This window comes from Burkholderia sp. Bp9012 (assembly GCF_003853825.1).
In the GTDB taxonomy this organism is placed as follows: domain Bacteria; phylum Pseudomonadota; class Gammaproteobacteria; order Burkholderiales; family Burkholderiaceae; genus Burkholderia; species Burkholderia diffusa.
In genome coordinates this window covers 1-57,671 of record NZ_QTQA01000031.1, presented here as the reverse complement: position 1 = coordinate 57,671, position 57,671 = coordinate 1, and the positions used below count along the sequence as shown (strand labels likewise).

Sequence of the window (57,671 nt, the reverse complement as noted above, 5' to 3'; positions counted from 1 at the left end):
CGGCGGCGTCTGGCCGTGGAACGCGCTCACCATTCCGTATGCGCCGATCACGAACAGGATCGCGGGCCCGACCACGCTGATCAGCACCGCGCGCGGAATCGCGCGAAACGGATCGCGCGCCTCGGCGCCGAGCACGGTCGCGCTCTCGAAACCCGTGAAGCTGAAGAACGCGAGCACCATCCCGAGCTGAAGCTGCGTCGGCTTCACGCCTTCGAGCGTCAGCTGTGCGCGATCGACCGGATGCGTGCCGAACGCGATCGTCGCGATCACGACGCCGGCGATCAGCAGCAACGTCGCGAGTTCGACCAGCAGCGTGAAGCGCGTGGAAAGCCGGATGTCGCGAAACGCGATATACCACGCGGCGAACGCGGTAACGATCGTGAGGCCCAGCACCGTGCCGACCGGCGTCGCGCTACCGAGCAGCCCCGTTTCGCGGCCGAGCACGAGAAACGTGTTGATCGTTCCCTCCAGGATGCCTGCTGCTGCCACCGCATAGGCGATCAGCAGCGACCAGCCGCAGATGGCGCCCCAGACCGGTCCGATGCCGGCCGACACGTACGCGTACAGCGCGCCCGGCGACGCCGCATCCCGCGCGAACACCGAGATGCTCCACGACGAGAACAGCAGCGCGACGATGGCGAACACGTATGCAAGCCACGTGCCGTTACCGGCCGTCGCGAATACGGCAGGGATCAGCACGCCGATCCCGCCCGACACGCCGACGAGCCCGATCGACTGCGCGATCAGTTCGGGCAGGCTCAGGTAGTTGCGCCGCAGGCCGCCCGCCTGCGGCGCGGCGTCTTGCGCAGGCAGCGCCTGCGCGGATGTTGCTGGATAACTCATCGATTTGCCTCGTCAGGGATGAACCGGTGCGGCGTGCGCCGCGTCGGCGTCGGCGGCCGCCCGTCAATTCCAGGAATGGCGCGCAGGCTTCACGCCGTTGAGGTAGTAGTTGCCGATCGCGTGGTACTTCCAGCGCACCGGGTCGTGCAGTGTGTGCACGCGCGCGTTGCGCCAGTGGCGGTCGAAGTTGTATTTCGCCAGCGTCGATTTGCTGCCGCCGAGTTCGAACAGCTTGCTCGCGGCAAGCAGCGACACTTCGGTCGTCGCGATCTTCGCCTCGCCGACCGCGATAGCGGCCTGCGCGACCGCCTCCTCACCCGGCTCGCGCTTCGCCGCGTCGACGAAGCGCCCCGAGCGCGCGAGCAGCGCTTCGGCCGCATGCACGCGGTACGCGATATCGCCGATCTGCGCGACCGTCAGCGGGTCCTCGCTCGCGCGTTCGACGCCGCTGTCGATCCACGGGCGCGCATGCTGCCGCACGAACGCGATCGTGTCCTGCAGCGCGGCGCGCGCGATGCCGAGGTCGATCGCGGCGGTCGTGATCTGCGCAAACGGGCCCGCGAAGGTCGGGCGGTCGTACGAACGCTGCGTGTGGAAGATCTCGAACGCGCTCACGCGCACGTTCTCGACGATCACCGTGCCGCTCGCGGTCGTGCGTTGCCCGAAGCCGCTCCAGTCGTCCACCACGGTCAGCCCCGGCGCGCCCTGCCGCACGAACGCGAGCACCGCCTGGTCCGACTCGTCGAGCGCAAGCACCGGAATCCAGTGCGCGAACAGCGTGCCGGTCGAATAGAACTTGCGGCCGTTCAGCACGAACGCGTCGCCGTCGCGGCGCACGCGCGTCTGGATATCAAGCACGTTCTTGCCACCGGCCTCGGAAAACGCATTGCCGTATCGCGTGCCCTTCAGAACGAGATCGAAGAAGAAGCGCTTTTGCGCGTCGCTGCCTTCAAGGCGGATGTCTTCGATCAGGCAGTAGTGGTTCTGCGGGATCTGGCCGACTGACGGGTCCGCCTGCGACACGATCGCGATCACTTCGGCGAGCGTCACGCTCGACACCTCCGCGCCGCCGTATTCACGCGGGACGGTGATGCCCCACAGGCCGCTCGACGAGAACAGCTCGATCTCGTCGAACGGCAGTTTCCGCTCGCGGTCGCGCAGCGCGGCGTGCTCCGCCAGTCGCGCCGCGACCTGGTGTGCGACGTCGATCGCTTCGGCGTCGGAGCCGATGACGGGAACGGACGTAGCGCCCGCTTGCGATTGCGTGTTTTCTTCGATGATTTCCGTCGACATGAAATTTCCGGCAAAGCCCTTGAATCGGTTGACGACGCCGTGCAGGCAGCCGCCGACCTCCTGTTTCGATATCCGAAACGTCAAAACGGGTACGCTCACGATGGCCGCCGCCGGCGCACCCTTCGATCGTCCGGCGCGGCCCGCTTGACCGCCTGCGACTCGCTGGCCGCCTACCTCACGCGGCGACTGCCTGCCGCTGCGCCTCGAGTTCGCGCACGAGCGGCAGCACGCGCTGGCCGAAGTACTCGACTTCCTCGATGAAATGCAGGAACCCGGCGAGCACGAGATCGACGCCGATCGCCTTCAGCGCGACGATCCGCTCGGCGATCTGTTGCGGCGTGCCGATCAGGTTCGTGCGGAAACCGTCGTTGTACTGCACGAGATCCTCGAACGTGGATTTCGCCCAGTTGCCCTCGCCTTCCGGTGACGCCTTGCCGGCCTCCTTCGCCGCATCGCCAAACGCATGCACGGCCTCGACGTGTGCGTGCCGGACGATGTCGTCGAGCACGGCGCGCGCCTCTTCCTCGGTGTCGCGCGCGATCACGAACGCGTTGACGCCGATCCGCACGCGGTGGTTGTTCGCGGCCGCCTTCGCGCGGATGTCGTCGATCTGCGCCTTCAGGTTCTCCGGCGTATTGCCGTTCGTGAAATACCAGTCCGACACGCTGGCCGCGTTGTCGCGCGCCGCACGCGAACTGCCGCCCTGGAAGATCTCCGGGTGCGGTTTCTGCACGGGCTTCGGGCTCAGCGTGTAATCGTTGAAGCGGTAGAAGTCGCCCTTGAACGTGAAATTGTCCTGCGTCCAGATGCCCTTCAGCGCCTGAATGAACTCCTTCGAGCGCCGATAGCGTTCGTCGTGCTCGAGCCACGGCTCGCCGATCGCGGTGAATTCACCCTTGAACCAGCCGCTGACGACGTTGATCGCGATGCGTCCATTCGAAATGTGGTCGATCGTCGCGAGCTGCTTTGCGACCACGGCCGGATGCCACGGCCCCGGCAAGATCGCGGCGAGCACCTTCAGTTTGGTGGTCGCGTGCAGCAGCGCCTGGCTGAACGAGACCGACTCGTGCTGGTGTTCGGCGCCATAGCCGGCCGTGAAGCGGATCTGGCTCAACGCGTAGTCGAATCCGGCCGCTTCAGCCGTGCGCGCGAGCTTCTGGTTGTATTCGAGGCTCCAGTCGGTACGCTGCTCGATCGTGCTGACGACGAGTCCGCCGCTGACGTTCGGCACCCAGTACGCGAATTTGACGCCGTCGGCCGGAGATTTGTGAATGCTCATGAGAGGTCCTGATCGAAGGGTGAAACGAAAGACGGGCTATGCGGCCGCGGCGGCAAGCGTTCTCGGACACAGTTGCGGCGCCGCACGCTCCATCGCGAGCGCGATGCGTACGCGGAGTGCGGGGTTCGCGAATTCGTAGTGGTCGAAATCGCTTTCGGCTACATACAGGCCGATCGGCAGCGTGCGTGACGGACGTTGCAGGCCGCCCGACAGGGCGACCACGTCGAGGGTGTTGCTCATGCCATGCGTTCCCGTTGTCGAGCCGCGCGTTGCCGCGCCGATACGGTGTGGGGTTCGCAAGGAGCGTGCCATTCTCGACGGATGCGCGATCGTGGAGATCATCTGCATCACGAAGTTTTATTCAATCGCCCATCGGGTAAGGCTTACGCGGACAAATAGACAGCCATGGAAAGCGTTTCACCAATCGCATCGCATCGATATTCCACAGCGCGATGAACCGACGGAAACAGCGTTGCTGATGCGCTGCTGCTCAATCAGCAGTTTCGCGCCCCCCGTTCGTCGGATCGCTGCGATCGGACACCGTTTCATCCTGCACAGCAATCCGGCTTTCGTTATCAGAAATCGATGTTTCCCGTTCGGCACAAAACACTGAACACTCTGATAACCAGGCAGCAACCGGACCGCGGCGTCAGTCGACGCTGGTTCGAACCGTTCGATCGACTCACGCCTTCATCGCCATGACCTCCCTGTTTGCAACACCGCGTCCGGTCAATCTTCGAGTCGTCGCCGCGCAGCCGGACGAATCGCGCGGCACGCCCGTTCTCGAGCGCTCCACCCACCATGTGCGGGCCCGCGCCCGCGCGCCCGTGTTCGTCGACCCGCGTTCGCTCGCGCTGCTCGAACGCGTACGGCTCGTCGCGCCGAGCGACGCAAACGTGCTGATCGTCGGCGAGACCGGCACCGGCAAGGAGTTGATCGCGCGCCAGGTGCACGACGGCAGTCATCGTTGCGACGGCCCGTTCGTCGCCGTGAACTGTGGCGCGCTGTCCGACACGCTCGTCGACAGCGAACTGTTCGGTCATGAGAAAGGCGCATTCACGGGCGCGGTCGGCGCGAAGCCAGGCTGGTTCGAAGCCGCGAACGGCGGCACGCTGTTTCTCGACGAAATCGGCGACCTGCCGCTGTCGATGCAGGTCAAGCTGCTGCGCGTGCTGCAGGAGCGCGAGGTCGTGCGGCTCGGCTCGCGCACGGGCATTTCGATCGACGTGCGCGTGGTGGCCGCGACCAACGTCGACCTGCAGCAGGCGGTGATGGACGGACGGTTTCGCGGCGACCTGTTCTACCGGCTCAACGTCGTGCGGCTCGACGTGCCGAGGTTGCGCGAACGGCCGGGCGACATCCTGCCGCTCGCGCGCCACTTCTTCGACGAATACCGCAGCCGCCTCGGCCATGGGTCGCGCAGCATCGACCCGCGCGCGGCGCGCCGGCTCGAAGCACATTCGTGGCCCGGCAATATCCGCGAACTGGAGAACGTGATCCATCACGCGCTGCTGGTGAGCCGCCACGATGCGCTGCAGGACACCGACCTGAACCTGTCGTCGTCATGCGTGCCGGCCGTGGCTGCCGGCGTGCGGGAAGCGGCGGGCCGCGTGCCCGCTCAGGATGCGCTCGAACTGGCACTGTGCGCGCTGTTCGACGAGGCGCACGCGAACCTGTTCGAACGCATCGAGGATACCGTGATGCGGGTCGCGTTCGATTTCAGTCACCGCAACCAGATCCAGGCCGCGCGACTGCTCGGCATCAGCCGGAACGTGTTGCGTGCGCGGCTGATTCGCGCGAAGGTGATCGCGGCAGTCAAGTAAGCGCGATCGCGCGGCTGCATGCGGTGCCGCGAGTCAGCAATGCGGGCGGCGGACGCTTCGGCACGTCGCAATTCATCGCCGGCATGAGCTGGCGAAGCCGATGCGCGACTCGCCTCCGCAACGGCGAGCAGCGCGTGGTCCAGCCGCTCGCCGTGCGGTACGCCACTATTTCCCGACGCCGCCCGTCACGCCGCCGAGCAACGATGTAACGGGGGCGAGCGGATTCGCCGAGGAACCGGCTCCGCCCGCCGCGCCACCGAGCGTGCCGGTGACCGTCGACACGAGACTCGTCACCGGCGCCAGCGGGCTCGCCGCACCGGCACCGTTCGTGCCGCCGAGCGCACCGGTCAGCGACCCGAGCGGCGTCGAGCCGAGCCCCGACAGCAAGCCGCCGAGCGGGCCGGACGGGCTCGAACCGTTCGACGGACCGTTCTGCACGGTGGCGACGGAAGCGCCCGCAAGACTCACGATCAGCCCGGGAATCGGTGCGACGCCGTTCGGACCGTTGTAGTTCACGAGTCCACCCGCGTTCGTGACGGTATTGCCGATCGCGCCGACGAGCGCCCCCACCGAGCCGACGGCTGGCTGTGACGAAACGGATCCCATCCGCGAGCCCGTCGTCGCCAGCGCGCTGCCGACCTGCCCGAGCAAGCCGGCCACCGGCTGCCCGAGGCCCGTGGTCGCGCCAATCTGCTGCGTCGCCTGACCGGCCGTGATGACCAGCGGTGTGACGGCCGAACTGAGCGGCTGCGTGACCTGCTGCACGGCACCCGATGCCAGCGTCGCGCCGACCGTGTTGCCCGCCGTGCCGAGTCCGCCGGCCACGGTGTCGAGCACCGCGCCGACGGGTGTCGTCACCGGCGCGAGCGGCGCCAGCGGCCCCGAGCCGAGCGCGCGGACGGTCTGCGCGAGGCCCGCAACCGGATTCGCCGTTGCGCCGACGACGTCGCCGAGGCCGGCGACCGTCGTACCGACCGGGTTGGGCGTCGAACCGATCTTGCCGAGCCCGTCGCTGAGCGCATCGGCCGCGGCACGCGAAATCGTGCTGACGCTCGAGATCGTGTCGCCTGCGCTGCGCGTCACGGTATTCCCGAGTACCGGTAACGACATCGCGCTGACGGTCGAGCCGACGCCGGCCGCGAGCGCGCCCGCGGTACTCACGACGCCGCGCGTGCCGGGGGCGCCGCTGGTGCCCCAACCCCCGTCGGGGGTGTTGCTGCCGGGCGTATTGCCGCCGATGGTTGCGCCGCCGGTGCTCGCGGCCGCGCTCGACGGCGCGGCGACGTCGGTGCCGCCACAGGCGGCCAGCATGCCGGCGGCGGCGAGCAACGCCGTGGACGTGACAATGCGGGTTCGATACATGGTGGTCTCCTCGCGGTCCGGGCGATGGAATGTTCGATTGAGGACCGGAGGAGAAACAGCATTTTCCATGCCATTGGCGCCAATCGAACGGGCCGTCCCGCCGCCACGCCAGCATCCGCGCGCCCGTGCAAGCGCCTGCCCGCGATCACGATCGATACATTTCTGGCCCATGAGCGGCTCTGTTTTCGTTACATTCGTGCTACGAATGCTTCGATGTTACGTAACGCCGGCCGCGGCACGCCGCATTCGGCGCGGCGCCTACCATTCACAGTACGAAAACCGACGGCACCGCATGCGTGCCGCCGGGCCTCGGCCCACCGTCAGGAACCCGTTGCCATGAAAAAGCTCGTGAACCACCCGTCCGCTGTCGTGCGCGAAATGCTCGAAGGCATCGCGCGGCAATCGCCGCATGTCGCGATCCTCGGCGACGAGCAAGTGCTCGTGCGCCAGCCGCTGCCCGAGCCGTCGCAGCGCCCCGTCGCGATCGTATCCGGCGGCGGTAGCGGTCACGAGCCCGCGCACGGCGGCTATGTCGGCGAAGGGATGCTGAGCGCGGCCGTCTGCGGCGAAGTGTTTACGTCGCCCCCGACCGACGCCGTGCTCGCCGCGATCCGCGCGTGCGCCGGCCCGAACGGCGCGCTGCTCGTCGTGAAGAACTACACGGGCGATCGCCTCAATTTCGGGCTGGCCGCCGAACTCGCGCGAGCCGAGGGCATTCCGGTGGAGACCGTGATCGTCGCCGACGACGTGTCGCTGCGCGGCCGCGTCGAGCGCGGGCAGCGACGCGGAATCGCGGGCACCGTGCTGATCCACAAGCTGGCCGGCGCGGCCGCCGCGCGCGGGTTGCCGCTTGCCCGCGTCGCGGCAATCGCGCGCGACGCGGCGGCCGAACTCGGCACGATGGGCGTCGCGCTCGACGGCTGCACGATCCCCGGCGCCGACAAGTCGGGGTTCAGCCTCGCCGATCACGAGATCGAACTCGGCCTCGGCATCCACGGCGAGAAAGGCGTCGAACGCACCGCGCCACAGGCGGCCGACGCGTTGGTCGAGACGCTGCTGTCGAGCATCGTCGCCGACCTCGTGCTCGATCGCGGCGAACGCGTCGCGCTGCTCGTCAACGGTCTCGGCGCGACGCCGGACATGGAACTGGCGATCGTGCTGCGCGCCGCGTACGACAACCTGAGCCGGCGCGGCATCACCGTCGCGCGGGCATGGGGCGGCACGTTCCTGTCGGCGCTGAACATGCCCGGTTGCTCGATCTCGCTGCTGCGGCTGAACGACGAACGCGTGGCCCTGCTCGACGCGCCGACGCACGCGCGCGCATGGCCCGGCGGCGGCGCCGTCAACGCGCAGATCCGGGTGGCCGCGGCTGCAGCGCCCGACCAGCCGCTGCCGCAGCTCGATGCGGCCGGCCACGCGTGGGCGGCGCGGCTGCAGCCGGCGCTGCACGCGATCGCGCAAGCGTTGATCGACAACGAAGCCACGCTGACGGAACTCGACACGGCCGCCGGCGACGGCGATCTCGGCGCGAGCATGCATCGCGCCGCGCAGGCGATCCTCGCGTTGCCGGAAGCCGCATTCGGCACGCCGGCCGGCACGCTCGCGGCGCTGGGCACCGCGTTGCGCCGCGCGATCGCGGGCAGTTCGGGGCCGTTCTATGCGACCGCGCTGCTGCGCGCGTCGCGGCGGCTCGCCGATGCCGCGGATACCGCCGCACCGTCGGCACGCGACTGGGCTGCGGCATTGCGCAGCGCGGTGGATGCGATCTCCGAACTGGGCGGCGCACGTGCCGGCGATCGGACGATGCTCGATGCGCTGGTGCCTGCCGCCGATGCGTTCGATCGCGCGCTCGATCATGATCGCGACCCAGCTGGCGCATTGGCGCAAGCCATCGAGGCGGCGGAACACGGCGCGCAACGAACGGCCGGCATGACGCCGCGCGCGGGGCGTGCGAGCTATCTCGGCGAACGCGCGATCGGCACGCCGGATGGCGGCGCGGTGGCGGTCGCATGCTGGCTGCGCGCGTTGTTACCGCACGTGCGCTAAACAGCGGTCGAGGGCTGCGCGAGCCAACGCGCGCAGGCCCTCGTGCGAGATATACACACGAGCCGCTTGTATTTCGACTCGATGCCGTGCACCGTGCCGATCGTGTCGTGCCAGCGCGCCGATACCTCGGTCCGTCCCATCTCGATGTCTCCGTCGTTGCTTCCACATGGTCGCTCAGAAAGAGTGCAATCGTGTGCGGAACCGGGACGGTGCGGCGCGCGTGGCGCGATCCGGTTGGTTGGCGTGGCCGGTGCGCGGTCATCCAGGATCGCATCGGGCTTACAACGTCCCTACAACCCTGAGCTGACCGCCAACCCGCCACGTGCGATCGCCGCGTTCGAGCCGGATTGCAGGCGATGCATAAGAATCCGCAGCACGCTTGCAATCTGACAACTTGACCATCCCCGGATCGACCGCCTAAATTGCTCGTTGCAGATCGGCGCCCCGGCGTGCGGCATGACATGCGGATGACACAAACGATAGTTTGCTATCGAATGTTTTTGCCCCTATCATCTCGCCCATGACCAACCTGCACGACCTCCGCCTCGCAGTCAGCAGCCTGCTGGTGCTCACCGCGCGCAAATGGCGCCGCACGAGCGACACCGTGTTGACGGCGTACAACGTGTCCGAAGCGTGCGCGACGCCGTTGCTGATTGCCGGCCGCCTCGGCGAAGGCGTGCGTCAGGGCACGCTCGCCGAACACGTCGGCATCGAGGGGCCGTCGCTCGTGCGCCTGCTCGACCAGCTGTGCGCGGCCGGCCTCGCTCGCCGCGACGAGGATCCGCACGACCGCCGCGCGAAGACGATCTCGCTGACGGCCGCCGGCCGCGCGGTCACCGCGAAGATGGAGGAAGACCTGCGCATGCTGCGCGCCCAGGTTCTCAAGGGCGTCACGCGTGCCGATCTCGAAGCGACGCTGCGCGTGCTGAATGCGTTCAACGCGGCCGATGCGCAGCATCCGGCATCGCGTCCGTCTCACCCCGCCGATTCCGCGTCATGACCTATCCGAGCCTTCGCGACTGGCTGTTCTCGGGCAAGACGTTCGCCGCGTCGATGCTGGCGTTGTACCTCGGCCTGTATTTCCAGCTGCCGCGCCCTTACTGGGCAATGGCGAGCGTCTACATCGTGTCGAACCCGTTCGTCGGCGCCACGCGCTCGAAGGCGCTGTATCGCGCGCTCGGCACCGCGCTCGGCGCGGCCGCCGCGATCCTGTTCGTGCCGCCGTTCGTCGAGACGCCGTTCCTGTTCAGCATCATCGTCGCGACCTGGTGCGGCACGCTGCTCTACCTGGCGATCTCCGACCGCACCGCGCGCAGCTACGTGTTCATGCTCGCCGGCTATACGATGCCGCTGGTCGCGCTGCCGACGGTGACCGATCCGTCGACGATCTTCGACGTCGCGATCGCGCGGACCGAGGAAATCGTGCTCGGCATCGTGTGCGCGAGCGTGGTCGGCAGCGCCGTGTTCCCGAACCGGCTCGCGCCCACGCTGATCGAGCGCACCGACGCATGGTTCAAGGACGCCGCGTTCTACGGCCGCGAGACGCTGTCGGGGCATATCGCGGGCAAGGCGCTGTCGGCATGCCGGCAACGCCTCGCCGCGACCATCACCGGCCTCGAATTCCTCTTGAGCCAGCTGAGCTACGACCATGCGCACCCGCGCGTGCTCGCTCGTGCGCAGGCGCTCGCGGGCCGCATGCAGCTGTTCCTGCCGCTGATGTCCTCGCTCGCCGATCCGCTGATCGCACTGATGCGCGACCTGCACGTGCGACCGCCGGCACTCGACGCGCTGCTCGCCGACGCGGCAAAGTGGTTCGACGCGCCGTTGCCGGCCGTGAAGGCCGGCACCGACGGCGATGTGGCCCACGATCCGGTCGCGGACAATCTGCGCGAGCGCATCGCGTCGCTGCAGCCGTCCGACAGCGCGCTCGCGAGCTGGGACGGTGCGCTGCTGTCGAACGCGCTGTGGCGGCTGCATCAGGTCATCGACATCTGGCAGGACTGCCGCTCGCTGCGCGCGCTGATCGCGAATGAGTCGGGTGTCTGGCAGCCGCGTTACCGACACTGGCGGCTCGGCGGCACCGAGCGCTTCTTCGATCGCGGGATGATGCTGTTCTCGACGCTCACCGTCGTGCTCGCGATCGTGTTCGCATGCTCGCTTTGGATCTCGTCAGGCTGGCACGACGGTGCCGCGGCCGTCACGCTCGTGGCCGTGTCGTGCAGCTTCTTCGCCGCGCTCGACGAACCCGCGCCGCTGGTTTTCAAGTTCTTTCTGTCGACGGCCGCGAGCGTGGTGTTCGCCGGGTTGTACCTGTTCGTCGTGCTGCCGCACGTGCACGACTTCCCGATGCTCGTGCTGATGTTCGCGGGGCCGTTCATCCTGATCGGCACGCTACTGCCGCGCCCGCAGTTCAACATGGTGACGATGCTCGTCGCGGTGAACACCGCCACCTTCATCAGCATCCAGAGCGCGTACGATGCCGATTTCTTCGTGTTCCTGAACAGCAACCTCGCGGGCGTCGCCGGGCTGCTGTTCGCGTACGTGTGGACGCGCGCGACCCGTCCGTTCGGCGCGGAACTCGCGGTGCGGCGCCTGCTGCGTTCGGGCTGGGAAGACGTCGCGCGCTCCGCGTCGACGCAGCCGCTCGACGACCAGCGCAACCACGCATCGCGCATGCTCGATCGCGTCACGCAGCTGCTGCCGCGCCTCGGTGCGTCGGACGACCACCGCCATCCGTCGATCGAGAGCTTCCGCGACCTGCGCATCGCGCTGAACGCGCTCGACCTGCGCCGCTCGCGCCGCAAGCTGACAGGCGACGTGCCCGACGTAATCGACCGCGTGCTGGCCGGCGTCACCGATCACTACGCGCGCTGCGCGGCCGCGAATGCGCGACAGCCTGCACCGCCGGCGCTGCTCGCCTTGATCGACGACGCGCTGCAGCGCGTGGCCGGCCGCAACCTGCCCGGCACGTCGGCCGCATCGGCGGGCGACGGCACGACGCACGACGCTCCCGCGGCGGCGCCCACGCCCGCGACACACCGCCGGCTGCGCGATACGCTTCACGCGCTCGTCGGCTTGCGCCTGTCGCTGTACCCGGCCGCGTCCGCGCAGCCGCCGCATGCCGCAACGGACGGAGCGCGCGCATGATCCCGCTTTCCATGATCCCGCTTTCCAACCTGTCTTTCCGACCGCGACCATGATCGGCGAAATCGACATCTTCGGCGTATTCGTGCCGGCTCCGCTCGTGCTGATGCTGATCGCCTACCTGATCAACATCGTCGTGCGCGCGCTGCTCGAACGCGTCGGCTTTTACCGCCTCGTCTGGCACCGTTCGATCTTCGACCTCGGCATCTACGTGTTCGTGATTGCCGCAGTCGTCATCGTGTCTCACCATCTCGTGGCTAGCTAACCATGAAAAAAACCTGGCTCTCGGCAGGGCAGATCCTGCTCACCCTGATCGTCGTCGTCGTGGCCGCCCTCGTACTGTGGCGGATCATCAACTACTACATGTTCTCGCCGTGGACACGCGATGGCCACGTGCGCGCCGACGTGATCCAGGTCGCGCCCGACGTGTCGGGGCTCATCACCGCGGTGCAGGTCGCCGACAACCAGGAGGTGAAGCGCGGCCAGGTGCTGTTCGTGATCGACCAGGCCCGCTACACGCTCGCGGAGCGGCTGGCCGAGGCGACGCTCGCGCAACGCCGTGCGACGCTCGCTCAGGCAAAGCGCGAATATGCGCGCAACCTGCAGCTCGGCAACCTGGTCGCCAGCGAGCAGGTCGAGGAAAGCCGCACGCGCGTCGAGCAGGGCGAAGCCGCCGCCGCCGATGCACAGGTGTCGCTCGACACCGCGAAGCTCAATCTGCAGCGCACGACGATCGTGAGCCCCGTCGACGGCTACCTGAACGACCGTGCGCCGCGCGTCGGCGAATACGTGCCGGCCGGCCGCGCGGTGCTGTCCGTTGTCGACCGCAACTCGTTCCGCGTCGACGGCTACTTCGAGGAAACCAAGCTGCGCGGCATCCAAATCGGCCAGCCGGTCGACATCGTCGTGATGGGCGAGCCGCATCCGCTGCGTGGCCATGTACAGAGCATCGTCGCCGCGATCGAGGATCGCGACCGCACGCAAGGCGCGAACCTGCTGCCGAACGTGAACCCCGCATTCAGCTGGGTGCGGCTCGCGCAGCGCGTGCCGGTGCGCGTCGTGCTCGACGAGGTGCCAGACGACTTCCGGATGATCGCCGGTCGTACCGCGACCGTCGCGGTGCGCACCCACACGCGCCGCGACGACAATGCGAAGCCGGCCGCCGGCGCCTCCGCGGCAGCCGTGCCGCCTGCGGCATCCGCACACGCGGCCGTCAGCGCGACGGGAGCATCGCAATGAAGCGGCACGGCTTGCGCCTCGCGGCGGCACTCGCGCCGCTCGCGCTCGCACTCGGCGCGTGCAAATCCGTCGGCCCCGACTACAAACTGCCGCAGCAGGCATACGTGAATGCGCCGCTCGCGAACCACGCGCTCGACGACGCGAACGGCACGCTCGTGTCGCGCGATGCGGTGCCCGGCAACTGGTGGCAGCTGTACGACGATCCCGTGCTCGATGAACTCGTGCGCAGTGCGCTGAAATCGAACACCGACCTGCGCGTCGCCGCGGCCAACCTCGCGCGTTCGCGCGCAGCGCTGGAAGTCGCGAACGAGCAAGGCGGCTTCTCCGGCAGCGCGGAAGCAGCCGTGCAGCGTGCGCAGGAATCGGCCGAGCAATATCTGCTCGAAAACAAGCTGCCGGTCGTGAACGAAGGCGCGGTCGGCATCAGCGTGTCATACGAGCTCGATCTGTTCGGCAAGCTGCGGCGCGGCGTCGAGGCCGCGCGCGCGGACAGCGAAGCCGTGCAAGCGGCCGCCGACCTCGCGCGCATCACCGTCGTCGCGGACGTCGTGCGTGCGTACGTCGAATCGTGCTCCGCCGGCGACGAACTCGCGATCGCGAAGCAGTCGCTCGCACTGCAGCAGCAGCGCGTGAAGCTGTCGCAGCGCCTGCGCGATGCGGGACGCGGCAACCAGACCGACGTCACGCGCGGCGTCACGCAGGTGCGCACGCTCGCGGCCGACATCCCGCGCTTCGAAGGCCGCCGCAAGATCGCGCAATACCAGCTCGCCGCGCTGCTCGCGCGTTCGCCCGCCGACCTGCCGAAGCGGGTCGCCGAATGCGAGCGCTTGCCGAAGCTGCGCCAGCCGATTCCGATCGGTGACGGTGCCGCGCTGCTGCGCCGCCGTCCCGACGTTCGCGAAGCCGAGCGTCAGCTCGCCGCCTCGACCGCGCGGATCGGCGTCGCGACCGCCGCGCTGTATCCGTCGATCAGCATCGGCGCGTCCGCCGGTTCGGTCGGCGTCGCCGCCGACCTGTTCTCTTCCACCACGAATCGCTGGTCGTTCGGACCGCTGATCAGCTGGTCGTTCCCGATCAACGGCCAGCGCGCGCGCGTGCGCGAAGCGGAAGCGGCGACCGGCGGCGCGCTCGCGCACTTCGACGGCGTCGTGCTGAACGCGCTGCGCGAAACGCAGTCGAGCCTCGCGGCCTATGCCGCCGACGTGCAACGCACCGATGCGCTGCGCACGGCCTACGAATCGGCGCGTAGTTCCGCTGACGAAACGCACCGGCTGTATACCGCCGGCCGCGAGTCGTTCATTTCGGATCTCGATGCGACGCGCACGCTGACGAGCGTGCGTGCACAGGTCGCCGCAGCCGAAGGCCAGGTCGCCGCCGACCAGGTGAAGTTGTTCCTCGCGCTCGGCGGCGGATGGGAAGGCGATGGAACGGCCGCTGCGGCGCAGCAGACCTCGGCGGCAAGCGCGCCGGCTGCCGCGTCGGCCGCTGTAAAGTAAGCGCGCGCGGGGCGGCACGGCGTACACGAAATGCCTGTTGTCGCGCAGCATCGTGCGCGGTTTCGCATGTCCAGTATGCCGATGCCGACGTCGCGCTTCACCTGCATTGCCGGTAAACTCGTCCGCGGTTTCCGCCATTCGCTCGCCGCCCGCCGGGCGGCCCTTTCCCGGAGAGTCATCATGCGCACCAGCGCCCGCAATCAATTCGCCGGCCAGATCAGCGCCGTCAAGCCCGGTGCCGTCAACGACGAAATCACGCTGCGTACCGAGGACGGCCTCGACATCGTCGCCGTGATCACGCACGGAAGCGTAGCATCGCTCGGTCTCGCGGCCGGCGCGAAGGCCTTCGCGCTCGTCAAGGCATCGTCGGTGATCGTGATGGTCGACGTCGACAGCAGCAAGGTGTCGGCGCGAAACTGTGTCGCGGGCACCGTGTCGTCGATCGCGAAGGGCGCGGTCAATTCGGAAGTCGTGATCAAGGCCGCAGGTGGTGCGGAGATCGTCGCGATCGTCACCAACGACAGCGTCGATCGTCTCGGCCTCGCAAGCGGCAAGGCCGCGTCCGCGCTCTTCAAGGCGTCGAGCGTGATCGTCGGGGTCGAGTGATCGCCCGGTCGATCGTGCAACGACGTCCCGCCATTCGCCGCGCCCGGGGGGCGAGCAACGCGCGGCCGGCTTGCAGGCGCATACGATGACGTCTGCGCTCGAGCATGCGCATCGGCGCATATTGCAAGCGCTGCTGTCCGGCGCGGCCGACGCCGATTCCCCGGATGCAAGTCTGTTCGGTGAGCTCATTGCGGCACGTGCATGCCGCAATGAGCTCGCGCTGCTCGGCCTGTCTCCCGCCCGGTTGAGCGGCCTGCTTGAGCGCCAGTTTCCGCACCTGAATTCCACCGATGCGGCCGCGTTCGGGCCGGTGCTCACCATCGCACCGCTGCCGGCCGTGCACGCGCGGTTCGTCGCGACGCTGCACGCGCTGCTGATGCGGGATGCGCATCCCGCCGCCGCGCACGACGATGCCGACTGCGTCGCTGCAATCGTCGCGCATGCGTGCCTGCGCCCCGATCACCTGTGGCGCGATCTTGGTCTTGACGGACGCGACGCGGTCACCGCGATGCTCGATCGCTATTTCCCCGCGTTTGCCGCACGCAATGTCGCGCAGCTGCGCTGGAAGAAATTCCTCGCCCAGGAAGTGGCCGCATCGCTTGGCCTCCAGCCCGGGCCCGCGCCCGGATGCCCGGGCTGCGAGGATTTCGAATTCTGCTTTCCCCCGGGACGATAATCGCGACCGCGGCCTGCACGGCTTGCCGGAGCGCATCGTTTGACCGATGATGCGCGCCATCCGTCGGCACGTTGTCCCGCGCGTTCGTTCGACCGCAACGCTCATTGGAGAAACCGCCTTGACCGACTTTGCGAGTCCCAATCTGCCGTCGCGCGATTTCGAAGCCACGTCGCTGTTCTACGCGAAGCTCGGGTTCGTCGAAACCTGGCGCGACGATGGCTGGATGATCCTCAGACGCGGCGATCTGCTGCTGGAATTCTTCCCGCATCCCGGTCTCGATCCGGCCACGAGCTGGTTCAGTTGCTGTTTCCGGCTCGCTGACGTCGGTGCGTCTTTCGACGAGGTACTCGCCGCCGGCATTCCGGAGCAGACGACCGGCTGGCCACGCGCGCATCGACCGAAGCGCGAAGGATGGGGCGGTACCGTCGGCGCGTTGATCGACCCGGACGGGTCGTTGATCAGATTGATTCAGACGGAAGACTGAGTCGCGACCGGCCGGCCGCATCGAGCAACGCCGACGCGGCGCCGCGAGCACCCAATAACGTCCCCATAAACTGGTACCTTTGCGATGCGCATTGCACGCAGCGCGCGTCATTCTCCTTTGCCGCGCAAATCAGTGCCGATGGCGGTGGTGAATGTCCGGGAAATGCGCGTGACTGTGCGTGATCGGCAGGTGCACGTGCGGATGCGTGTGCGGTGCATCGCCATCGTACGGAAAATCGTGCGTGTGCTGATGATGTTCGTCGTGCTGATGCCGGTGCGTATGCTCGAGTCGTTCATGCGCGTGCTCGTGTTCGTGCCGTTCACGCACGTGCAGCCAGATGCCGAGCGCCATCAGCGCGGCCGCGATCCAGAACGTGACGGACGGCAGAGCCGGCCAGATCAGCAACGACAGCACGACGCCGAACAGCGGCGCCACCGAAAAATACGCACCCGTGCGCGCGCTGCCGAGATGGCGCAGCGCCACGACGAACAACACGAGACTGATCCCGTAGCCGCCGAGGCCGGTCAGCATCGCGGCGGCCGCGGCCGGAATGGCGGGCAGCGCCGCGCCGGTCGCGAGCGCGATGCCGATGTTCACGGGCCCGGCGACCAGGCCTTTCGCGCACGCGATGACCATCGCATCATTCGCGGCGACCTTGCGGGTCAGGTTGTTGTCGATCGCCCAGCACAGGCATGCGCCGGCAATCAGCAACGCGCCAATCGGCACGCCCGCGCGCCCCGGGCCCCACGACAGCAGCGTGCCGCCGGCGACGATCGCTACCATGCCGAGAAACACCTGAAGATCCACGTTCTCGCGAAACACGACCCACGCGATGACCGCCGTCAGCACGCCTTCGAGATTGAGCAGTAACGAACTCGTCGCAGCCGGTGTGCTCGACAGCCCGAGCATCAGCAGCGCCGGGCCCGCGACGCCTCCGGCCGCGATCGCGCCGGCGAGCCACGGCAGATCCGAGCGTTGCAGCGGCGCGGCGTTCTCGGCCGGCGCGCGGCGGCGGTGCAACCCGCGCAGCAGGATCCCGACGCCGAGACCGATCCCGCTGCCGAGATAGAACAGGCCGGCGACCATGAACGGCGACATCGCGCCGATCAGTGCCTTGGCTAGCGGCGTCGCGGCGCCGAACAGCGCGGCGGCGGTGAGTGCGACGAGGATCGCGGAATGTCTCGGGTTCATGATGCGGTCTTTGCGTGGAGCGTTGTGCGTATGGAATCGGCAAGCTTCGTGTGATGCAGTGGCGCGTACGGTTCGCCAGGTGCCATTCAATTTCGGGGAATGTCGGGCGAGTTGCGCTGGCTTTGATGTATCTGTCGCGTCATGCGTTGCCGGTAACGTGTCGGCCCGACGATTCGCGCTGGGGAGATTATCGCGCGTGTGTCACGGGTCGCCAACTGACGGACGGGCGACCGTGCGGTGCGTCCGGACATCACCCCGTGGTCTGTCGAATACGGCCGCACTTCACGTTTGACAGCGGCTCACGTGTGGGAAATTCGCGTAGGGGCGAATCCGGTTTTCACCTGGAATCCATTTACATTAGGAAAACGAATTATTGTGATGAAACACGAGTGGATGGGCGTGGGTCACCAACACGATGACACACGCGTCGGCCGTCTGTCCGCAAGCATCGATGCGCAGCCGCGCGCGACGCCCGTCTACGCAACGTTCGCCGGGTTGCGGCGCCACCGCGTATTCATGATGCACGCCGCCCCTGATCGATATCCCGTCGCCTCGCCATGCTTGCCCGGTGTGACAGATAGCTTGCGCACACGGCGTCCGCCGACACGCTTTCGTCGTCGGGTCACTTGGCAGTTCGATGAGGATTGGGTGAGGCTGACTGGCTGTGCCGCCAGCGGCGGCAGTCCCGACCTGCCCCGGAGGACAGGTCGGTCTGTCATGTGATGCGCTGCATGCGCGGCGCAGGCAGGCCGTCACCGCGCGGTCGCGCGGCGACACATCGCGCGTTACTCGCTCGCGGCCGTTTGCTGCTCGGGCTGCGGTGCTGCGTCTTCCGGTGCTTCCGCGGTCGCCTGCTGCGGCGCGGCGGCGGCCTGCGCATCCACCTTCGGCTGCTGCGGTGCGCCCTTCGCCGCTTGAGCGCCACCCTTGTTGCCCGGACGGCGCGACTTCAGCCGGCGCGCACGCGCCGCGTCGTCGTGCGTCACGCGCCCCGCTTCGTTACCTTGCAGATCGACCCGCACCGCGTCTTCGACGAGACACGACCAGTAACGATTGCCGCGGCACCACGTGGACATCGCCTCGCGCAGCTCGGCCTCGCTCAGGCCGACGGCTTGCGCCTCGCGAGCGAGGTCGTCCCAGATACCGACCTTCAGCGGCACCTTCGGAGCCGGATTCTTCGGGAACGCGCGCGGGAACCGGCGCTGCAGTTTGCCGATCGCGACGATGACCGGATCGACCGGCGTCGACGGCTTCGCCGAAGCGGGCTTCGCGCCGGACGACGCTTTCGCCCCGGCACCCGATTTGGCCCCCCGAGCTGGCCGGTCGCCGGATTTCGGCTTCGCGCCTGCGTCCGGTTGCGTAGCCGGTCGCTTCGCGTTGCGCTCCTGCTTGGCCTTTGCTGCGAGCTGCGCCCGCAATTCGGCAAGTTGTTCAAAACCCATAAATTCAATCCACCAGGAATATAAGGTGTGGTTCGTGCAGCCATTCCGCACATCGGCGTTCGCCGCATCGCCTGCGGCGCGTCTGCCACCGACGCGGATCATTGCGGGGCCGCATCGCCACCACCACTGTTTCAGGCACCCGGCCACGATGCCGGACAAAGGCAGGAGTGGAAGTATACCGGTACCCGCGGCCGCCGGTTGACTCACCGGTTCGCATTTGACGGATCCGGGGGAACGAGAATGCGTCCGCGCGGTCGTGTTGCGCATTATGGCGGCGTTTTCTCGGTAGATCGACACTCGCGTTACGTAGTGTCGTTTCCGGTACTCTCGGCTTCAGTGCGCCGGTCACGCGACTCATCGGTTACTCCACAGTCCGAAATGGCGAGCGATGGTACGGATAGCGAAGACGCCAAATTCTGCCGACTCGCATCGTCCAGAAGACCGGGCTTTCGCATACGATCCGTGCGGCGTGGCGAGTGTGCATCGATCTCTGCCGCCACGCCATTAGTTGCGCCCGCATCGATCGTCGAGCGTACGACGGCATCGGAAAGTGAGCAGTATGGGCTGGCTCGACAGTTGCCATGCGTATGGCGCTTCACGCGATCTCGTGAAAAGCCTGTGGCCCGAATACCATCAGCCGCCAGTGTCGACAAAGGCCAACTAGGGCATCGACATTCCATGGTGCCGCTGCCGCAAACGAGGATGCAATTCGCACGAGCGGTGTCTCGCGAAAATCGCGCGTCGCCGGAATTCGCTGCAATCGGGCGCAGCAGGGCAGGCGTCGCGCTCCGGTCGTTGCGCGCGGCCGCGGCTCCGCTTCGGCTGGCTTGATCGCCGGTAATCAGAACACGCCGAGTGCAAGACCCGCAGCGAGCCCCGCGCCGACCTCCGCGCAGCGCGCGAGATCCTCGCTGCCAATCGTCTTCGGCGCGAGGATCCGCTCCGGCGTTTGCGCATGGGTGCAGACGATCAGGCCCGGCACCACATTCCTGAGCCGCCATCCGGTCGCGATCCGGTCGATCTGGCGCAGCGCGTTCTGACCGTCGCTGCCAGCACAGATCATCGCCGCATAGGGGCGGCCGTTCACGCGATCGAGCGCAGCGTAGTAACAGCGATCGAAGAAGTCCTTCATCAGCCCGGACATCGCGGCGAGATTTTCCGGCGTAGCGAACAGATAAGCGTCGGCGGCGAGTACGTCGTCCGCTCTGGTCGCATCCGCACGCTGCAATCTGACGTCGACGCCGGGTTGCTCGCGCGCGGCATCCGCGGCCGCTTCGGCCATCTGCTGCGTGCCTCCGGTCATCGTGTGATAGACGATCAACAGCGTCTTCATCGGTTTTCGCTCACGTTCGGTTTCATTTGCGCCTGCCGCACGCGCCGGTACGGCTCAATCCGGCTACGTCGACGTCCGTATCAGTGCCTGCGTCCGCTGGTTGTCGAATGGCGCTTTCCTCGAGGCAGAGGATGAGACTCGCCTTGCATATATCGACGCAATTGCTCCGCTTCGCGCTCCGCACGACGCGCGGTCAATCCCGCCCGGTACCTTACACACCGGCGTGGTCTGCGCGCGAGTAGTACGCAAGAAACATGTCGGCAGCCGTTTCCGCGACCTTCTGTTGTTCCTGCGCGCCGAGCGGCGGCTGGCCCATCGTCACTTGCGGCCAGAACGCGAACGCTTTCACGATCCCGTGCAGTTGATGCGCGGCGAAAACGGCATCGGTCACCGACAACCGGCCAGCCGCCGCGGCTGCACGAATCCAGACCGTCACGTCTTCTTCGCGCTCGCCCATGCGTTCGACCATGTCGCGCGCGCGTTCCGGCGAATGGATAGCCGCACCGATCGCGACGCGGGCAAGTGCAAGAAATGCTTCGTCATTCAGCAACCGCAACTTGCGGCCCAGCAGCGCGAGCAGTTGATCGCGCAGTGGGACGTCGGCGCAGTAGGCCGGCGCGCCGGCGCTCAGCGTCGCGTCCCACAGCTGATTCAGGATCGCCGCGAACAATGCTTCCTTGCCCGGGAAATGGTTGTAGACGGTGCGCTTCGACACGTCCGCGCGCGCTGCGATGCGATCCATGCTGGTCCCGTCATAGCCAGCCGCAAGGAATTCCTCGATCGCCGCGGCGAGTATTGCCGCACGCTTTCGGTCGGTCAGCCGTTGAGGAGAAGTGCTCGTATCCATTCAAAAAATTTTACACCCCTGAGTTTACTTTTCCCAGGGATAAACTACACTGCTCGGTGTACTTTATTTTCCGGACGAATCGACATGGCTTCGCCTCTCGTATTTCTTCATCGCGTACTGGGTTTCGCCGCCGCCAGGCGTGGCCGCACACTGTCCGGCGAGTCGCCGCAGCACAACGGCGAACGCTTCAGCAACGTTGCACCGGCCGAAGGCTTCGGCAAAACACTTGGCATCGCATGGAACATGCTGGTCAACAAGCCACGCAACACGGTTCCGACAGGCGCATTGCCCATCGATTCACTGACTCGCGAACAACTCGGCGCGGCCCCCGACCGCAGCCTGTATCGGCTAGGGCATTCAACACTGCTGTTGAAACTGCGCGGCGAATTCTGGCTGACCGATCCTGTATTTGCCGAACGCGCATCGCCGTTCCGGCGCATCGGCCCCAAGCGCTTTCATGCGCCGCCGATCGCGCTCGTGGACCTCCCGCCGTTGCGTGGCGTGCTCCTGTCGCATGATCACTACGATCACCTCGACCGTGAAACGGTGCTCGCACTGGCAGCCACCACTGGCGTGTTCGTTACCACGTTGGGCGTCGGCGACCGGCTGATCGAATGGGGTATCGACGCGAAAAAGGTACGCCAGATCGACTGGTGGCAAAGTGTCGACGTCGATGGTCTGACGCTGACCGCGACACCGGCACAGCACTTCTCCGGACGCAGCCTGTTTGACGGCAACAGCACGCTGTGGGCGTCGTGGGTCATCGTCGACGACGATTTGCGGGTGTTCTTCAGCGGCGACACCGGCTACTTCGACGGTTTCCGGACTATCGGCGAACGGCTTGGGCCCTTCGACGTGACGCTGATCGAGACCGGGGCATACGACCCACAATGGCCCTACGTGCACATGCAGCCGGAAGAAACCGTGCAAGCGCACATCGACCTGCGCGGTCGCACGCTGATGCCGATTCACAACGGCACGTTCGATCTCGCGATGCACCGTTGGCAAGAGCCGTTTGAGCGCGTCACCGCGTTGGCCATGGTACGCGGGGTCGAGTTGTCGACACCCAAGATGGGCGAGCGACTCGATTTGAATGCGCCGCATCGCGGCGAACGTTGGTGGCGAACGGTCGATGAGCCAGCAAAGACTCCAGCAACGAAGACGCGCTGGTGGCAGCAGCTGTGCGTATGGCAGGCGACGAAGTAGGTTCGCTGGGCGCGGCGGTTTCTGGACGAGAACGCCGCGGCGGTGAATTTTCCTGGTGATATACGGCTTGGCAACGGACTCTTTGGTCGATCGTCGGCGACGATGAACATTCGCCCCCGACAGCAGACATCCGGCGAAGGCCGAGATATACACGGTCGAACCAATTGTGGCGATGTGCTTCACCTTCTTGACGCAAAGTCTGCAAATGCCCGCTCCATCTGCACAGTGATAGATACAGGCCAAGCCCATCGGAATCTGCCATCCGAGGCCGTCTGTAGAATCCGTCTTCGCTCAACGCCGCCGTTGGGACGAGGCGCCCGCTTCGATTTCTCCCGTCACATACAGGTTTGCAATGCGGCGCCGACGGCGCCGCGCGTTGTCACGTGACAACTAGCGATGACGAACTCACTCCACCTATTGAATCCCCTGCTGGCCTGTTCCGCGCGATGTCTTAGATCCCCGCAGATCGATCGAACGGCGCGTCCTTCCGAGAAACGTATCATTTATCACAAAACACGTTTCAATTGATACGTCATTGCTTCAGCCGTCATTATCTAGACCCAATAGCGCGCCCCGGGTTCATGCGCCCCCATTTCAACCGTCGTCGATGCTCATTTTGCGTGAAACAACATGAAGAAAGTAGCGCAACCCATTGCTAGGCAAGGGTTTCCACACAGACACCCATTTAGAAGAATTGTTTCACGCCCTGCTGATTTCCGCCATTTCCCCTCGGCGACGCGCAGGAATTCGCGCTCAAAAAGCCCATCAAGAATGTGTGACGCGACGCCGATACTCTCGATCATCGGATCGATGGCCCCACACGATAAGACTCTGCCCTACCCCTCCACTATCTCATCATCGTTGCCTGTAGATGCTGATCGGCTCCGTTTATTGGGGACACATCATGCGTGTGGAATTAGTGTGCCATCGTGGGCTGAAAGCTTGCGCGCTCGGGCGTGTCTAGAGAAGACATCAACTGGCCCGACCAACATAGATCACTCACTTATCCCCGGCTAGCCAATCACCTCCTCGTACTTCGTCACTGACGATGCCGCGTCGATGTCGAGTCGATCCTTTCGGCGCCCATCCGCAACGGTTGTCACGTGACAACAACCCGATCGCTTTCGCGTCAGTGACGTGGCCCAATCGAACACGACCAACCCATATATCCCATGAACTTCTTCACGCCCGCGACTTCTACAGTGGGTGCGCCGAGACTGACGATATGTGTCCAGAAGCAACGCCTTGCCGGGTTGTCACGTAACAACACGCAGCAGTCACCAGCACCAGCACCAGCACCAGCACCAGCACCAGCCGTCATATCTGAACACAGACCGCCGTAATGAGGAGCGAGGAAAAAAACACCGGAATTATCAGCGCGCGTCGCATCGGCATGCCTGCCGTCGAGCACCATTTGAGATCCGAGCCAGCCAAATTCGACTTGTCACGTGACAACTTTGGATCCCGACGCCGCCGAGGGCCACAAGTTGAATGCCAAACTACGGCAGAATTCCCACCGGTCGCGAGACACATTCGGGAATCAGCACTGTGACCTCTGGTTGCCACCAGCACTCAAGTCCTCAGCACTTCATCAGCACCTTCCGTCTCGAATGCAATGCCATCTATTTTTATTTTTCACCCACTTTCAAATCACAAATACTTGCTTGCCATTTGACGTACTTGTCACGTGACAACAACATCTATAAGAAAATTTCCCTTTTCATATGGCACTTTCTGGACTTTCCAACAATAAGTGCATATATTACGAAAAACTCCTAGGAGGGAATTTAATGGCTTTCAAGATCGCCGTCAGTAATCAAAAAGGTGGTACTGGAAAGACCACCATCTCCGTCAATATCGCTGCTGCCTTCGAGGCGGGTGGCAACAAGGTCGCCTTGATCGATGCCGACCCTCAAGGCACATCAGTCAGATGGGTGACGAGCGGCGAAAATACGCTCCCGATGACGGTTCTGTCGTTGGCCCCCGCCGGCCGGGGCATCGGCGGCGAGATCAAGAAGCAGGATGCAAATTTCGATGTGATCGTCGTCGACTGCCCGGGCAACCTCGAAGACCCACGCATTGCGTCCGTGCTCGAGGTCGCCGATTTCTGCCTCGTGCCGCTGTCTCCGTCGCCGGCCGACCTGTATAGCACCGTCGCGATGATTCGCATGATCGAATCGATGCGTGCCGTTCGTAACCCGAATTTGTCTTCCGCATTGATGCTGAATAGCGTCAATGGAAAAACTAAAATGCGAGAAGAAATTTTAAAAATTCTAAGGGCTGAAGAAATAGGGGAGCATCTGCTCGACAGCCAGATCGCGCAGCGCGAGGTCTACCGGCAGACGTTCGCCCTCGGCACCACAATCCATCATCACAATCGATACCTGAAGGGGCTGAAGGAAGCCCGCGCGGAAATCGAGAGACTGGTCACCGAAATGGCCCAATACATCGCGTCGACGCGCGCTACCGGAGCCGCTCATGGCTAAGGACACATCGAAAGAGAAGAAACCGACCGGCAACCTGCATCTCGCAGCCGGCTTGCTGCGTGGGCTCGCACAGGAAAACGCGGCACTGGAAACGCGCCTGCCGGAGCCGACGCCCGCGTCGAATCCCGCCGCCGAAGCCACACCCCCCGTCGCCCCGACCGCCGCCGCCTCCGACGCGCTCGACCTGGGCGCGCCGCAGAAGGTCGCGGTCAAGGACTGCATCCCGAACCCGTTCAACCCGCGCGTGTTCTATTCCGAGTCGAGCCTGCACGAGCTCGCTTTGACGTTGAAGCGGGAAGGACAGATCGAGCCGATCAAGGTCACGCGTCTCCCGGAGTTTCCCGGCAAGCTCGTCGTGATCGACGGGCAACGCCGCTTGCGCGCGACGAGCATCAACGGCGACGAAACGATCAACGCGACGTTTCGCACGGACCACACACCCGAGCAGTTGTACACGATCGCGTATCGCGCCAACCATGACCACGAACGCCAGACCATCTTCGACGATGCAGTCGCATGGAAGCGTCTCCTCGACGAAAAGGTCTTCCCCGACCAGAACACGCTCGCGGAGAAGATCGGCAAGGACAAGGCATCGATCAGCAAGACACTATCGCTGAACGCACTGCCGAACACGCTGCTCGAACGGATGGCCAGCGCGAACGATGTGGTCGGGTTGCAGGCCGCGTACTTCCTGAAACTGATTTTCGAGCGCCTGGGCGAACCCGCTGCCGATCGTCTGCTCACGGCGGTGATCGACCGTAAAAAGTCGGTGCGCGACCTCGAGAATTTCCTGCGCGCACAGAGCGACGGCAACAAGAAGACGGGGCGCACGCGTTACAGCGTTCGACACGATTTCGCGCTCGAATCACGCGCGATCGGTCAGCTGAAAACCTATCCGGACGGGCGTCTGGATCTGCAACTGAAGGGAGTCGATGCGTCCCATCAGGAAGCGCTGGCCGACCGGCTCAAGACCGTGATCGATGCATACGTCGCCGAACTGGCGGTAGCCGCGCAAAAGTAAAAGAAGGCGCCCAAAGCAAAGGCCTCGCACCTGCATGGCGCCGCGCGCCGGATGAAGCCCGGTGCACGGTGCATGCCAGGCTGCGAGGCCTTGATCAGTTGGTCGCGAGGCTGCTTTTCAGCAGGAATTCCAGCAAATCGTCCGAGGTCGGTTCGCCCCAGGTGTCGAGCGCCAGCCACCGGAAGAAGCTGGTTTGCGCCAGCTTGCTCGCCTTCTTCTTCGGCGACAGCGTGAGATCCTTCGAGCCGGCCACCGTTTCGTTGTAGCGCTCGATCAGCTTGGTCTGGTCGTCGATCTCCAGCTCGCGGAAATACGCGCCGGCTTCGTCGACCTTCGCGGCCAGGTACTTGTCGCGAATCTGTTCCTGCTTGCTCTGCCCGGATTCCTTTGCCGGCGCGGCCGTCTCGGTCCCCTGTCCATCGGCCAGCGTATAGCCGTGCGTCAGCGCCTTGCGGAAATACGCGGCCACGTTGTCGACCGGCGCTGCATTCTTTTTCGTAGTCCGATTGAGCGTATAGGCGATCGCCGCCTTGATGCGCTGCACACCGTACTGCGTAATCAACCGACGCGCTTCCGAACGCGGGATGCCGAACTTGGCGACCTCGTCGACGAGTGCTTCGTTCTTGACGTCGCCTTCCTCGACCGTATCCGCGCTCTGCTTGCGCGTCACCTTGAACTGGACGGCCTCCACGCTGCGACCTGACTTGTGTTCGATCAGCTCGAGCGTGTGGTCGGAAACTTCGTTCACCTCCTGAATGCACGGCACCAGGACCTTGCTCTTGAAGAGCTTGTACTCCTTATAAGACTGCGACGCCTTGTCCTGACCGAGAATGAGATCACGGAATTTCGGCAGTGGAATTTTTGCCGTGATGCCGATCCCCTCGTAGCGCACCGTGTTTTCCCAAAGGGCAAGCGAGTGCGAGCGCCGAAACTCGCGCGCGATCCGCATATCGATGAGCGCGTAGATTTCCGGATTGAGCAGCTCGCTGCGAATCTGGTCGGAGAAGCTGTACTTCAGCACCGATTGCTCGAGCTCGGCGCCGGCGAGCAGGCCTGACGCCTTCCACACCGTCGAGCGGTCGGCGGCAAGGTAGTCCCAGTTGACGACGGTACTGATCAGCGAGTTGACCGTGTCCTTCACATACTTCGTGTTGTTGCTGTTCAACCCGCTCTCGTGCGACAGCGCGGCGATCGAGATCGAAAAGCTCGTCCGGCCGGGCTCGAACGCTTCCTGACGAAGGGCGTTTTTGATCAGCGAGCTGAACATCTTGCGCTGCTGCAGACCGATTTTTCCGGACTTCGGAGCGATATGAATTGCCTGGACCGCCTTGCGCAGCAGATCGGGGGGCTCGGGCGTCTGAAATAGCGAAACCTGCTTGTCGGAGCCTTTGATTGCGGGCTTGCGCGGCATCGTGATGTCCGGAGAAGGTGACCGTATTGATGGCGGACTTTATACCTTTTCGAGCCATCGAGCAACGCCTTCATCTCCAGTATCACTTTCACTATCGCCGATAAAGCATTGTCTCAAAATGAAAAATTCCATTTTCACGATTTGTGCGAAACCCCATATCCATATACCTTTCCACCAAAAACAGCTCCCAAAACCTGCTACCTGTGTTGGCTGTCGCCAGAATCCGGCACGGGACTTGCCCTACTGAAGGTACCCATTCATGGGAAATAATCCGGTGGAACTGGATGTGCGGACCCGATTCGTGGTGCCCTGCAACACGGTCTGCGATCTCCCATAAAACGCTACCTTTAGCACGTCCCATGGATAGGTACCTATCAAGATCCGCCAGCTTGGCGTTTTGTCTTCATCTGTGGCGGGCAGGCGGAAATACCTCCCATAAATGACTACCTTAAGATTTCCCCACAGATGGTGACCTATCCGCGGGCCTGATCCTGTTTATGGGACCCCGGTTCCTCAGGAACAAGCAGAACGAGATCACTCTGTCCACGCCGGCACCCATAACCTGCTACCTGGAATCCATCCCATAACCGGCAACCCAATATGAAATGCTGTGCGCGGCACCCTAGACGAACAAGCAAGAGGGCACCATAAACGGGCACCTATAGATTCCCCCATAGATGGCTACCTGAGGCGTTTTTGGGCCCGATTCCCATAGCTGACTACGCGTGCCCCATATCCACAACCCCCATTTCCCACAGCGCGGTACCCGATTCCCCAAATCCACAGACCTGAAACCCCATATTCTTCCGCCTGTGCCCCCATAAATGGGTACCGAACCCCTGTCAAACCCTTACCAGACAAGGCTGTGAGCCGTCTAAAAGTAGTTAAAGATGTAAACGTTGTTTATCAAAGATGTAAACACACGTGCGCCTGTGCAGAAAAACAACCCCCATAAACCGCTACCCAAGCGAACCCGTGAGGCTCGACAAGCACAGCAATCCTGACGCAAGGCCTGTGGATCCCTCGATATCTGCCTCATTTTGCAAGCGTTCCAGGCCCTGACAAGGCTTCCAATGAAGGTGAGTACCTACTAACAAATGCTCAAACGTAGAAACTTATGGGAGGGAATTGGTGTTTTCGGGACATAGGTTCCCACCTATGGGATTGAAAAATGCAGGCAGCGGTCCGTTTTCCGTCAGGGATTACCCGCAGACGACGGCAGCCCCGCTCGACACAGAAGCACCGCGAGTTTCCGTCACGGCGGTGAAAAATCGCCGGAATTCATTCTCAGGCCGTTTTTTTTTCGTCAGCGCCGAGGCTTCCGCAGAAAAGTCTTCGGCTGTCACGTGTTGACCTGCCTGTCACTTTCCAGTCGATCGCGCGCGCACAGACGAAATTGGCTGGCTCTCGTCCCATTCATTCTGCATCGCGGTTTTCTACCTTTGGGTCAGTATCGGAATTGGTACAGCGTTCCGATCGACGCGACCAGAATCGCATCGCTGTGCCGAGCGAGACGCTGACCGCAGCCGCTTGATCACGACGATCCTGGCAACTGCCTCGAACGTGAGGCTGGCGCCATCAACATGGCTCATCTTCATCGGATCCGCACTCGAATCCCGAAAATTCTCACCGCTGGAAGTTGCCCCGTCCTGTAAAAGCTCACCTTCAAGATGTCCGTCGGATTAACAAACCGTGCGCGCGACGCCTCCGCACCAGATGCGGCCGCACAATGGAAAAGCTGTGACGAATGCGCCTCGCGCTGGACGTGTCGCCGTCCTTGCCGTACAAGCTCGAGACGCTTCGTGACGTCAGTACGATGCCAAGCGCCACGCATTCGCACAGGCGACCGCTCGCGTGATGCTCGTGCGCAATCGTGAACGAATGCCGATCGAAGAGTTCACCTTGCGCGGCGAAGGTCGCCTCTACCTGCAAACGTCATCTCCCACATCTGGTGACGAATAGAATCGAACAGGTAGCCATGCGTGCGACATGCGGGGGAATGCGACAGGCTCGGTGCAGAATGAATCGTGGTCGTTTATGGGAGGAACCGTCGTTCGCGCGGGAGCGAGTCACAACATGGCGCACAGGTTCGCGATTTCGTCGTCTATCCCGCTCATGGGGCGACGATCGCATTGCACGAGCAGCAGATTCCACAGGTGAAACAGTCGGCGTCGTGCGAGTGCATGCATCACCGAAATCGATCTCATCCTCATCGGCAATCTGCACCGTATCGGTGGAACGATCCGCTTCGCCACGCGGTTGCCGCGGTCGTGCATGCTGAGTGATTCCCGAGCGCGATGCGTCGTCGTGGCCCCTGCAAAACGCGGATCGGGCGGGCGCGGGATACGTGCCGATACGACGTCTCCCATACGTGTATCCCCAAGAATGCACGCATGATGGCGCCACATTTTTTGCAACGCGGTTATGATGCAAAGGCCCTGACCGCGACATTAAGACCGACCAGGGGCAGGGGCGGTATCTCGATGTGCTTTCACTCCGTGACCAATCAGAAAAGAGAGTTCAGCGATGCGAATCCAGATCAAAAAACTGACGCTGGCTGCTACAGCAGCAGCGTTCCTCTTCGGCTCGGCCGCTCCGGTGTTCGCGCAGACCGACGCCAGCGCACCGGCCGCATCCGCCGCATCGGATGCGAAAGCCGCGAAGCGTGAAGCACGCAAGGCAGCTCGGGCAAAACGCAAAGCCGAACACAAGGCAGCGCGCGCGAAGAACAACGCCGAGCTGAAGAAACTCGAAGACGCTGGTTACAAGCCGGCGGCCAACGATCCGAACTATCCGCAGAATCTGCAGAACGCTGAGAAGAAGGCGGGCGAAGCCGCTGGCGCAAGCCAATAAGCGTTCCCCCCCACGAGACAAACCCCGGTGCGAACCGGGGTTTGTCGTTTATGCTGCTGAAACGCGATGCGCGACCGGTCATCGTGAAGGTGTGACATCCGAGTCAATTGATTCGGTATCCTTCGTTTCTCGGTGAGATGAATGCCATCTCGATGCGTTGAATCTTCCTGCTCTCCGTGAACGACACGCGCCATTCTGCTTGTTCAGTCTAAGAGGAATCCTACGGAATACAACAGATCGCTGGATGAATAACGAGACGAAAAGCGAACATGCACAAGCAATACGGCTCCGCGCAAAGGCACACGAAACCCGCACCAATTGAGACGGTGCGCGTGGCGCAACGACTGGTCGCCGACATATCGACTTGGTCAGCGCCGCGCTTCCACCGTCGCGTTCCCAGTCGCTTTTAACCAGTCCTTGAAGGCCCGCACGGCTTCGTCTTCCGCGCGCGCAGTCGCCACGTAAGTGAAATAGCGCCACGGCGGCAATGCCGGTTCGCTGAACGGCCGCACCAGCCGGCCTTCGGCGATGTCGTCCGCGACAAGCGCGATCGGCCCCATTGCGACACCGAGGCCGTCGAGCGCGCCCTGCAGCGTCAGATAGAAATGCTCGAGCGTGAGCGAATGCCGCGGCACCAGATTCGCGTGCCCGGCCGCCGCGAGCCACTCGGGCCACATACCGGGGTACGTCGCCGCGTGCAGCAGCGTGAAGCCGGCGAGATCGGCCGGCGTACGCAACGGCCGGCCCTCGAGCAGCTTCGGCGCGCATACGGGCAGCCGGATTTCGGACAGAAACTCCTCGGCAACATATCCGTCGATCGCCTGCGGGCCGCCGCGGACGATCAGGTCGACCTTGTCACGCAACTTCTCGATCGGCTCGTTTGACGTTGACAGCCGCACCTCGATGGCCGGATGCGCAACCTGGAACGACGACAGCTTGGGCACGAGCCAGCGCAGCGAAAACGTCGCGGGCGCGCTGACGCGCAGCACGCGCTGCTGCCCCTGGCCGAAATGCTGCGCGGTGGCGAGCGCGATCCGGTCGAACGATGCACCGACCTCGGCAAGGTATACGCGACCGGCGTCAGTCAGTTCGACGCGCCGGTTGTGCCGCTCGAACAGCGGTCGGCCAAGCCATGCCTCGAGTTGCTGAACATGCCGGCTGATCGCGCCATGCGTCACGCACAGCTCGTCGGCGGCGAGCGTGAAACTGCCGAGGCGGGCCGCGGCTTCGAAGGCGCGCAGCGAATTCAATGGAGGGAGTCGTCGGGCCATGCATCGTTTCGCGTGAAATTTACTCACACGACTGCTCAGATTTAATCGTTTGATCGGGTGATCCTAGTCCGCCAATATGGCACATGAACGGCCGATGCGGCCGAAACGGATGTCTGGATTTCTCACATGGAGTATGGTGCATGCCGAACGTGGTGGTGGTGGGCGCCCAATGGGGTGACGAAGGCAAGGGGCGCGTCGTGGACTGGCTGGCGGCGCAGGCCGATCTCGTCGCACGCTACAACGGCGGCCACAACGCGGGCCATACGCTGGTCGTCGGCAACAAGACCTACAAGCTCGCGCTGCTGCCGAGCGGGATTGTGCGTGGCAAGCGCGGCGTGATCGGCAACGGCGTGGCGCTCGATCCGGAAGCGCTGCTGGACGAGATCGGGCGGATGGCCCAACTCGGGCTGTCGGTGACGCCGGACAATCTGTCGATCGCGGAGAACGCCACGCTGGTCCTGCCGATTCACCGTGCGATCGACCAGGCGCAGGAGCGTCTGCGGCGCGAACCCATTGGCACCACGCTGCGCGGGATCGGGCCAGCTTACGAGGACAAGGTTGGGCGCCGCGGGCTGCGGGTCGCGGATCTGGCCGAGCCGGGCCGGCTTGCCGACAAGCTCGACGTGCTGGTCGATCACCACAATGCATGGTTCCGCGGCCTGGGGATCGAGCCGTGCTCGCGCGACGCGATGCTGGCAACGCTGGTCGACATCGCGCCGAAGATCCTCCCGTTCGTGCGTCCCGTGTGGGCCGACCTCAACGACGCGAACGACCGCGGCGAACGCATCTTGTTCGAGGGCTCGCAGGCCGTGATGCTCGACATCGACTGGGGCACCTATCCGTTCGTGACGTCGTCGGGCACCGTTGCATCGGCCGCGGCGGCCGGCACAGGGCTCGGCGCGTCGAAACTCGGCCACGTGCTGGGCGTAACCAAGGCGTACGCGACGCGCGTCGGCGGCGGCCCGTTCCTCACCGAACTGACCGACGCCACCGGCGAAACGCTGCGCGCGCGCGGGCAGGAGTTCGGCGTCAACACCGGCCGGCCGCGCCGCTGCGGATGGCTCGATGCCGCGCAGTTGCGGCAGGCCGTCCGGATTTCGGGTATCGATTCGCTCGCGCTCACCAAGCTCGACGTACTCGACGGCGTCAGGTCGATCCAGCTGTGCGTCGGCTACGAACTTGACGGCGCACGTGTCGACCATCTGCCCGCGAGCCTCGATGCGCAGGCGCGCGCAACGCCCGTCTACGAAACGTTCGCCGGGTGGGACGGCACCGTGAAGGGGGTACGCGAACGCGCGGTGTTGCCGCATGCCGCACAGGATTTCATCGCGCGCGTCGAGGCGATCGCAGGCGTGCCCGTGTCGATGATCACGACCGGCGCCGAGCGAGACGACACGATCGTGCTGAGCAACCCCTTCGAGCAGGGCTGAGCGCGACGCGCACGTGCAATGCGTGCGCGGCAGGCCGCCGCCGTGCGGCCTGCATCGATCCGATGCCGGCAGCGGTTGCCGCGTGAGCGAGGGCCCGCCGGAGCGGCGCACGGCAAACTGGACACGCCTGCACCGCTGCGGTACTGTTCCGCACAATTCGCGCCAGACCGGGCTGTGCCGGGGCGGGCGCCGCCGCGAAGCGATTTCAATCCCGGGGACATGTCGATGGACACGTTACAGATGATGCGCATTTTCGTCCGGGTGGCGGAGGAGGGCAGCTTCACGAGCGCGGCCCAGCGCCTGGACATCACCACCGCCTATGCTTCTCGTTCGGTCGCGCAACTCGAAACGCATCTGCGCACGCGTCTGCTCAACCGGAGCACGCGTCGCATCGCATTGACCGACGCCGGACAGCGCTATCTCGACCGCTGCCAGCGCATCCTCGGCTATATCGACGAAGCGGAAGCCGAGGCGGCCGACGCGCAGGCGAAGCCGTCGGGGCGCCTGCATGTGCACGCGACCACAAGTTTCGGCCAGGCCTACGTGGTGCCCGCGGTGGTGCGATACCGGCAGCGCTATCCGTCGGTGGCGGTCGAACTTACGCTGTCGCAGCACGTGCCAGACATCATCGACGAAGGTTACGACGTGTCGCTGCAGCTGAGCGCGACGGAGCTGCCCGACTCGGGCCTGGTGTCGCAGCGGCTCGGCGATGTTCACAGCGTGCTGTGCGCGTCGCCCGCGTACCTGAAGGAGCGCGGCACGCCGCGCACCGTGCGCGATCTCGAAGCGCATTCGTGCCTGCAGATCGTCACGCCGATCTTTCCACGCGACCGCTGGCACCTCGACGGCCCCGACGGTCGCGAGACATTCGAGCTGCCGCTGCCGGACTTCCAGGTGAACATCGCCGATGCGCTCGGCGCCGCGCTGCGCGCCGGCCTCGGGATCGGCTCATTGCCGATGTCGAGTGCGGTGCCCGCCCTGGCGAGCGGCGCGCTGGTTCGCGTGTTGCCCGAGTACCGGCTGCAGAAGCTGACGGTCTACACGCTGTATGCGTCGCGCCAGTACCTCGACGCGAAGATCCGGACGTTCGTCGATTTCCTGCGGGAATGCGTGCCCGAAATGCTGGCCGCCGACGAGGCCGCGCTGCGCGGTTCCTGCGAGTCGTGAGCGGAGGCGAACAACGAGTTTCGGGTCGAATGACTCGGCACTTGCAACGTCGTCCGTGAATCGACGTTCAGCCGTGCAGGATATTTTGCATACCGAACTTGATGATGACGGCACTGCGGCATGACGTCTTCGATTGGATGCGTCGATCGACTCGCGCGTTTATGAGAACCCCAGTCCGGAGCCGGCCGTGCCACTCGCATTCCGTCGTGCGTGCTTCGGTGTCGAACCCGTGATGCGCGAGACGGTCGCATAAGAAATTCATCCCATAAAACGACAACGCCACGGCTGCAAGTCCGTGGCGTTTCGCTTCATGAGGATCGTTACCCGTCAGCGGCAGGTGCCTGCTGCGGTATTACTGCTGCTGGCCCCAGAGCGTGCGCCCGAAGAACGTCAGCGTGCGGTCCCACGCGATCTGCGACCACACCGGATCGAACTGCGTGCCGCCGATGCGGCCGGGGCCGACGGCCGTTTCGTTCGCGAACGCGTGATGGGCGAGATAGCGGTGGAATTCGATACCGACCTTCGCGTCGGTCAGCTTCTTCTCCAGCGCATCGACCTGGTCGATCGCGAAGAACGCATCCTGGGTACCCCAGTGACCCATCAGCGGCACCTTGATCTTCGACGGATCGAGGTAGTCAAGCGGAGGGAAGCCGTACCACGTGACGCCGGCATCGACATCGGCGAACTGCAGCGACAGCAGTGTGAGTGCGCCGCCCATGCAGAAGCCGGTGACCGCCACGCGTGACGCGCGCGTCTTCAGGTATTGCACTGCGCCGGGAATGTCCTGCGACGCGGCGTCGCCGAAATCGAGGCCGGTCATAAGGTGGTGCGCTTCTTCCTCCTCGACCGTCGACTTGCCGCGATACAGGTCGGGCACGAGCGCGAAGTAGCCGCAGCGCGCGAGGCGATCGGCAACGCCGCGGATCTGGTCGTTCAGGCCCCACCACTCCTGGATGACGACGACCGCGGGTGCGCCTTCGGTCTTTTCCGGCGTCGCGAGGTAGCCCTGCAGTTCCTGGCCGTCGGGGCGGCGAAACGTGATCATGGAACCGGATGTTTGAGACATGAAACCGCTCCTTTTCGAAAAATGCGATGAGTGCGGCATCGGGTCGGCCAGCGAGTGAGGTATGCCCGGGTGACTCGAGGCTTCGCTCGCGTTCGCTTAGGCCGGCGCCGACCACGCGGCCATTCTATGCGCAAACGCCAGCCGTCTGCGTGAACGGTTCGGGGCTGCAACCGATCCACGCTGCGCATCGATCGTGCGTCGCGGAGCGCGTAAGTCGGAGCCACCGAAAACGCAACACCCCGCCCCGATGAACGGGAGCGGGGTGTTGCGTCGACAGCGCGCGTATCGAGGTACGCGCTGCGTACGTCGGTCTTACTGACCGAAATAGACCGAGTCTCGAGCGGTTTGCTTGACCGCGATCACGCGGCCGGCACGCACGCCGGCGGCGGCTTGTGCGCCGTAACCCGTTGCGTCGCTGTTCGTCACGCGGGCCTGCGCGGTTTGCAGCGCATTCGGATAGTGGGCGTCGGACACTTCCGGCTTGTAACCGGCTTGCTCGAGTTGCACGAGTTCTGCGCGGACCTGGGCGCGCGTCAGCTCGCCCGACGAGTTCGACTGGGCGAATGCGCCAACGGATGCGGTAAGGGCGGCGGCAGCGGCAACTGCGTAGATGAACGACTTCATGGTGACCTCCGGTTTTCGTAGATTTCGCGCTTCGCTTATTGCGTTCAGCGGTTGATTGCATCGTAGCGATTGCGATACCGGTCGGAAATAGGCGTTCCAGCGAATAATTATTGCAACTGAGTAAACGATTCGCGGGGAAAGCGGGATTTTGTCTGATGATTATGGGTATGCCGGCACGCATTCGATGAGTGTGATTGTGGGCGCCGAACCAGGAGCTGGCGCGATCCGGGACAGAGGTGTATTGCAACCGCACGCCGACTTCGGCCGATGGAAAGATCAATTAAATCGGATAACGAATCATTGGTCGCGAACGAGGGAGTGTGTTCGCCCCTCGCGGTGCAATCCGGGCCGACTCCGCCTTCTCGCACATCGACGTGAGTATTAGCGGCCGCATCGTCGTGCGTACCGCGTCACTCATTCCTCGACGACCGACTGTCGTTTCCGGTATTCCGCGGGCGTGACCCCGACGTGCCTCGCGAACGACCGTCTGAGCGTATCGACATTCGCGAAGCCGCATTTCGCGGCGACCTGCTTCGGCGTGTCATGTCCGTTTTCGAGCAGTTGCCGGGCAGCGGAGATGCGGGTCGCTTCGACCCACGCGGCCGGCGTCATGCCGACCTCCGCGCGAAAGAGCCGCGCGAAGTGGCGCGGGCTCATGCCCGCATGCTTCGCGAGTGCCGCCACCGAGTGTTCGAGTTCAGGATGGCTGGCGATCCAGCGCTGGACTTCCTGCAGCACGGAGCGCCCGGCCGGCCGTGCCTCGCCGCTGCGGCTGAACTGGAGCTGTCCGCCCGGGCGCTTGAAGAACATGACCAGTTGCGCGGCGACGCGCCGTGCGATTTCCCGGCCGAGATCTTCCTCGACCAGCGCGAGCGCGAGATCGAGCCCGGCCGTGACGCCCGCTCCGGTGCGCAGCTTGCCGTCGCGTACATACAGCGCGTCCGCTTCGACCGTGAGCGACGGATACGCATCGGCGAGCGCGTCGGCGGCGGCCCAGTGCGTCGTCAGGTGTCGTCCTTTCAGCAGGCCGGTCGCCGCGAGGATGAACGCGCCGGTGCAGATCGAGCCATACCGCTTGCTTTGCACGGCGGCCGAGCGCAGCCACGCGAGGACGTCGGTTCGCAGCGCGACCGCGGCGGCACCCGGCGCACCGGCGACGAGCAGCGTGTCGAGGCGATCGGGAATGTCGGGAGCGATCCAGTCGGCCAGCAATTGCGCGCCCGATGACGCGCGGATCGGCCCGGACTCGCTCGCGATGATCCGCAGCGTATAGAACGGCTTGCCGCATTCGGCGTTAGCCTGGGCGAATACGTCGAGCGGCGCGGAAACGTCGAGCAGTTGTACGCCCGGTACCGCGAAAATTCCCACGACCTTCGGCATGTTCGGTTGCGTGTGGTATCAATGTGTCGAACGTGACGCGTAGCAGTATAGACGCGCAACGCGAGGCGACGATGGAGCATCGGCGCACTTCGCGGGCGCAATTCGAGGGTTGCGGCCGCGATGGCCGTCGATCGCGCGAAATGGCAGAATTCGTCGTAATACGCCGATTGATGCCAAACCCTGGCCTCCGGAGAATGGGTGCTGTCTTCAATGGAGGTCGATCATGACTGTGAACGTCGCCGGCATCACCGTTCCCGATAGCCAACTCGCTCGCGAGATCACCGAACTCGTACGGGATACCGAGTCCGAGTTGCTGTTTCACCATTCCAGCCGCGTCTACTACTTCGCCGCGCTTGCGGGGCAGCACCGTGGGCTCCGCTACGATCCCGAACTGCTCTATTGCGGCTGCATGTTTCATGACATGGGGCTCACGCATCGGCACAGCAGCGCGTGCGAACGATTCGAAGTGGATGGCGCCAATGCCGCCCGCGATTTTCTGAAGAGCAAGGGCATTTCGCAGCAGGACATCGAGGTCGTATGGACTGCGATCGCGCTGCACACTACGCCAGGCATTCCGAAGCACATGCATCCGGTCGTCGCGCTCGTCACCGCAGGGGTCGAGATGGACGTCCTGGGCCTCGCGTATCCGGAGTACAGCGACGTCGAACGAGATGCCGTCGTCCGTGCACATCCGCGCACGCTGCATTTCAAGGAAGACATCATCCAGGCGTTCTACGACGGCATTCGGCACAAGCCGGACACGACGTTCGGCAACGTGAAGGCCGATGTGCTGGCCGACAAGGATCCGCATTTCCATGCAGGCAATTTCTGCAGCGTGATCCGATCGTCGGCATGGGCCGGCTGATCGGCATCGGCGCCGGGCAGGGCGTGGGAGGGAGGGCGCCCTGGGCCGCGCACGTCGCGCCTGCCGATCACTATTCCTTAGAAAAGTTGTTACGTGACAACCACATGACGTCGATGCAGGCCTTCATATCCTGAATTTCACCGCCTTGGCTTCCGCAGGGAATCGTCGATTCGCGCGATCCGGGCGACGGATAATGGGGCCGGAGTCGGGTGCCGAAAGCCCGGTCCGACGCCCGGTGAACCCCTGACGACAAGAATCCGCCCGCCTTCGGCAAAACGCCTATAATGATTGGGCAAATTGCCGGAGAAAAATCATGAGCACGATCGCGTTTCACCCTTCGGGCGTCGCGCACCCGCGCCAGGCCGAATTCACGATACTCGAGCAACTGCTCGCGATTCGCGTGCGCTCGGGCGCCGATCTCGCCGAGCTGGCGAGTGCGCGCGTCGACGTCGCGGTAATCGATCGCCTGTCGGAGCGCGGCCTGAAGTCGGATGAACTCGCCTTCATCATCCCGCGGCGCACGTTGAGCCATCGTCGCCAGGCGCACGAGCGCCTGTCGCCGGAGGAATCCGACAAGGCGATCCGGCTTGCACGCATCGTCGCGCAGGCGACGGCCACGTTCGGCGACCAGGACAAGGCAATGGCGTGGCTGCGCAACGGGCTCCAGCGCTTCGGCGGCCGCACGTCGCTCGACATGTCGAGCACCGAGCACGGCGCCCGACTCGTCGAAGAGGCGCTCACGCAGATCGACGAGGGGTATTTCGCTTGACGACGCTGTGGCGCATCAGCAATTACGCCGATCTGAAAGGCATCGGCGGCTTGCGGGCCGGCGGGCGCTGGCATTTTGCCGGGCAGCCCGTCGTCTATCTCGCCGAGCATCCGGCGCTCGCGCTGCTCGAGACGCTCGTCCACTTCGAAATGGCCACCGTTGCGCAATTGCCGAGCGCATACCAGTTGCTGCGTGTCGAGGTGTCCGAATCGGTGGACGTTGCCGAGATCGCGGAAGGCGATGCGCCGGCCGACTGGCGGGAAAACGTCGACTGGACCCGCAGCGCCGGCACCGAGTGGCTGCACACGCAGCCGAGCGCACTGCTGCGCGTGCCGAGCGTCGTCGTGCCGCACGCGCACAACTTCCTGTTGAATCCGCTGCACCCGGCCGCATCCGACGTCCGCGTCGCGGAAGTCATGCAGTCGCCGTACGACAGCCGGATTCTGCGGCTGGTCCAGTCGAACAAGAGCGAATAGGGCGCGTCGCGCACGACGAGCCGCAGGAACATGTCGTTCATTGCGTCGCCGCAGCGTGCCGCGGGAAACGGTAGCGCCGCCGCAGGCGCACCCGCCGACATCGACCGCCATCCCACCAGCAGCCCTTTACGCAGGAAGCGAACGTGCGGCGCAGGCCGCGGCATGGCAAATCGCCGACGCGTCGTCATGACGTGCGCAATGCCGCGACAGTCAACGCGCTGACCCTCGGATTACATTTTCGTAATCGAGCTGTCCCGCTGGTCGGCGAAGACTTTCACCTGCCGGTTTACCGGTAACATCGCCGCATATTCCAACCGAATGCGATGGAGCCGAGCATGCGCATCCTGATAGTCGAAGACGAACCGAAGACGGCCGCGTACTTGAAGAAAGGGCTCGAGGAATCCGGCTTCAGCATCGATCTCGCAAAGGACGGCGCGGAAGGGCTGATGCTCGCGCAGGAAGAGAACTACGACGTGATCGTGCTCGACGTGATGCTGCCCGTGCTCGACGGGTGGGGCGTGCTCAAGCGCCTGCGCGATACCCATACCACGCCGGTGCTGTTCCTGACCGCGCGCGACGATGTGCAGGACCGCGTGCACGGTCTCGAACTGGGCGCCGATGATTACCTCGTGAAGCCGTTCGCATTCGTCGAACTGCTCGCGCGCATCCGCACGCTTGCTCGCCGCGGCCCACCACGCGAGACCGAGCGCATCGTGGTCGGCGACCTGGAAATCGACGTCGTACGCCGCCGCGTGAAGCGCGGCACGGTGCGGATCGACCTGACGCCACGCGAGTTCTCGCTGCTGCAGTTGCTCGCGCGTCGACAAGGCGAAGTGCTGAGCCGCACGCAGATCGCGTCGTATGTCTGGGACATGAACTTCGATAGCGACACCAACGTCGTCGAAGTCGCCATCCGGCGACTGCGCGCGAAGATCGACGATGCGTTTCCGGTCAAGCTGATCCACACGGTGCGCGGCGTAGGCTACGTGCTCGAACCGAAGGACGGTGCATGACGCTCGGTCGATCGCTTGGCGCGACGCTCGCGCTCTCGTTCGGCGCGACGATGCTCGCGGTCTTCGCGCTCGTCGGCACGTACGTGTATACCGGCCTCGACCGGCAAGTGAGGACGCAGGACGATCTGGACATCGTGCTTGCCGCACGACATACGCGCCGGCTCGCGGGCGAACTCGATTCGCTCGACGCCGTGCGCGCGCACGCGGACCGGCTGACGAGCCAGGTGCTCGGGAACGCGGCACTCTCGATGGCCGTGGTCGACGATCGGGGCAATGTGCTTGCGCGGCACAACGTCAGGCGGACCGAGCGCGAGGATCTGCCCACGCCTTCGTTGGGCATGGCGTCGCCCGTACCGCCTGCGTTGCCCGATGCCGAACTGTTTCCGCCCCACGCGACGCCGGTGCCGGCGGCCGAACGGATCACCGTCGACCGGATCGCGACATGGCGCGCCGACGACGGCACGTCCGTGCGCGGTGTCGTGGCCGGCGCAATGCTGCGCGACGGTACGCAGATCCGCATCGCGATCGCGCGCGACATGAGCGATCGCGCCGAACTGCTCGACGGCTATCGCGACAAGCTGAAGCTCGCCGGCGGGCTGGGCGCGCTGTGCGCAATGCTGCTCAGCTACTGGCTGATCCGCACGGCGCTTGCACCGCTGCGCGAGATCGTCGCGAACACCGGCCGGATCACCGTCGACAAGCTCGACGCGCGGCTCGACGCCGCGCGTGCGCCGCGCGAACTGCGTGCGCTCGTCGATGCGCAGAACGCGATGCTCGGCCGCCTGCAGCAAGCTTTCGGACATTTGTCGCAATTCAGCGCCGATCTCGCGCACGACCTGCGCACGCCGCTGAACAACATGCGCGGCGCGACCGAAGTGGCACTTGCGCGGCCGCGTTCGCCCGGCGAATACCAGGCGCTGCTCGAATCGAATCTCGAGGAATACGACCGTCTCGCACGCATGATCGAGAACGTGCTGTTTCTCGCGCGCGCAGAACACCCGACCTTCGTGACGCGGCAGCGCGCGTTTGACGTGCATGACGAGCTGACGCGCATCGCCGAATACTTCGAAGGGCTCGCCGATGAAGCGGGTTCCACGCTGCGCGTCGAAGGGCACGGCCAGCTGATTGCCGATGTCGAGCTGTTTCGCCGCGCGGTCGGCAACCTGCTCGCGAATGCGCTGCGCTATACGCCTGCGGGCGGCGTCATTGCGCTGAGCGTCGACGAAACAGCGGACACGGTACGCGTCGTCGTCGAGAATCCGGGCGAGCCGATCGATCCCGCGCTGCTGCCGCGCATCTTCGACCGATTCGTGCGCGGCGACCCCGCGCGCAGCGGCGGCGTGCCGGGCGGCACGGCCGGGCTCGGGCTCGCGATCGTGCGCTCGGTGATGGAGCTGCACGGCGGCACCGCGCGCGTCGAAAGCGACGCGGCGGGCACGCGGTTCATCCTCATCTTCGTCAGGAACCCTGCGTCTTGATCGCTGTACCCGATCCGGCGGCGCGAGCGGCGATATCCGCGCCCGAGTGCCAGCCGCCGCCCAGCGCCTTCAGCAATCCGACCGATGCTTCCATCCGACGTGCGGCGATCTCGTCGGCCTGGCGCCGATTGGTCAGCGCGATCGTCTGCGCGGTCACCACGTCCAGATAGCTGACGGCGCCGGCATCGAAGCGATTCGTCGTCAGCCGCAGCGACAGGTCGGCCGCGTCGGTCGCGCGCTGCTGACTGGCGGCCTCGGACGCGAGCGCATCGAGCGCGGACAATTGATCCTCCACCTGCTGGAATGCGCCCAGCACGGTTTGCCGATAGTCGGCGACCTCGCCATCGTACTGCGCGTGCGCGCCGCGCAGCGTCGCGCTGCGCCGGCCGCCGTCGAACAGCGTGCCGACAAGTTGCGGGCCGAGCGACCAGAACAGGCTTGGCGCGGTCAGCCACGGCGCGAAGAACCCACTTTCGAGCCCCGCGCTCGCCGACAGCACGAGATCGGGGAAGAACGCGGCGCGCGCTTCGCCGATCTGCGCGTTCGCGGCCGCGACGCGGCGCTCGGCAGCTGCGATGTCCGGCCGTCGTTCGAGCAGTTGCGACGGCACGCCGGCCGGAATGGCAGGCACGTCGAACGCTTGAACGCGCGCAGGCAATGCGAACGTCGATGCGTTTTCGCCGACGAGCGTCGCGATCGCATGCTGGAGCTGCGCACGCGACGCGTCGATGTCGGTATCCTGCGTGCGCGTCGCTTCGAGTTGCGTTTCGGCTTGTGCGACGGCGGATGCATCGATCGCGCCGGCTGCGAACTGCTGTTGCAGCAGCTTCAGCGCATCCGCATAGGCTCGCACCGTGTCGTCGAGCAGCTGCTTTTGCGTGTCGAGCGAACGCAGCGCGAAATAGTCGGTCGCGAGTTCGGCCGTGACCGACAGTTTGACGGCTTGCAGATCGGCCGCACTTGCGTCCGCGTTCGCCTGCGCACCTGCCACCGCATCGCGCACACGGCCGAACACGTCGGGTTCCCAGCTTGCCGCCACGCCGACCTGATGGTCGGGTGTCGTCTTGCCGGCGAGTGACGAACCCAGCTTGTTCCGCGATATGCGCGAACGGCTTTGCGCCACGCCCGCCGTGACTGTCGGCAGAAACCCCGCATGCTGGTACTCGACCGTCGCGCGCGCTTGCTCGAGGTCGGCAACGGCTTTCTTGACGGTCTGGTTCGACACGTCGACGCGCGCTTCGAGCGCGTTCAGATCCGCGTCGTTGAACACCGTCCACCACGCGCCGCGCGACGCGGCATCGGCCGGCGCCGCGACTTGCCAGCCCGGTTGCGCGGCCGGCGCGCCGGCATAGTGCGTGGGTACCGCGACGGTCGGCGGCGAATAGGGCGGCAGCGTCGAGCAAGCGGCCAACGCGGTGACAACGCCGAGCGCGACGACGCGGCGGGCGAACGGGAGTGGGTGAGGAAGGCGCATGGCGGGAATCTCACAGGTAGGCATGGCGGGTCAGGTGCGGGCGTTCGAGGTACGCGCAACCGGCGCGGAGGCGGGCATGGGCGTCGCCGCGCGTGGCGCTGACGGCACACCGCTTGCCGTGGCCGGTTGCGCTGCCGGCGAAGCGGCCGGCACCGCGCTGTGCTCGACCGACACGATCTTCACGGTTTCGCCGCTTGCGATCGAATCGCCCGGGTTGTCGATCACGCGATCGGTCGCGCCGAGCCCGGCGACGATCTCGACATGCGTGCCGAAATCGCGTCCGATCTGCACGGTCTTCAGCGCCGTGCGTCCATTCGCGTCGACCGTTGCAACCGTCACGCCGTTCGGCCGGTACAGCAGTGCACTGACCGGCAGCTCGAACGCCGGCGCCGCGCTCGGTACGAGCAGGTGCGCCTGCGCATACGCGCCGGGCAGCAACGCGCCATCGCGATTGTCGACGTCGATCTCGACACGCAGCGTGCGCGTGACCGGGTCGATCGCGCCCGCGCTGCGGGCGACGTGCGCGGCGAAGCGCCGCCCCGGATACTGCTGCGTGGTCAGGTAGACGGCCGTGCCGGTGGAGACGCCGGCCGCGCTGTCCTGCGGCACGTCGACGAACACGCGCAGCGTGTCCGTCTGCTCCAGATGGAACAGTTCGCCCGACAGTCCGGGGCTGCCCGGCGTGCCGCCCGCCGTCACGAGCGTGCCGACGTCGACGTTGCGCGCGGTAATCACGCCGTCGAATGGCGCGCTCACCGATTCGAACGATACGAGCTCGTTGAGATGGGCGGTATTGGCCTGCGCGGATGAGAGCATCGCGCGCTTCGCGTTCATGTCGGCCACCTTCGTGTCGGTGTCCTGCTGCGACACCGATTGCGTCTTCAGCATGTCCTGCCAGCGCTGCGCGGTCGATTTCGCATAGTCGTAGTTCGCTTGCGCGGTCGCCGCGTCCGCGCGCGCCTGGCGCAGCTGCGCGTCGAGGTCGGGCGCGGTGATCTGCGCGAGCGTTTGCCCGGCCTTCACATGCGTGCCGATGTCCGCGCTCCAGTGGGCGATGTAGCCGCTGGTACGCGCGTAGATCGACGCTTCCGCATACGGCGTCACGGCACCCGGCAGCGTGAGCGTCTGGTCGGCCGGCGCGGCGCCGGGCTGGATCACGGTCACCGGCAGCGCCTGCTGCGCCGCCACCTGGTGGCGCTGCGCGGCGCGCGCGGCGATGCGCGGCACGATGCCGATCGCGAGCAGCGTGGCGGCGAAGGCAATCGCGGCAAGCGGGACGGCCAGCTTGCGGCCGCGCCGGGACGGCGGCGTTTCTGGCGTTGCGTCGCGCGCGGTAGGCGGCATCGTTGCCGGTTCGGCAGCCGGCGGCGGGGTCAGCGGTTCGATCGTGTCGTTCATGATGAGTTCGATGTCGGGCGAGTCGTAGGGAATCGGGATGCGTTCTTGATCAGCGCACCACCGGCATGTCCTGCACGCGGCGGGCGGCGGCCGCTTCGCGGCGTCGGTCGAGCCACGCGTGGATGAAGCCGAACAGCACGGGTACGAACAGCAGTGTCGACAGCGTGCCGAACGCCAGCCCGCCGATCGCCGCACGGCCAAGCGGGGCATTTTGTTCACCGCCGTCGCCGAGGCCGAGCGCCATCGGCAGCATGCCGATCAGCATCGCGAGCGCGGTCATCACGACCGGACGGAAGCGGCTGAATCCGGCCTCGAGCGCGGCCTGCCACGGTGATGCGCCGCTTGCGATCAGCTCGCGCGCCGCGTTGACGACGAGGATGCTGTTCGCGGTCGCGATGCCGATGCACAGGATCGTGCCGGTCAGCGCGGGCACCGACAGCGTGGTGCGCGTGACGAACAGCATCCACGCGATGCCCGCCAGCGACGCGGGCAGGCCGCCAACGATCACGAGTGGGTCGAGCCACGACTGGAAGTTGACGACCATCAGCAAGTAGACGAGCGCGATCGCGATCGCGAGGCCGCCGAGCAGTCCGGTAAACGATTCGTGCATCGCCTGAACCTGGCCGCGCAGCACGATCGACGAACCGGGCGGCAGTTGGGCGCGCGCATCGTCGACGAGCTTCGTCACGTCGGCCGTGACGCCGCCCAGATCGCGTCCCTGCACCGATGCGAAGATGTCGAGCACGGGCTGCACGTTGTAGTGCGACACCACGGCCTGCTGCGTCGCGCGGGAGAACGCACCCATTGCGCCGAGCAGGTTCTGTGCGGGCGCGCCTGCGGCCGGACCGCCGGCGGGCGTTTGCGGCGGGCGCGCGGTACCCGCAGGCAGCGGTATGTTCGCCAGCGCCTGCAGCGAATCGACCGAATACTGCGGGGCCTGCACGATCAACGGGTAGCTGACGCCGTTGCGCGGATCGAGCCAGAAGTTCGGCGTCGTCTGCGAACTGCCCGACAGCGCGATCAGCAAGTTCTGCGCGACGTCGCGTTGTTCGAGGCCGGCCTGAATCGCCTTCGTGCGGTCCACGTCGACGTTGATCGCCGGCTCGTCGCCGGGCTGCTGGATGCGCGTATCGACGAGGCCGCGCACGCCGCGCAGCTTCGCAAGCAGCGCGTTCGCCACCGCGCGGTTCTGGTCCAGCTTGTTGCCGACGATCTGGATGTCGACCGGCGCGGGCAGTCCGAAATTGAGAATCTGGCTGACGATGTCGGCCGGCAGGAATGCGAACGTTACGCCCGGGAACGATTGGGCCAGCAGGTTGCGCAGCTTCGCGACATACGCCGCCGTCGGCGCATGGTTCGGCTTCAGCGTGATGTTCACGTCCGCATCTTCGGTGCCGATCGGGTCGGACGAGTCGTACGTGAGGTTGATCCCGCTCACCGGCACGCCGATGTTGTCGAGCATGCCGGCCAGCTGGTTCGCCGGAATCACGGTACGGATGCGCGCTTCCACTTCGTCGGTGAGGCGCGCGGTTTCCTCGATCCGCGTGCCGGTCGGTGCGCGCAGATGCAGACGGATCTCGCCCGTGTCGACCGACGGGAAGAAGTCCTGGCCGGCGAATGCGAACAGGCCGGTCGATGCGGCGCACGCAAGAAGAAACGCGGCCGCGAAACGGCGGCGATTCGAGATCGCTGCCGACAGCAGCGCGCGATAGCGCAGCCGGACCGCCTCGAAGCGACGTTCGAACGCGGCCTGGAATCGTGCGATGCGCGCGAATATGCCACGCGGCGGGCGGCCTTGTCCCTTTGCGCGCATCAGGACCATGGCGAGCGTCGGCACCAGCGTACGCGAGAAGAAATACGACGCGACCATCGCGAAGATCACCGCTTCGGCCAACGGCACGAACAGGTAGCGCGCGACGCCCGTGAGCATGAACATCGGCACGAACACGATGCAGATCGACAGCGTCGATACGAAGGTCGGCACGGCAATTTCGCCCGAGCCGGTCAGAATGGCGTCTTCCAGCGGCGCGCCGCGTTCGAGATGGTGCGTGATGTTCTCGATCGCGACGGTCGCGTCGTCGACGAGTATCCCGACCGCGAGCGCGAGCCCACCGAGCGTCATGATGTTGATGGTCTGGCCGAGCGCGCCCAGCGCGAGCAGCGATGTGAGCACGGCGAGCGGAATCGATACGGCGATGATCAACGTCGCGCGCCAGCTGCCGAGGAACAACAGGATCATCAGCGCGGTCAGGCAGGCGGCGATCAGCGCTTCGCGCACGACGCCATGCACCGCCGCCTTCACGAACACCGACTGATCGCCGAGCGCGGAGATGTGCAGCGCTTTCGGCAAACCGGCCGCGATCTTCGGCAGCATCGCCTTGACCTGGTCGATGATCGTCAGTGTCGACGCGCTGCCGGTCTTCTCGACGGTCAGCAGCGCCGCGCGCTTGCCGTCGACGCGCACGATGTTGGTCTGCGGTGCGTAGCCGTCGCGAACGTGCGCGACGTCGTGCACATAGACCACGTTGCCGTCGATCGTCTTGACGGGCAGGTTGTTCAGCGCGGCGACCGTCTGTGTGCTGCCGTTCATCTGCACGTTGTACTCGCGCGTGCCGATCTTCGCTGTGCCGCCCGGCAGGATCAGGTTCTGCGCGTTGATCGCGTTCACCACGTCGATCGGTGCGAGCCCCTTCGCCTGCAGCGCGCGCGTGTCGAGATCGACGACGATCTGGCGAATCTTGCCGCCGAACGGCAGCGGTACCGCCGCGCCTTGCACCGTCGCGAGCTGTGTGCGGATGAAGCTGTTGCCGAGGTCGTACAGTTGCTGTTCGGCAAGCGTGTTGCTCGACAGTCCGAGCTGCAGGATCGGCACCGTCGACGCGTTGTACGTGATGATGTTCGGCGGCAGCGTGCCGGGCGGCAGGATCCGCAGGATCGACGCGGAATTGCTCGCGGCTTCTGCGATCGCGCGATTGATGTCCGCGCCGGGGTGGAAGAAGATCTTCACGACCGACACCCCGTTCAGCGACTGCGATTCGATGTGCTCGATGTCGTCGACGTCCGACGTCAGTGCGCGCTCGTAGTTGGACGTGATCCGCTTGGCCATGTCCTCGGCGGAAAAGCCGTTGTATGACCAGACGATGCTGACGACTGGAATGTCGATGTTCGGGAAGATGTCGGTCGGCATGCGCAGGATCGCGAGCGGTCCCGCGATGAAGATCAGCAGTGCGAGTACGACGAATGTATAGGGCCTGCGCAACGCCAGCCGGACGATCCACATGATTTTTTTCCTCGAAGCAGGGCATGGGTGCCGCATTCGATGCGGTGAGCATGCAGTCTGCTGGCGCGGCGTTGACCCGTTGCTGACCTGAACATTACGAAACCGTTATCCGTGCGTGGGCGACGGATTTCAAAGTTGTCATCTGCCGGTCAGCGTGGGGTGCGGGTCGATCTCCAGAATGGACGTGTCAGGCGGCGAATCGCAATTGCGGTCACGCCGGCGGCGCATCGACGATGCGTCTTCATTGAACCGTTCTCGGGAGTTTCATCATGAATCGCAAACTGATCGCAGCCGCGCTGCTCGCCGTCGTCGTCGGAATGCCGGTCGCCGCCTTCGCACAAACTTCGCCGTCCGGCGTGACCCGTGCCGAGGTAATCGCCGATCTCGTTCAGGCACAACGCGACGGCACCGTGCCCACGTCGAACTCCGACTATCCGCCGAGCGCGGCGACGGTCGCACGCAACCGCGAGCTCTACGCGATCGCGCACGGTGACCAGCGCACCGGCATGGCCGCCGCGGCAACGACCGTATCGACCGCGAGCGCGCAATGAAGCAGGGGAACGCGACGAAGCTCCGTTCCCGGATGGTGGTCGCCGCGCTGCTCGCGGCGACGGCCATGCCGGCCTTTGCGCGCGGGCAGCCGGAATTGCCGAGCGACGACGGCAGCCGTGCGAGTGTGCTGCGCGAGCTCGATCCGACGCAGGCGTCGGATGATGCGCGATCGCGCACGGCATTCGCCTCCTCGCATGGCGTCGGCAGTGCACACGGGACTGCCGCGACCTGGCGGGTCCGAGCCTCGTCGAGCCCACAGGGGTGATCCGGGGTGCCGCCTCGAGATCCTTTTCACGCACGTACGTCGAAGTCGGCGCGACAGTGAGCCGCGACGGTGTAACCCTGTCGCGCGTCGGCCATCACTCAGGCGATCGGCTGGTTCGCATCGCCAGTTTCGCCCACCGTGTCTGAAGTCCCGATACCGAATCCGTACGCACGGCCACGCATGCGGAGCCCGCATGCCGGCCCGGACGACGGTGTCAAAAAGGTGTCGTGCGGATTGGCACGGGAGAGCAGCGGGGTAACCGCCGGCGTCGTCAAGCAAGCCTTTGGGATGCCTACAGGAATGGTCGCTTTCCCTGCTAGCCGGTGCGTCGTGCCCGGCGCACCGAAGCATGCCATCGGACGGCGCCAATCACGAGCCGGTTCCGATGATTGTCAAACAGTGTGAGTCAATCGTCAGCATTTGCAACGGAAGTAACAGTCCCCGCAATTCGACGGTTTTGGGCGGCGGCGCCGCTACATTAGCTCCACCTGCCGCACGTCGCGGTGAGGCATGCGACCAGCCGCGGAACGCGGCCCGCAGCAACAACGTCTTTGGGGAGAATGACCATGAACAAGATTCGCACGATTCTGCTTGGCGCCGCGCTGACGGCAATCGCATCGGCGGCTTTCGCACAAACGGCCCAGACGGGCGCTGAGGGTTCCGCCGGCGTCGGCGCACAAGTCCAGACGCCGCTGCTCGGCGGCGGCGTGGGCGTGCAGGCAGGTGCCGGCGCGAATGCCGCGGGCTCGGGTTCGGGCGCAGGCAACGTCGTCGGCGGCGCGCTGAACGGCGTGGGCAAGACGGTTGGCGGCGTCGGCTCGGCGGCCGGTAACGCGGTCGGTGGCGCGACGCAGGCAGTCGGCTCGGCCGCCGGTTCGGCGAAGGACGCGGCGGTATCGGCCACGCACGCGGCGAAGTCGCACGTGAAGCACGTCGCGAGCTCGGCGAAGAACCATGCGCAAGGCGCGGTGTCGACGGCGGGCGATGTCGCCGGCGGCGCGAAGGCGAAGGCTGGCGAAGCGCTCGAAGGCGCGGCGAACTCGGTGCAGGGCGGCGCATCGGTCGGCTTGAAGGGTTCGGCGTCGGCGCAAGGCGGCGCGCTGTAAGCAACCTGCGTCCCGCACAGGCCCGGCCCGCTTCGATGCGGGCCGGGCTTTTTTTATTGATGCGCCGTGCATCGTGACAGGAAGCGTGGGCCGCAGACCGAAACAGGCGGTCCGTATACTCTCTGCCCATTGCCTGCACGCCATGCTTAAATAGCGGGGCTCCCGGTCACCGAGGCTCCCGGCATGGTCCGGTAACATGCCGAGGCATCACGAATTCGAAGTACGGCGAGACGGCGAACGCCGGTGTCATCGGCGTCGCATTGTTCGCGCGGAAGGAAAGCGCCGAGGAAGCGCTGCGTCGCAACGCGAATCCGCCCCGGACAACGACAACGGCTTTGCACTGCCGCCCGTGACGCGCGGCGAGTGACGCGGCGCGACGAACTTCGCCGTCGTCGGGATGCTGGGCCGTGGTCTGCGCGGTACCCGCTTTCAGGTACCATCCCGACCCGCTGGCGACGGGCGGCCGTGCCCGGCGTTCGATCGCGCACGATGCCGGTCGACACCGCCCCTTCGTCATGAAACAGAGGAATCTTCGTGAAGTTCATCCACGCGGCAGACATTCACCTTGACAGTCCGTTGCACGGCCTGAGCGCGTATCCCGACGCGCCGGCCGCGCAGTTGCGCAACGCGTCGCGCGAGGCGCTGCGGCAGCTCGTGGATCGTGCGATCGAAGAGGAAATTGCGTTCCTCGTGATCGCCGGCGACCTGTACGACGGCGACTGGAAGGACCACAACACCGGCATTTTCTTCGGCCAGCAAATGGGCCGCCTGCGCAAGGCCGGGATTCGCGCATTCGTGCTCGGCGGCAATCACGATGCCGAAAGCGAGATGACGAAGAAGCTCACGTTGCCCGACAACGTCACCGTGTTCGGCCATCGCAAGCCGGAAACCCACCGGCTGCCGGAATTCGACGTGGCGCTGCACGGGCAGAGCTTCAAGGACAAGGCTGTCGTCGACAATCTCGCGATCGGCTATCCGGACCCGGTGCCGGGTTACTACAACATCGGCGTGCTGCACACCGCGCTCGAAGGCTATGCGGCGCATGCGAACTATGCGCCGTGCACGCTGGCGGAACTGCACGCGAAGGGCTACGACTACTGGGCGCTCGGCCACGTGCACGAGTTCCAGCAATGGTCGGGGCCGTCGACCGTCGTGTTTCCCGGCAACCTGCAGGGTCGCCATATCCGCGAGACGGGCCGCCGCGGCGCGGTGCTCGTGACGATCGAGCAGGGGCGCACGCACATCGAACGTCTGTATCTCGACGTATTGCGCTGGGAAGCCGTGTCGGTCGACGCGTCCGACTGCCTCACGGTCGCCGACTTGTCGAGAAAGATCGGCCAGTCGCTGGAGGCGCTGCTGAACGTCGATGGCCATGTGCCGCGCGCGGTGCGCGTGACGGTCACGGGGCGTACGCCCGCGCACGGCCTCTTTTTCGGGCGCGCCCCGCAACTGCGCGCGGAGGTGCTGAACCAGATCGGCATCATCGGCAACGAACGGCTGTGGCTGGAGAAGGTTCGGCTCGCGACATCCGCGCCCGAGCAGCCGCAGGGCGAGAGCGAGCAACTCGAGGCGCTGGAGGATCTCAAGCAGATCCTGGCCGATGCCGCGCACGATCCGGATTTCCTCGCGCTGCTTGAGCGCGACCTGAAGCCGTTCATCGGCAAGGTGCGCAGCGACGTGAAGGAGGAGGTGCCGCTGCTGACGATGGCGCGCGCTGGCGAACTCACGGCGCTGGTCGAGCAGGTCGGGCCCGCGTTGCTCGCGCGGCTGGCGAGGGGGGAATAAGCGATGCGCATCAGCCAGCTCGATCTGATCAAATACGGCAAGTTCACCGACGAGACGCTGCGCTTTCCGTCGGCCGGCCAGGATTTCCACGTGATCGTGGGGCCGAACGAGGCCGGCAAGTCGACGATCCGGACAGCCGTGTCGGAACTGCTGTTCGGGATGAAGCTGCAGACGCCGCTCGACTTCCTGCATGCGACGCCCGAACTGCGGATCGGCGGCGTGCTGGAGAGCGGCACCGGCGCGCTCGCATTTCATCGCGCCCGCGGGCGCAGCCCGCTGCGTACACCCGCCGACGACAAGCTACCGGACGACTATCTGAACGCCATCATCGACGGCGCGACGCGCGAGTTCTTCGAGCAGATGTTCGGGCTCGACCACGGTCGGCTCGTCGACGGCGGCCGGAGCATACTCGATGCGTCCGACAAACTCGGCCAGGTGCTGTTCGAATCGGCGGCGGGCGTCGGCACGCTCGGGTCTGTGCGCGAGGAACTCGACGCGCGAGCGGGCGAGCTGTGGGCGCCGCGACGCAGCGGCAGCGCATTCGCGCAGGCCGAGGCATTGTTCAACGAAGCAGTCGGCGAACTGAAGGCAGTCCAGGTGCGCACGCGCGACTGGGTCGATCGCAAGGAAGCGCGCGATGCGGTCGAGCAGGAGGTCGAGCAGGCGCGCGCGGAGCAGCGCCAGCTTGAAGCGCTGCGCTCGAAGCTCGAGCGCGTGCGGCGGCTGGCGCCGTACCTGAAGGAATTGACGATCAAGGAAGCGGCGCTGGCCGAACTGGGCGCCGTCGTCGAATTGCCGCCGACCGCGTACGCAGACCTGCTGAAAGCGCAAGGCGATCTCGCGGCCGAACAGAAGGTGCTCGAGGAGCGCCGCGCGGACCTGCTCGCGAAACGGCAAGCGCGCGACGCGATCGATCCGGATGTCGACGCGCTGGCTCTCGAAGGCGACATCGAAGCACTCGACCGGTTGCGCGGCGCCTGCATGAATCACGCACAGGATCTGCTGTTGCTCGGCGCGGACGTCGAGCGGCATCTGTCCGCTGCCGGTTCCGCCGCGGCTCAGCTCGGCTGGCCGACCGACGAGGCGTCACTGCGCGCGGCACTGCCGAGCGCGCTGTCGCTGAAGACGGTCGCGAACCTGTTGCGCGATCACGGCGCGCTGCATCAGGCGCTGGCCGGCGCGCGCGAATCGCTCGACGAACGCACGCAGGAACTCGCGCAGGCGCACGAACAACTGGCGCGCCTGTCGACGGTCGATGTGCCGGAAGTGCTTCGAGCGGCGCTTGCCGACGCGCAGGGCTTTCGCAGCAGCGGCCAGCGCGAACAGGCGCTCGAACGCGACATTGCCGCCGCAGAGCGCGCGCTCGCCGATGCGGTCGATGCGCTCGGCCAGTGGCGCAAGCCGGTCGACGCGCTGCGGGTGCTCGATGTGCCGTCGGCGGCGCGGCTCGGCGCGCTGCTCAACGAAGCAAGCGAGCGCGCGAGCGCGGCGGCTGCCGCACGCGATGCGCGGGACGGCGCGCAGGAGGAACTCGAGCGGCTCGAACTGCAGGAGAAGCATTTCGCCGAGACTCACAAGGTCGTCACGACCGCCGAGGTGCTGGCGGCGCGCGCACGCCGCGACGATGCGTGGGGCGATATCCGCAGCGGCGCGGTCGATCTCGCAACGGGTGCGCCGGCCGTCGACGATGCGATACGCCTCGCCGACGAACTGGTCGATGCGCAGCTCGGTGCCACGCAAGCGGCGGCGACGTTGCAATCGCTGCGTCAGCAGGTCGAGTCCGCCCGCGCGGTATTGACGCGCCGGCAGGCGGCAGTCGACGAGCGCGAGCGCGAGCTGGCCGCGCACCGCGACGCATGGTCCGACCTCGCGACGACGGCCGGCGTGCCCGGCATGCCGCTGGCAGCGATGGGCGACTGGCTCGCGAAGCGCGACGTGGTGTTTGCCGCGCAGCTCGAGCTTGACCGCCAGCGCCGCGAATTCGAGACGATCCGCGAAGCACGGGCCGGCGCGGAGGCTACGTTGCGTACGGCGCTGCGCCTGGTTTCGCGCGGCAGCGACGCCGACGGGCTGGCGGCGCTCATCGCGATCGCCGAGACGTTCGTGCAATCGGCTGAAAAGACGCTCGCGCAGAAGGACAGCCTGGAGGACCGCGCGCGCGAAGCCGAACGCGGCTGCGCGACGGCCCGTTCACGCGCCGGCCAGGCCCAGGCGGCCTACGATGCGTGGCAAGCGCAATGGCGCGATGCGCTCGCCGACGCGAAGCTGTCAGCGAATGCGGTGACGCTGGCCGCAGCGGAAGGGGCGCTCGGGCTCGCGAATGCGGTGACGGCCGAACTGGCCGGCGCCGATGCGCCGCGCAACCGGATGGCCGCGATCCGTGCGGAGCTGGCCGCGCTCGAGGCCGGCGCACGGCGGCTCGCTGATGCGCTGGAGCCAGCATGGCTGGCGAGCGGCGACTGGCTGGACGTTGCGCGCCGGTTGACGATGCGCGTGGCGGCCGCACGGGAAACCGCGCGCGCGATCGATCGTGCCGACGAGGCGGTGCGGCAGGCCGACGGCAAGGTCGCCGATGCGGCCGCCGCGGTGGCGGGTGCGGATGCACGCATTCAGCCGTTGCTGCAACTGGCCGGCGTTGCGTCGATCGATGCGGCGCTGCCGCTGGCCGAGCGATCGGATCGGCAGCGCCAGCTTCGGCAGGCTGTCGATGCCGCGAAGGAGGCGCTGGTGCGCGATGGCGACGGGTTGTCCCAGGCGGCCGTCGAGGCCGAGGTCGCGGAACAGGACATCGCAGACGTGCCCGCGCATCTCGAAGCAGTGAAGCAGTCGCTCGGCGACGTCGGCAAGCGCCTGAACACGCTCGCGCAGCAACAGGTCGTCGCCCAGCAGGCGTTCGGTGCGATCGACGGCCAGGCGAGCGCGGCCGTGGCCGAGGCGAAGCGGCAGGAAGCGCTGGCCGCGATGGGTGACGCGGCCGAACAGTATCTGGAAGCGGCGACGGCGAGCCGTCTGCTGAAGTGGGCGACTGATCGCTATCGCGACCAGAAGCAGGGGCCGATGCTGCGCCGGGCGGGCGAGATTTTCGCGGGGCTCACGCTCGGCGAATTCTCGCGGCTGACCGTCGACACCGAACGGACGCCGCCCGCGCTGTACGCGCGGCGCACGAAGGGCACGTCGGTCGAGGTGGCGGGCCTGAGCGAAGGCACGCGCGACCAGTTATTCCTCGCGCTGCGGATCGCGGCGCTCGAACTGCAGCTCGCCAGCCGGACCGCTCTGCCGTTCGTTGCCGACGATCTGTTCATCAACTTCGACGATGCGCGTGCGAAGGCGGGGCTCGAGGCGCTGCGCGATCTGTCGACGCGAACCCAGGTGCTGTTCCTGACGCACCACGATCACCTGCTGCCGCTCGTGCGGGACGTGTTCGGCGCGCAGGTCAACGTGGTCGCGCTGCAGCGCGAGGTAGCCGGCGCATGACACGGGGCGGCCCGATGGTCCCGATACTTGGGAATGGTCATCGCGTGCAGGTAGTATGTGCGGTTCCGAAACGGACGTGACCGGTTCTGCCGGCCGCAGTCCGGCCATACGAGGGATCAATATGAACAAGCTGGTAGCTGCCATCGCATTCGCGGCGGACAAGCATCGCAATCAGCGGCGCAAGGATGACGAGGCATCGCCGTACATCAACCATCCGATCGCGCTGGCCGATGTGCTGGCCAACGAAGCCGGCATCGAGGACGAGCGCGTGATCGTCGCGGCCGTGTTGCACGACACGATCGAGGATACGGAGACAACCGAGCAGGAACTGCTGCGGCTGTTCGGCAAGGACGTCGCGGACATCGTGATGGAAGTCACCGACGACAAGTCGTTGCCGAAGGACGAGCGCAAGCGCCTTCAGGTCGAGCATGCGGCGAACATCAGCCGGCGCGCGAAGCTCGTGAAGCTGGCCGACAAGATCTGCAACCTGCGCGACATCACGCGGCATCCGCCCGCGGACTGGCCGCTCGAGCGCAAGCAGGCGTACTTCGACTGGGCGAAGTCGGTCGTCGACCGGATGCGCGGCGTGCATCCCGGCCTGGAAGGAATCTTCGATGCCGCGTACGACGCGCGGCCGGCGGACTGACGCGCAGCCATGCAGGCGGCCCGATCCCGATCCGTCGCGTGGTCATCGCCTGCGGTGGCGGGCGTCGACGTCGGCGGCGACAAGAAGCAATGCGATCTCGTGATCCTGCGCGGCTCGACGATCGTCTGCCGCGAGGCGCGGATCGCGCCCGAAGCGCTGCCTGCGCTGTGTATCGAGCATGACGTGGTGGCCGTCGGCGTCGATGCGCCGAGCCTGTGGTGGACGGGAAGCGGACGCCGCGCGGCCGAGCAGGCGCTCGCGCTTGAACGGATCTCATGTTTCCCGACGCCATCGCGCGAGCAGGCCGTGACCAGCACGTCGGGCTTCTTCGACTGGATGTTCATGGGAGAGCGCGTCTACCGCGCGCTGGCTGAGGCCTATCCGCTGCTGACCGACGCACGCTATGCCGGCGGGCGCGTGAGCTTCGAGACTTATCCGTACGCGATTACCCGCGCGATGCTTGGCAAGGCGATCGCGTCGGCGAAGCAGAAACGCAACCAGCGCAGGCAATTGCTGACCAAACTCGGGATCGACGTGTCGACACTGCGATCGGTCGACGCGCGGGACGCGACGTTGTGCGCATTGACCGCGCAATACGTGATCGACGGAAATGCGCACGAGTATGGCGATGCGGCGGGCGGGTACATCCGTGTGCCGATCGTCGGCGAGACGATCGTGCTCGATGCGCTCTAGTCACTCACGGGCCGCGGTTGGCTGCTACCCGTGAATCCGTGACGGCAAGGTGAGCTTTTGCGGGGGACGTATCTGATCGTCGACGTCAAGGTGCCGAGCAGTGACAGCCGGTCGGCATGTGCGAAGCCGGTGGCATGCGCAATCTGTTTAGTCGATGCGCCGTGCGCCTCCCGGCCGTGCTGCTCAGTCTTCGAGAATGGACTTCGGCACGCTGGAGAGATCGCAGGCAGCCGCGTGCTCGAAATAGCCTTGCGCATCGTCGATCATCACGACCGCGACGTCGATCAGCTCGTCGAGTCGCTGCAGCAGCGATTCGCGCCACTCGATGTCCTCATCGCGCTCGGGCGTCTTGTCGAGCTGCTCGATGATCGAGTCGGCCGTTTGCAGGAACGGGATCGCCTGTTGATAGTTTTCGATCGAGACCATCGCTGCGTTGCGCGCGCCGACGAGTCGTTCACGATGCTCATCCGCCAATTCGGACACGCCGCTGATGCGCGGCAGGACATCCGAGATGCGTTGCAGGAGCGGTGGGACCCGTTCTTCGAGCATGACGGCGCGCTCGCGCAGCGCGGCGTATTCATCGCGGAGATTGGCGTCGCCGGATTGAGTGGTGCTGTCCATCGTCGGTATGAGAGGGTTGTTCGATCGCGGCATGATACTCGACGGCGTGCGCCCCCTTTGTTTGATCCGCAGCCGAGTGACCGGCGTGAGGCAAATGCGGGCGTGCTCGAACAGCGGATGTTGTCGCCCCACCGGTATAGGAGTTAAGAAGGACTCGCCCTGAATCTGTCGCGGACTCTCCGCGCTGAGGTAATGTAGAGCGCCCCACCCCCAAGCCCCCGTGCGCGTTAGCGCACGGGGGCTTTTTCAAAATATTTTCACAAAGGGGGTTGCGCAGACCGGGGCTGGTGCATAGAATCACGCCTCTTTCGCGCTAACGGAAACGCAGCGCGGAGGAAGAAGGGAAGCGGTGCGATGGAGGGTCGGTTGTCGAGCCCCGGCGCACACGAAGTTGAACCCAGTCGTCGCAACGAAGTAGTTCAAAAAGTTGTTGACTGACTGAAAAAGACGGTTCATAATCTCGCTTCTCTGCTGCTGAAAACGCAGCGCTGCTGAGAAACTTCAGGTTTCTCGCAGAAATGCTCTTTAAAAATTAACAGCCGATAAGTGTGGGCGCTTGATGGAAGCGAGCTGATCTTCGGATCAGATAGCGAAAGTATCAAGAGTCTCACACTAAAGTAAGTCAGGTTTATGAAGCAATTCATATTCCTGTCAGCTTTGAGTGAGCGACCGGTTCGAAAGAACCGAAAACAGTAACAGGTTTAAACTGAAGAGTTTGATCCTGGCTCAGATTGAACGCTGGCGGCATGCCTTACAC

47 protein-coding genes (1 of these 47 running past the window's edge) are annotated in these 57,671 nt (G+C 65.4%); 28 read left to right on the top strand and 19 right to left on the bottom strand.

Annotation, left to right across the window (positions count from 1 at the left end; genetic code table 11):
- The 4 genes from DIE11_RS31040 to DIE11_RS31025 all read right to left on the bottom strand — a co-directional run.
- Nucleotides 1–843 carry the 5' portion of an APC family permease gene (locus DIE11_RS31040; protein WP_124629300.1) on the bottom strand. 606 nt of this gene lie to the left of the window's left edge, so the window shows 843 of its 1,449 coding nt (coding positions 1–843); the start codon lies at nucleotides 841–843; its stop codon lies off the left edge, out of view.
- A 63-nt stretch (nucleotides 844–906) separates the two neighbouring features.
- Nucleotides 907–2,136, bottom strand: coding sequence for an SfnB family sulfur acquisition oxidoreductase (locus tag DIE11_RS31035; protein ID WP_124629298.1), 1,230 nt, complete (start codon nucleotides 2,134–2,136; stop codon nucleotides 907–909).
- A 175-nt stretch (nucleotides 2,137–2,311) separates the two neighbouring features.
- Nucleotides 2,312–3,415, bottom strand: coding sequence for a dimethylsulfone monooxygenase SfnG (sfnG, locus tag DIE11_RS31030; protein WP_124629296.1), 1,104 nt, complete (start codon nucleotides 3,413–3,415; stop codon nucleotides 2,312–2,314).
- Between the two features lie 36 nt (nucleotides 3,416–3,451).
- Nucleotides 3,452–3,655, bottom strand: coding sequence for a hypothetical protein (locus DIE11_RS31025; protein WP_409364590.1), 204 nt, complete (start codon nucleotides 3,653–3,655; stop codon nucleotides 3,452–3,454).
- Nucleotides 3,656–4,113: 458 nt separating this feature from the next.
- On the opposite strand from DIE11_RS31025, the gene DIE11_RS31015 reads away from it, so the two are divergent.
- Nucleotides 4,114–5,238, top strand: a complete 1,125-nt coding sequence (locus DIE11_RS31015; RefSeq protein ID WP_124629294.1) for a sigma-54-dependent Fis family transcriptional regulator — start codon at nucleotides 4,114–4,116, stop codon at nucleotides 5,236–5,238.
- A 165-nt stretch (nucleotides 5,239–5,403) separates the two neighbouring features.
- Here DIE11_RS31015 and DIE11_RS31010 read toward each other — a convergent pair whose 3' ends face one another.
- Entirely contained in the window at nucleotides 5,404–6,600 is a 1,197-nt protein-coding gene (locus DIE11_RS31010; RefSeq protein WP_124629293.1) for a collagen-like triple helix repeat-containing protein, read from the bottom strand.
- A gap of 336 nt (nucleotides 6,601–6,936) precedes the next feature.
- Here DIE11_RS31010 and DIE11_RS31005 point away from each other — a divergent pair, with 336 nt between their 5' ends.
- The 9 genes from DIE11_RS31005 to DIE11_RS30960 all read left to right on the top strand — a co-directional run bounded on the left by DIE11_RS31005 (nucleotide 6,937) and on the right by DIE11_RS30960 (nucleotide 16,291).
- On the top strand, nucleotides 6,937–8,646 hold the full coding sequence (locus tag DIE11_RS31005; protein ID WP_124629291.1) for a dihydroxyacetone kinase family protein: 1,710 nt from the start codon (nucleotides 6,937–6,939) through the stop codon (nucleotides 8,644–8,646).
- A gap of 520 nt (nucleotides 8,647–9,166) precedes the next feature.
- On the top strand, nucleotides 9,167–9,646 hold the full coding sequence (locus DIE11_RS30995) for a MarR family winged helix-turn-helix transcriptional regulator (RefSeq protein WP_059600755.1): 480 nt from the start codon (nucleotides 9,167–9,169) through the stop codon (nucleotides 9,644–9,646).
- Complete coding sequence (locus DIE11_RS30990; protein WP_124629288.1) at nucleotides 9,643–11,793, top strand: FUSC family protein; 2,151 nt, start codon at nucleotides 9,643–9,645, stop codon at nucleotides 11,791–11,793. Before DIE11_RS30995 ends, DIE11_RS30990 begins: the two co-directional genes overlap by 4 nt.
- Nucleotides 11,794–11,842: 49 nt before the next feature.
- Nucleotides 11,843–12,055, top strand: coding sequence for a DUF1656 domain-containing protein (locus tag DIE11_RS30985; RefSeq protein ID WP_124629286.1), 213 nt, complete (start codon nucleotides 11,843–11,845; stop codon nucleotides 12,053–12,055).
- A 2-nt stretch (nucleotides 12,056–12,057) separates the two neighbouring features.
- Nucleotides 12,058–13,029, top strand: a complete 972-nt coding sequence (locus DIE11_RS30980; protein ID WP_124629284.1) for an HlyD family secretion protein — start codon at nucleotides 12,058–12,060, stop codon at nucleotides 13,027–13,029.
- Nucleotides 13,026–14,525, top strand: coding sequence for an efflux transporter outer membrane subunit (locus tag DIE11_RS30975; RefSeq protein WP_124629282.1), 1,500 nt, complete (start codon nucleotides 13,026–13,028; stop codon nucleotides 14,523–14,525). Before DIE11_RS30980 ends, DIE11_RS30975 begins: the two co-directional genes overlap by 4 nt.
- Nucleotides 14,526–14,705: 180 nt before the next feature.
- Complete coding sequence (locus tag DIE11_RS30970) at nucleotides 14,706–15,131, top strand: molybdopterin-binding protein (RefSeq protein ID WP_124629280.1); 426 nt, start codon at nucleotides 14,706–14,708, stop codon at nucleotides 15,129–15,131.
- Between the two features lie 85 nt (nucleotides 15,132–15,216).
- Entirely contained in the window at nucleotides 15,217–15,807 is a 591-nt protein-coding gene (locus DIE11_RS30965) for a nitrogen fixation protein NifQ (protein WP_124629278.1), read from the top strand.
- Between the two features lie 118 nt (nucleotides 15,808–15,925).
- Nucleotides 15,926–16,291, top strand: a complete 366-nt coding sequence (locus DIE11_RS30960) for a bleomycin resistance protein (protein ID WP_124629326.1) — start codon at nucleotides 15,926–15,928, stop codon at nucleotides 16,289–16,291.
- A 129-nt stretch (nucleotides 16,292–16,420) separates the two neighbouring features.
- Here DIE11_RS30960 and DIE11_RS30955 read toward each other — a convergent pair whose 3' ends face one another.
- From DIE11_RS30955 to DIE11_RS30940, 4 genes are all read right to left on the bottom strand, one after another.
- Nucleotides 16,421–17,482, bottom strand: a complete 1,062-nt coding sequence (locus DIE11_RS30955) for a DMT family transporter (RefSeq protein ID WP_124629276.1) — start codon at nucleotides 17,480–17,482, stop codon at nucleotides 16,421–16,423.
- 785 nt (nucleotides 17,483–18,267) lie between these two features.
- Entirely contained in the window at nucleotides 18,268–18,924 is a 657-nt protein-coding gene (locus DIE11_RS30950; RefSeq protein ID WP_124629324.1) for a ProQ/FinO family protein, read from the bottom strand.
- An 841-nt stretch (nucleotides 18,925–19,765) separates the two neighbouring features.
- Nucleotides 19,766–20,257 (bottom strand): flavodoxin family protein, encoded by a 492-nt coding sequence (locus DIE11_RS30945; RefSeq protein ID WP_124629274.1) that lies wholly within the window; start codon nucleotides 20,255–20,257, stop codon nucleotides 19,766–19,768.
- 211 nt (nucleotides 20,258–20,468) lie between these two features.
- Nucleotides 20,469–21,104, bottom strand: a complete 636-nt coding sequence (locus DIE11_RS30940) for a TetR/AcrR family transcriptional regulator (RefSeq protein WP_059600777.1) — start codon at nucleotides 21,102–21,104, stop codon at nucleotides 20,469–20,471.
- Nucleotides 21,105–21,188: 84 nt separating this feature from the next.
- On the opposite strand from DIE11_RS30940, the gene DIE11_RS30935 reads away from it, so the two are divergent.
- Entirely contained in the window at nucleotides 21,189–22,310 is a 1,122-nt protein-coding gene (locus DIE11_RS30935; protein ID WP_124629272.1) for an MBL fold metallo-hydrolase, read from the top strand.
- Nucleotides 22,311–23,439: 1,129 nt separating this feature from the next.
- Here DIE11_RS30935 and DIE11_RS30930 read toward each other — a convergent pair.
- Complete coding sequence (locus tag DIE11_RS30930) at nucleotides 23,440–23,724, bottom strand: hypothetical protein (protein ID WP_124629269.1); 285 nt, start codon at nucleotides 23,722–23,724, stop codon at nucleotides 23,440–23,442.
- 376 nt (nucleotides 23,725–24,100) lie between these two features.
- On the opposite strand from DIE11_RS30930, the gene DIE11_RS30925 reads away from it, so the two are divergent.
- Together DIE11_RS30925 and DIE11_RS30920 are read left to right on the top strand one after the other, a co-directional pair.
- The gene (locus tag DIE11_RS30925) at nucleotides 24,101–24,796 is read left to right on the top strand and encodes a ParA family protein (protein ID WP_006759638.1); all 696 of its coding nucleotides are present in this window, start codon (nucleotides 24,101–24,103) and stop codon (nucleotides 24,794–24,796) included.
- Nucleotides 24,789–25,817 (top strand): ParB/RepB/Spo0J family partition protein, encoded by a 1,029-nt coding sequence (locus DIE11_RS30920; RefSeq protein ID WP_124629267.1) that lies wholly within the window; start codon nucleotides 24,789–24,791, stop codon nucleotides 25,815–25,817. The genes DIE11_RS30925 and DIE11_RS30920 overlap by 8 nt, the downstream gene beginning before the upstream one ends.
- 94 nt (nucleotides 25,818–25,911) lie before the next feature.
- Here DIE11_RS30920 and DIE11_RS30915 read toward each other — a convergent pair whose 3' ends face one another.
- Nucleotides 25,912–27,228: a replication initiation protein gene (locus DIE11_RS30915; protein ID WP_059682318.1), complete on the bottom strand. Its 1,317-nt coding sequence runs from the start codon at nucleotides 27,226–27,228 to the stop codon at nucleotides 25,912–25,914.
- A gap of 2,526 nt (nucleotides 27,229–29,754) precedes the next feature.
- On the opposite strand from DIE11_RS30915, the gene DIE11_RS30910 reads away from it, so the two are divergent.
- Nucleotides 29,755–30,081: a hypothetical protein gene (locus tag DIE11_RS30910; RefSeq protein WP_044848822.1), complete on the top strand. Its 327-nt coding sequence runs from the start codon at nucleotides 29,755–29,757 to the stop codon at nucleotides 30,079–30,081.
- Nucleotides 30,082–30,449: 368 nt separating this feature from the next.
- Here DIE11_RS30910 and gcvA read toward each other — a convergent pair whose 3' ends face one another.
- Nucleotides 30,450–31,352, bottom strand: coding sequence for a transcriptional regulator GcvA (gcvA, locus tag DIE11_RS30905; protein ID WP_124629265.1), 903 nt, complete (start codon nucleotides 31,350–31,352; stop codon nucleotides 30,450–30,452).
- A gap of 140 nt (nucleotides 31,353–31,492) precedes the next feature.
- Here gcvA and DIE11_RS30900 point away from each other — a divergent pair, with 140 nt between their 5' ends.
- Complete coding sequence (locus tag DIE11_RS30900; RefSeq protein ID WP_124629263.1) at nucleotides 31,493–32,782, top strand: adenylosuccinate synthase; 1,290 nt, start codon at nucleotides 31,493–31,495, stop codon at nucleotides 32,780–32,782.
- A 225-nt stretch (nucleotides 32,783–33,007) separates the two neighbouring features.
- Entirely contained in the window at nucleotides 33,008–33,949 is a 942-nt protein-coding gene (locus tag DIE11_RS30895) for a LysR family transcriptional regulator (protein ID WP_124629261.1), read from the top strand.
- 352 nt (nucleotides 33,950–34,301) lie between these two features.
- Here the strand turns inward: DIE11_RS30895 and DIE11_RS30890 are convergent, their stop codons facing one another.
- From DIE11_RS30890 to DIE11_RS30880, 3 genes are all read right to left on the bottom strand, one after another.
- Nucleotides 34,302–35,015, bottom strand: coding sequence for a dienelactone hydrolase family protein (locus DIE11_RS30890; RefSeq protein WP_124629259.1), 714 nt, complete (start codon nucleotides 35,013–35,015; stop codon nucleotides 34,302–34,304).
- A 312-nt stretch (nucleotides 35,016–35,327) separates the two neighbouring features.
- Nucleotides 35,328–35,639 carry a DUF4148 domain-containing protein gene (locus DIE11_RS30885; RefSeq protein ID WP_059682326.1) on the bottom strand — a complete coding sequence of 104 codons (312 nt, stop codon included), beginning with the start codon at nucleotides 35,637–35,639 and terminating at the stop codon, nucleotides 35,328–35,330.
- Between the two features lie 414 nt (nucleotides 35,640–36,053).
- Nucleotides 36,054–37,019, bottom strand: a complete 966-nt coding sequence (locus DIE11_RS30880; protein ID WP_124629257.1) for a GlxA family transcriptional regulator — start codon at nucleotides 37,017–37,019, stop codon at nucleotides 36,054–36,056.
- Between the two features lie 223 nt (nucleotides 37,020–37,242).
- Here DIE11_RS30880 and DIE11_RS30875 point away from each other — a divergent pair, with 223 nt between their 5' ends.
- The 5 genes from DIE11_RS30875 to DIE11_RS30855 all read left to right on the top strand — a co-directional run bounded on the left by DIE11_RS30875 (nucleotide 37,243) and on the right by DIE11_RS30855 (nucleotide 41,620).
- A complete protein-coding gene (locus tag DIE11_RS30875; RefSeq protein WP_124629255.1) occupies nucleotides 37,243–37,884 on the top strand; it encodes an HD domain-containing protein in 642 nt (213 codons plus the stop codon).
- Between the two features lie 313 nt (nucleotides 37,885–38,197).
- Complete coding sequence (locus DIE11_RS30870; RefSeq protein ID WP_006753033.1) at nucleotides 38,198–38,653, top strand: antitoxin Xre/MbcA/ParS toxin-binding domain-containing protein; 456 nt, start codon at nucleotides 38,198–38,200, stop codon at nucleotides 38,651–38,653.
- Nucleotides 38,650–39,129 carry an RES family NAD+ phosphorylase gene (locus DIE11_RS30865; RefSeq protein WP_124629253.1) on the top strand — a complete coding sequence of 160 codons (480 nt, stop codon included), beginning with the start codon at nucleotides 38,650–38,652 and terminating at the stop codon, nucleotides 39,127–39,129. Before DIE11_RS30870 ends, DIE11_RS30865 begins: the two co-directional genes overlap by 4 nt.
- Before the next feature lie 335 nt (nucleotides 39,130–39,464).
- On the top strand, nucleotides 39,465–40,142 hold the full coding sequence (locus DIE11_RS30860; RefSeq protein ID WP_006759651.1) for a heavy metal response regulator transcription factor: 678 nt from the start codon (nucleotides 39,465–39,467) through the stop codon (nucleotides 40,140–40,142).
- Nucleotides 40,139–41,620, top strand: a complete 1,482-nt coding sequence (locus tag DIE11_RS30855) for a heavy metal sensor histidine kinase (protein ID WP_124629251.1) — start codon at nucleotides 40,139–40,141, stop codon at nucleotides 41,618–41,620. The genes DIE11_RS30860 and DIE11_RS30855 overlap by 4 nt, the downstream gene beginning before the upstream one ends.
- On the opposite strand, the gene DIE11_RS30850 is transcribed toward DIE11_RS30855, so the two are convergent.
- Genes DIE11_RS30850 through DIE11_RS30840 form a run of 3 tightly spaced genes read right to left on the bottom strand, consistent with a single transcriptional unit; the run spans nucleotide 41,601 to nucleotide 47,772 of the window.
- Nucleotides 41,601–43,094, bottom strand: coding sequence for an efflux transporter outer membrane subunit (locus DIE11_RS30850; RefSeq protein WP_124629249.1), 1,494 nt, complete (start codon nucleotides 43,092–43,094; stop codon nucleotides 41,601–41,603). The two genes, DIE11_RS30855 and DIE11_RS30850, sit on opposite strands and share 20 nt — an antisense overlap.
- A gap of 30 nt (nucleotides 43,095–43,124) precedes the next feature.
- Nucleotides 43,125–44,492, bottom strand: a complete 1,368-nt coding sequence (locus DIE11_RS30845; RefSeq protein ID WP_124629246.1) for an efflux RND transporter periplasmic adaptor subunit — start codon at nucleotides 44,490–44,492, stop codon at nucleotides 43,125–43,127.
- 49 nt (nucleotides 44,493–44,541) lie between these two features.
- Nucleotides 44,542–47,772 (bottom strand): efflux RND transporter permease subunit, encoded by a 3,231-nt coding sequence (locus tag DIE11_RS30840; protein WP_124629244.1) that lies wholly within the window; start codon nucleotides 47,770–47,772, stop codon nucleotides 44,542–44,544.
- A 269-nt stretch (nucleotides 47,773–48,041) separates the two neighbouring features.
- Here DIE11_RS30840 and DIE11_RS30835 point away from each other — a divergent pair, with 269 nt between their 5' ends.
- The 7 genes from DIE11_RS30835 to DIE11_RS30805 all read left to right on the top strand — a co-directional run bounded on the left by DIE11_RS30835 (nucleotide 48,042) and on the right by DIE11_RS30805 (nucleotide 56,293).
- Nucleotides 48,042–48,323, top strand: a complete 282-nt coding sequence (locus DIE11_RS30835; protein ID WP_124629242.1) for a DUF4148 domain-containing protein — start codon at nucleotides 48,042–48,044, stop codon at nucleotides 48,321–48,323.
- Nucleotides 48,320–48,589, top strand: coding sequence for a hypothetical protein (locus DIE11_RS30830; RefSeq protein WP_124629240.1), 270 nt, complete (start codon nucleotides 48,320–48,322; stop codon nucleotides 48,587–48,589). Before DIE11_RS30835 ends, DIE11_RS30830 begins: the two co-directional genes overlap by 4 nt.
- A 566-nt stretch (nucleotides 48,590–49,155) precedes the next feature.
- Complete coding sequence (locus DIE11_RS30825; RefSeq protein WP_124629238.1) at nucleotides 49,156–49,695, top strand: hypothetical protein; 540 nt, start codon at nucleotides 49,156–49,158, stop codon at nucleotides 49,693–49,695.
- 534 nt (nucleotides 49,696–50,229) lie between these two features.
- A complete protein-coding gene (locus DIE11_RS30820) occupies nucleotides 50,230–51,480 on the top strand; it encodes a DNA repair exonuclease (protein WP_124629236.1) in 1,251 nt (416 codons plus the stop codon).
- 3 nt (nucleotides 51,481–51,483) lie between these two features.
- Nucleotides 51,484–54,954, top strand: a complete 3,471-nt coding sequence (locus DIE11_RS30815) for a YhaN family protein (RefSeq protein WP_124629234.1) — start codon at nucleotides 51,484–51,486, stop codon at nucleotides 54,952–54,954.
- 121 nt (nucleotides 54,955–55,075) lie between these two features.
- Nucleotides 55,076–55,600, top strand: a complete 525-nt coding sequence (locus DIE11_RS30810; RefSeq protein WP_059600831.1) for an HD domain-containing protein — start codon at nucleotides 55,076–55,078, stop codon at nucleotides 55,598–55,600.
- A gap of 9 nt (nucleotides 55,601–55,609) precedes the next feature.
- A complete protein-coding gene (locus tag DIE11_RS30805; protein ID WP_124629232.1) occupies nucleotides 55,610–56,293 on the top strand; it encodes a DUF429 domain-containing protein in 684 nt (227 codons plus the stop codon).
- A 183-nt stretch (nucleotides 56,294–56,476) separates the two neighbouring features.
- On the opposite strand, the gene DIE11_RS30800 is transcribed toward DIE11_RS30805, so the two are convergent.
- The gene (locus DIE11_RS30800; protein ID WP_124629230.1) at nucleotides 56,477–56,947 is read right to left on the bottom strand and encodes an ATPase; all 471 of its coding nucleotides are present in this window, start codon (nucleotides 56,945–56,947) and stop codon (nucleotides 56,477–56,479) included.
- Nucleotides 56,948–57,671 lie beyond the last annotated feature (724 nt).

Bases quoted from the DNA above. Each gene is read 5' to 3' on its own strand.
- DIE11_RS31035 (WP_124629298.1), bottom strand. From the start codon at position 2,136: ATGTCGACGGAAATCATCGAAGAAAACACGCAATCGCAAGCGGGCGCT.
- sfnG (WP_124629296.1), bottom strand. From the start codon at position 3,415: ATGAGCATTCACAAATCTCCGGCCGACGGCGTCAAATTCGCGTACTGG.
- DIE11_RS31025 (WP_409364590.1), bottom strand. From the start codon at position 3,655: ATGAGCAACACCCTCGACGTGGTCGCCCTGTCGGGCGGCCTGCAACGT.
- DIE11_RS31015 (WP_124629294.1), top strand. From the start codon at position 4,114: ATGACCTCCCTGTTTGCAACACCGCGTCCGGTCAATCTTCGAGTCGTC.
- DIE11_RS31010 (WP_124629293.1), bottom strand. From the start codon at position 6,600: ATGTATCGAACCCGCATTGTCACGTCCACGGCGTTGCTCGCCGCCGCC.
- DIE11_RS31005 (WP_124629291.1), top strand. From the start codon at position 6,937: ATGAAAAAGCTCGTGAACCACCCGTCCGCTGTCGTGCGCGAAATGCTC.
- DIE11_RS30995 (WP_059600755.1), top strand. From the start codon at position 9,167: ATGACCAACCTGCACGACCTCCGCCTCGCAGTCAGCAGCCTGCTGGTG.
- DIE11_RS30990 (WP_124629288.1), top strand. From the start codon at position 9,643: ATGACCTATCCGAGCCTTCGCGACTGGCTGTTCTCGGGCAAGACGTTC.
- DIE11_RS30985 (WP_124629286.1), top strand. From the start codon at position 11,843: ATGATCGGCGAAATCGACATCTTCGGCGTATTCGTGCCGGCTCCGCTC.
- DIE11_RS30980 (WP_124629284.1), top strand. From the start codon at position 12,058: ATGAAAAAAACCTGGCTCTCGGCAGGGCAGATCCTGCTCACCCTGATC.
- DIE11_RS30975 (WP_124629282.1), top strand. From the start codon at position 13,026: ATGAAGCGGCACGGCTTGCGCCTCGCGGCGGCACTCGCGCCGCTCGCG.
- DIE11_RS30970 (WP_124629280.1), top strand. From the start codon at position 14,706: ATGCGCACCAGCGCCCGCAATCAATTCGCCGGCCAGATCAGCGCCGTC.
- DIE11_RS30965 (WP_124629278.1), top strand. From the start codon at position 15,217: ATGACGTCTGCGCTCGAGCATGCGCATCGGCGCATATTGCAAGCGCTG.
- DIE11_RS30955 (WP_124629276.1), bottom strand. From the start codon at position 17,482: ATGAACCCGAGACATTCCGCGATCCTCGTCGCACTCACCGCCGCCGCG.
- DIE11_RS30950 (WP_124629324.1), bottom strand. From the start codon at position 18,924: ATGGGTTTTGAACAACTTGCCGAATTGCGGGCGCAGCTCGCAGCAAAG.
- DIE11_RS30945 (WP_124629274.1), bottom strand. From the start codon at position 20,257: ATGAAGACGCTGTTGATCGTCTATCACACGATGACCGGAGGCACGCAG.
- DIE11_RS30940 (WP_059600777.1), bottom strand. From the start codon at position 21,104: ATGGATACGAGCACTTCTCCTCAACGGCTGACCGACCGAAAGCGTGCG.
- DIE11_RS30935 (WP_124629272.1), top strand. From the start codon at position 21,189: ATGGCTTCGCCTCTCGTATTTCTTCATCGCGTACTGGGTTTCGCCGCC.
- DIE11_RS30930 (WP_124629269.1), bottom strand. From the start codon at position 23,724: ATGGTGCTCGACGGCAGGCATGCCGATGCGACGCGCGCTGATAATTCC.
- DIE11_RS30925 (WP_006759638.1), top strand. From the start codon at position 24,101: ATGGCTTTCAAGATCGCCGTCAGTAATCAAAAAGGTGGTACTGGAAAG.
- DIE11_RS30920 (WP_124629267.1), top strand. From the start codon at position 24,789: ATGGCTAAGGACACATCGAAAGAGAAGAAACCGACCGGCAACCTGCAT.
- DIE11_RS30915 (WP_059682318.1), bottom strand. From the start codon at position 27,228: ATGCCGCGCAAGCCCGCAATCAAAGGCTCCGACAAGCAGGTTTCGCTA.
- DIE11_RS30910 (WP_044848822.1), top strand. From the start codon at position 29,755: ATGCGAATCCAGATCAAAAAACTGACGCTGGCTGCTACAGCAGCAGCG.
- gcvA (WP_124629265.1), bottom strand. From the start codon at position 31,352: ATGGCCCGACGACTCCCTCCATTGAATTCGCTGCGCGCCTTCGAAGCC.
- DIE11_RS30900 (WP_124629263.1), top strand. From the start codon at position 31,493: ATGCCGAACGTGGTGGTGGTGGGCGCCCAATGGGGTGACGAAGGCAAG.
- DIE11_RS30895 (WP_124629261.1), top strand. From the start codon at position 33,008: ATGGACACGTTACAGATGATGCGCATTTTCGTCCGGGTGGCGGAGGAG.
- DIE11_RS30890 (WP_124629259.1), bottom strand. From the start codon at position 35,015: ATGTCTCAAACATCCGGTTCCATGATCACGTTTCGCCGCCCCGACGGC.
- DIE11_RS30885 (WP_059682326.1), bottom strand. From the start codon at position 35,639: ATGAAGTCGTTCATCTACGCAGTTGCCGCTGCCGCCGCCCTTACCGCA.
- DIE11_RS30880 (WP_124629257.1), bottom strand. From the start codon at position 37,019: ATGCCGAAGGTCGTGGGAATTTTCGCGGTACCGGGCGTACAACTGCTC.
- DIE11_RS30875 (WP_124629255.1), top strand. From the start codon at position 37,243: ATGACTGTGAACGTCGCCGGCATCACCGTTCCCGATAGCCAACTCGCT.
- DIE11_RS30870 (WP_006753033.1), top strand. From the start codon at position 38,198: ATGAGCACGATCGCGTTTCACCCTTCGGGCGTCGCGCACCCGCGCCAG.
- DIE11_RS30860 (WP_006759651.1), top strand. From the start codon at position 39,465: ATGCGCATCCTGATAGTCGAAGACGAACCGAAGACGGCCGCGTACTTG.
- DIE11_RS30855 (WP_124629251.1), top strand. From the start codon at position 40,139: ATGACGCTCGGTCGATCGCTTGGCGCGACGCTCGCGCTCTCGTTCGGC.
- DIE11_RS30850 (WP_124629249.1), bottom strand. From the start codon at position 43,094: ATGCGCCTTCCTCACCCACTCCCGTTCGCCCGCCGCGTCGTCGCGCTC.
- DIE11_RS30845 (WP_124629246.1), bottom strand. From the start codon at position 44,492: ATGAACGACACGATCGAACCGCTGACCCCGCCGCCGGCTGCCGAACCG.
- DIE11_RS30840 (WP_124629244.1), bottom strand. From the start codon at position 47,772: ATGTGGATCGTCCGGCTGGCGTTGCGCAGGCCCTATACATTCGTCGTA.
- DIE11_RS30835 (WP_124629242.1), top strand. From the start codon at position 48,042: ATGAATCGCAAACTGATCGCAGCCGCGCTGCTCGCCGTCGTCGTCGGA.
- DIE11_RS30830 (WP_124629240.1), top strand. From the start codon at position 48,320: ATGAAGCAGGGGAACGCGACGAAGCTCCGTTCCCGGATGGTGGTCGCC.
- DIE11_RS30825 (WP_124629238.1), top strand. From the start codon at position 49,156: ATGAACAAGATTCGCACGATTCTGCTTGGCGCCGCGCTGACGGCAATC.
- DIE11_RS30815 (WP_124629234.1), top strand. From the start codon at position 51,484: ATGCGCATCAGCCAGCTCGATCTGATCAAATACGGCAAGTTCACCGAC.
- DIE11_RS30810 (WP_059600831.1), top strand. From the start codon at position 55,076: ATGAACAAGCTGGTAGCTGCCATCGCATTCGCGGCGGACAAGCATCGC.
- DIE11_RS30805 (WP_124629232.1), top strand. From the start codon at position 55,610: ATGCAGGCGGCCCGATCCCGATCCGTCGCGTGGTCATCGCCTGCGGTG.
- DIE11_RS30800 (WP_124629230.1), bottom strand. From the start codon at position 56,947: ATGCCGCGATCGAACAACCCTCTCATACCGACGATGGACAGCACCACT.